The sequence below is a fragment of the Nocardia sp. NRRL S-836 genome, from assembly GCF_001279525.1.
GTDB lineage: Bacteria > Actinomycetota > Actinomycetes > Mycobacteriales > Pseudonocardiaceae > Lentzea.
Map to the genome: position 1 here is coordinate 1 of NZ_LGDY01000132.1, position 47,809 is coordinate 47,809.

Below are 47,809 nucleotides of genomic sequence, written 5' to 3' on the forward strand. Positions count from 1 at the left end.
GCCCCACCCGCTGCCGGCTCCTCGGCCGCCCCCGATCCGTCAGCCGCCCCGATCCCTCCGGGGCCACCACCCCAAGCCCCCGGCGGCGGTGCTCCTTGACCCATCCGGCACATCCCCCTTCCCCGCGTTCCTCCTCATCACGGGACGAGCGAGCCGCCGAATCAGGACACACTTCACCCGACCGGGCGACGCCTCACCTCAACCGCCAAGCCCAAGCACCAAACCAGCCCAAGCCCCAGGAGGCCCAGTGACCGCCGTGCTCAGGCCGACGGCCGAACAGCAGTACGCCGCCGAGCTGGCAGCCGTCGCGGCCCAGGACGACCGTCAGCGCCCGCCGAACTGGCGCCTGTCGCCCCAGGCCGTGGTCACCTACGTCCTCGGCGGCACCCTCCCCGACGGCACCGTGATCAGCCCGAAGTACGTCGGCGCGCGCCGGCTGGTCGAGGTGGCCGTGGGCACCCTCGTCACCGACCGCGCCCTGCTGCTCGTGGGGGTCCCGGGCACCGCCAAGTCGTGGCTGTCCGAGCACCTGGCCGCGGCGATCAGCGGTGACAGCACGCTGGTGGTCCAGGGCACGGCGGGCACGAGTGAGGACCAGGTCCGGTACGGCTGGAACTACGCGCGGCTCATCGCGGAGGGGCCCAGTGAGAACGCGCTGGTCCCCAGCCCGGTGCTCAGGGGGATGCGGCAGGGGGCGGTGGTGCGGATCGAGGAGCTGACGCGCATGCCGTCGGAGGTGCAGGACTCGTTCATCACGGTGCTGTCCGAGAAGTCGCTGCCCGTGCCGGAGCTCAACACGCAGGTGCAGGCGGTTGCCGGGTTCACGGTCATCGCCACGGCCAACGACCGCGACCGCGGGGTCAACCAGATGTCGTCCGCACTTGCGCGCCGGTTCAACACCGTGGTGCTGCCGCCGCCGGCGACCGAGGACGCCGAGGTCGAGATCGTGATCACCAGGGCCCAGCAGCTCGGCAAGGCGTTGCAGCTGCCTGCCGAGCCGCCGGCGCTCGACGAGGTGCGCAGGGTGGTGCGGATCTTCCGCGAGCTGCGCAACGGGTCCACTGTGGACGGTCGGACGCAGGTGAAGAAGCCCAGTGGCAGCCTGTCCACCGCGGAGGCGATTTCGGTGATCGCCAACGGCATGGCGCTCGCAGGGCACTTCGGTGACGGCACGCTCGGGGCGGACGAGCTGGCGAGCGGGTTGCTCGGGGCGGTCGTCAAGGACCGGGTGTCGGACGCGAACGTGTGGCAGGAGTACCTGGAGACGGTGCTGAAGGAGCGGGCCGAGTGGCGTGATCTCTACCGGGCCTGCCTGGACGTCAGCGGTGAGTGAGCCGGTACTCCTCGGCATCCGGCACCACGGGCCCGGCTCGGCCCGCATGGTCAAGCGGGCCCTCGAACAGGCGCGGCCCGCGCTCATCCTCATCGAGGGGCCGCCGGAGGCCGACGCGTTGCTGGAGCACGTCCACGCGCTCACGCCGCCGGTCGCGATCCTCCTGCACGACGAGGCCGAGCCCGAGAGTGCCGCGTTCTGGCCGTTCGCCGAGTTCTCGCCGGAGTGGCAGGCGCTGCGGTACGCCGACGAGAACGGTGTGCCGGCGCGGTTCTTCGACCTGCCTGCGGCCGCGTCGATCGGTGACGACGGGCCCAGCGGCAACGTCGACCCCATCGGGCTGCTGGCCGAGGCCGCCGGGTTCGACGACCCGGAACGCTGGTGGGAGGACGTCGTCGAGCACAGTGCCACGGATCCGCTCGGGCTCGCGGAGGCCATCAGCGAGGCGATGGTCGCCGTGCGCCGCGAGTTCGAAGCGGAGGTGGGCGAGCGCACGCTCCGGCGCGAGGCGTTCATGCGTCAGACGATTCGCAAGGCGCGCAAGGAAACCGACGGTCCGATCGTCGTCGTCTGCGGTGCGTGGCACGTTCCCGCGCTGCTCGTCAGACCCACCGTCGCGCACGACACCGCGTTGCTCAAAGGGCTGCGGCGACGCCGGATCAGCGGTACCTGGGTGCCGTGGAGCCACGGGCAGCTCGCCGCCGAGTCGGGTTACGGCGCGGGGGTCGACTCGCCGGGCTGGTACGCGCACCTGTGGCAGCACCAGGAGGACGTGGTGCCGCGCTGGTTCGCCAAAGCCGCCGCCGTCCTGCGGGCGGAGGACCTGCCGGCCTCGACGGCGAGTGCGGTGGAGGCGGTGCGGCTCGCGGAAACCCTTGCGGCGCTGCGGGAACGGCCGTCGGCCGGGCTGAGCGAGGTCAACGAGGCCGCGCTCGCCGTGCTGTGCGGGGGCGACGAGGTTCCGCTGCGGTTCGTGCACCGCAAGCTGGTCGTCGGCGAACGGCTCGGCGAGGTCGGGGAGGCCGTGCCGCGGTCGCCGCTGGCGGCGGACCTCCAGCGGTTGCAACGCAAGCTCCGCCTCGCCGCGGACGTGCAGCCCAGGCAGCTCAAGCTCGACCTCCGCAAGGACAACGACCGCGAGCGCTCGAAGCTGTTGCGGCGACTGGAGGTGCTCGGCGTTCCGTGGGGGAGGGCCGACCGCTCCAACTCACTCGGCACGTTCGCCGAGGTGTGGCAGCTGCGGTGGGACCCGGTGTTCGCGGTCTCCGTCGCGGTCGCCGCGCGCCACGGCACCACCGTCCACACGGCCGCCGAGAACGTCCTGACCGAGGCGGCCGAGCAGGCGAGCCGGGTCGCCGACGCCGCGGGCACGCTGGGCAAGGCCGTCGGCTGCGAGCTGCCCAAGGCCGTCGGCGCCGCCCGTGACGCGCTCGACCGCTGCGCCGCGCTCGCCACCGACGCGCTCGAACTGCTCGCCGCGCTGCCGGACCTCGCGCGGACCGTCCGCTACGGCTCCGTCCGCGGCACCGACCCGGAACTGCTGCGCGTCGCCCTGCACGGGCTGCTCACCCGCGGTGCGGTCGGCCTGCCGCTCGCCTGCCGCAACATCGACGACGAGACGGCGGAGCACGCGCTGGCCACCGTCGACGGCGCCCACGAGGCCACCCGGCTCGCCGCCGACGAGGAGCACCAGGCCACCTGGTGGCGTGCCCTGCACGCGCTCGTCAAGGCCGACGCCCACGGCCTGCCCACCGGCCGCGCCACCAGGCTGCTGTGGGAGGCGGGGGAGCTGACCAGCGACGACGTCGCCGCGCGGCTGCACCGCTCGGTCGCCACGGCGTTCGTCGCCGGCTTCCTGCGCGGCTCCGCGACGCTCCTCGCCGCCGACCCGCGGCTGTTCGGCCTCATCGACGAGTGGCTGACCGGGTTGCGCGGTGACGCGTTCGACGACGCGCTGCCGCTGCTGCGCCGTGCCATCACCGACTTCACCCCCGCGGAACGGCGGCTGCTCGGCGAACGCGTCGTCGCCGGCGCCGCCCCGCAGCCGGTCGCCGACGACGAGTGGGACCTGGAGATCGCCGAACGCCTCGCCGCGCACGTCCGCGGCCTGCTGGCCTGAGTTTGGCGATCTTCGAAACAGCGCATCCCAGCACCGTGACCGCACCTGACGAACATCGCCTCGACGAGTCCCAGCACCTCATCGACGAGGCCAAGAAGATCGCCCACGACCTGCGCGAGACGAGCCCCGACACGGCTCCGGCCGACCCGAAGCCCGAAGAGGGCTCACCCGCCAACTAGCGCCGCCGTTCCGGCGACCTCCAACGCCCTACAGCGACCAGGGCGGCGTGATCGTCTGCCCGTCGGCCAGCGTCCCGGTGATGCCCACCGAGGTCGCCACCACCACGCGCGCCGGCCCGCCGGTGAGCGAGAGCTCGGTGTTCGGCGGCACCACGATGGCGTCACCGGGTCCCGCCGTCTGCCCCTGGATCGTCACCGACCCGGACAGCACGTAGAACACCTCCTCCTTCGACGCGGTGTGCGGCGTCCCGTCGCCCCCTTCCGGCACGTCGACGGTCCACAGCGCGATCTCCGTGCTGCCCGTCGACGGCGCGATCAGCGGCCTGAAGACGAACCCGCCGAACTCGTGACGAGCCGCGGAATCTCCGGTGACCAGCAAGACGACCTCCAAAGTAGTCAACTAAGTTGTCTAACCATAGAATGTGGTCAACCAGGTTGTCTAGTGGGGGTGTGAAGTGGAACCAGTGCCCATGCTGCTGGCGATGACCTACCGCGCCATGGGGGACCAGTTCCACGACCGCCTGCGCCAGATCGGCCTGGAGCCGCTGCGCCCGGCCCACGGCTACGTCTTCCGCTTCCTGGCCCAGCGGCGTGCCACGACCGTCGACATCGGCGGGCACCTCGGCGTCACCAAGCAGGCCGCCGCGAAGATCGTCGCCGAGCTCGACGACTGGGGTTACGTGCTCAGGGAGCCGCACCCCACCGACAAGCGCGCCCAGTACGTCACGCTGACGACCAAGGGCCGCGACTACCTCAGGTTCGCCGACAACCTCTGGGCCGACCTCGAGAACGAGATGGCCGAGGCGATCGGCCAGGACACCGTCGCGACCATCAGGGCCGGCCTCACCGCGTACCTGCGGCAGGCACACGGTGAGGACCAGCCGGGTCTGCGGCCCGTGTGGTGAGTCAGAAGACCTGGGTCAGGGCGATCACGCCGAACACCGCGAACACCGCGCCGGCCACCCGCTGGATCCAGTGCGTCGGCAGCCGTCCGGCCAGCTTCCGCCCGACCAGCACGGCCAGCCCGGCCACGGCGACCAGTGCCAGCCAGGCACCGAGCCCCACCGCGAGCGGAGCGCCGTAGCGGGCGGTGATCCCCGCGGTCGCGAGCTGCGAGGCGTCACCCCACTCGGCCGCGAACAGCACGCCGAACGACGTCAGCGCCGCCCGCCAGAACGGCACGTCGGCCCGCGCGCCCGCCTCGTCGGCGGAGTCCTCCTCCTTGGAGAAACCCTCCTTGAGCAGCAGGAACGCACCCACGAGGAACAGCACGGCGACCACGCCGGCGACCAGCCGGTCGGGGAGCAGGGTGATCGCCGTCCCGAACGCCGCACCGACCACCGTCTGCACGGCGAAGGCGACGACGACACCGACGAACACCGGCCACGCGCGGTAGCGGGTGGTCAGCACTAGCGTCGCGACCATGGTCTTGTCGGGGAGCTCGACGAGGAACACCACCGCGAAGGCGGTGAGGAACGCGAGCAGTGAGGTGGTCAAGAGGGTCCTCCACGTCCGAATACGAAACCCGGACGGAGGCGCAACAGACCCCGACCGGGCGTGCTGCAGCCCGGCCGGAGGTCTCGTTCGCCCGTACAAGACGGGTGTGGGACCGGATCCACTCGAAGGCGGACCAGTATGTCGATCACCACGCCACCGGCTGACAACTCCGGTGGGAACTACTCCCCTCTGGCCCATACATCGTAACCGACGCATATGACTTGGACCGCGTGACCTCGCGCACGGGACCTTGGTCCCGACCCGGGACGGGACCGTCGTACCTGATAGCGGCCACGACCGGTACATACGCTCGTTGACGTGGACGTACTCGAACTCGCGCGGTGGCAGTTCGGCATCACCACCGTCTACCACTTCCTGATGGTGCCGCTGACGATCGGCCTCTCCCTGCTGGTCGCCGGGATGCAGACCGCGTGGGTGCGCACGGGCGACGAGCGCTACTACAAGATGACGAAGTTCTGGGGGAAGCTCCTCCTGATCAACTTCGCCATGGGTGTCGTGACGGGCATCGTGCAGGAGTTCCAGTTCGGCATGGCCTGGAGCGCCTACTCGCGGTTCGTCGGTGACGTGTTCGGTGCGCCGCTCGCGATGGAGGCGCTCGTCGCCTTCTTCGTCGAGTCGACCTTCCTCGGCCTGTGGATCTTCGGCTGGGACAAGCTGCCCAAGAAGGTCCACCTGGCCTGCGTGTGGGCGTTCAGCCTCGCGACCATGGCCAGCGCGTACTTCATCCTCGCCGCCAACTCGTGGATGCAGCACCCCGTCGGCATCGAGATGCACGAGGGAAGGCCTCGGCTCACCTCGATCTGGGCCGTGCTGACCAACAACACGACGCTGGCCGCCTTCCCGCACACCATCGCGGGCGCGTTCGCCGTGGCCGGCGCCTTCCTCGTCGGCATCGCCGCCTGGCACCTGCACCGCAGGTCGGAGGACGAACGCGTCTGGCGCGGCTCGCTCAAGCTCGGCACCTGGGTCGGCGTGGTGGCGTTCACCGCCCTGGCGATCAGCGGTGACCTGCAGGGCAAGCTGATGTTCGAGCAGCAGCCGATGAAGATGGCCGCGGCGGAGGCACTGTGCCACACCGAGGAGCCGGCGGCGTTCAGCGTCTTCGCGATCGGCGACGTCACCAGGCCCGACTGCGAGAACGTCAAGAGCATCACCGTGCCCGCGCTGCTGAGCTTCCTGGCGCACAACGACTTCAGCACCGAGGTCAAGGGCATCGAGGAGCTCGTCCCGATGTACCAGCAGAAGTACGGCGAGTTCTACCCGGTCGACGAGCAGCTCGGCGAGCTCAGCGGCAAGCCGATCGACTACGTGCCCACGCTCCCCGTGACGTACTGGGGCTTCCGCCTGATGATCGGCTTCGGTGCGATCTCGGCCGGTCTGGGCGTGTTCATGCTGTGGCTGACGCGCAGGAACCGGACGCCCACCGGGTGGTGGTTCCCGGTGCTGGGCCTCGCCGGCATCGCGACCCCGTTCCTGGCCAACAGCTTCGGCTGGATCTTCACCGAGATGGGGCGGCAGCCGTTCGTGGTCGTGCCGAACCCGTCGGGGGTGGACGGTGTCTGGATGTTCACCGCGCGAGCCGTCTCGAACAGCACGCCCGGCGAGATCCTGACCTCGCTCATCGCCCTCACCACGGTCTACAGCGTGCTGGCGGTCGTGGAGTTCTACCTGATCCGCAAGTACGTCAGAGGCGGGATCCCCGGCGTGCTGCCCCAGAAGTCCGACGACGGCGCCCTGGCGTTCGCGTACTAGGGGAGAGACGACGTGGAAACGCTCTGGTTCGTACTGATCGCCGTGCTCTGGCTCGGCTACCTGTTCCTCGAAGGCTTCGACTTCGGCGTCGGCATGCTGCTGCCCGTCCTCGGGCGCACCAACCGAGAACGCCGGGTCATGATCAACACCATCGGGCCGGTCTGGGACGGCAACGAGGTGTGGCTCATCACCGCGATCGGTGCCACGTTCGCGGCCTTCCCCGGCTGGTACGCGGCGTTGCTCAGCGCCGCGTACCTGCCACTCACGCTGTTCCTGATCGCGCTGATCGGGCGCGGGGTCGCGTTCGACTACCGCGGCAAGGTCGACAACCCGCGCTGGCGCAAGGCGTGGGACGTCACGATCGTCGCCGGCTCGTGGATCGCGACCCTGTGCGTCGGCCTGCTGATCTCGACGACGGTGCTCGGCCTGCCGATCGACGAGAACGGCGACCGGGTCGGGTCGGCCTTCGCGGTCATCCGGTTCGACACCGTGCTCGGCGCACTCGCGTTCGCCGGCTACGCGCTGGTCCACGGCGCCGTGTTCATCGCGCTGAAGACCGAGGGCGAGATCCGCGAACGGGCCCGGCGCATCGCGCTCACCCTCGCTCCCGTGGCGCTGCTGCCGCTGGTCGCGCTGCTCGCGGTCGTGGCCGGTGTGTGGGCGGGCGTGGTCGTGCTGGTGCTCGCGGCGGCGATGTGGCGCCTGCTGCACAACCGCGACGGCCAGTCGTTCGCGCTGATGGGGCTCGCGATCGCGGCCAGCGTCACCATCCTGTTCGGCGCGCTCTACCCGAACGTGCTGCCGTCGACGCTGAACGACGCGTGGTCGCTGACCATCGCCAACACCGCGTCGAGCCCGTACACGCTGACGGTCATGACGTGGGTGGCGGCGTTCGGCACGCCCGCCGTGCTCGTCTACCAGGGCTGGACCTACTGGGTGTTCCGCAAGCGCATCGGCGTGCGGCACATCCCGGTGCACTGAGGTGAACAGGGGACCGCTCGGGGCACTGCCCCGGCTCTCGAAGAACGCCAGACGCGCCCTCGCGGGGGTGGGCGTCCTGGCATTCCTCAACGCCCTTGCGCTCGTCGCCCAGGCGGTCGCGCTGGCGTCGGTGATCACGACCCGCGACGGGCTGCCGCTGCTGGCCGTCGCGATCGTGGCCCGCGCGGCCCTCGCGTGGGCCACGGAGAGCGCCGCCGCCCGTGCGGCCGCCGGCGCGAAGGAGGAGCTGCGCACGCAGCTGCTCGCGCGGTCGTTCGACCGCGGGCCCGAGTGGATCGCCGAACGCGGCACGGCCGAGCTGTCGGTGCTCGCGACCAAGGGCCTGGACGCCCTCGACGCGTACTTCACCCGCTACCTGCCCGCGCTGGTCACCGCCGCGGTCGTGCCGCCGCTGGTCGGCGCGTGGATCCTGTTCACCGACTGGCCGTCGGCCGTCCTGATCGCCATCACGGTCCCGCTGATCCCGGTCTTCGCGGCCCTGATCGGCTGGTACACCGAGAAGCGGGTCCGCAACGCCGCCGACGTCACCGAGCTGCTCTCGGCCCAGCTCCTCGAACTGCTGCGGGCACTGCCCGTGCTCACCGTCTTCGGCCGCGCGAAGCAGCAGGCCGCCGCGGTCCGCCAGATCGGCGAGCAGCACCGCAGGGCCACGATGGGCACGCTCAAGATCGCGTTCCTGAGCGCACTGGTCCTGGAGATCGCCGCCTCGCTGTCGGTCGCGCTGATCGCGGTCGGCGTCGGCATCCGCCTGGTCCACGGCGACATGACCCTGATGACCGCGCTGGTCGTGCTGATCCTCGCCCCCGAGTGCTACCTGCCCCTCCGCGCCGCCGGCGCCGCCCACCACGCCAGCGAGGACGGCCTGGAGGCGGTCCGCCGCGTCGCCGACGTCGTTGACGACGGCCACGCGGGAACCCCGCGTACGCCAGGATCGGACGAAAGCTCCCCGCGTGGCATCGGCGGGCGGGTGTTCGTCGACAACCTGCGGGTGTTGCGGCGAGGGGGGTTCGCGCCGGACGGGGTGAGTTTCGAGGTGAGGGCCGGGGAGATCCACCGGCTCGAAGGAGCGAGCGGAGCCGGCAAGTCGACGACGTTCCAGGTGCTGCTGGGCTTCGTCGAGCCCACCGACGGCGTCGTCCACGTCGAGGGCGAGATCGCGTACGTGCCGCAGAAGCCCGCGTTCGCCGCCGCCACGCCCCGCGCCGAGCTGGAGCTCACCGTTCCCGGCGCGGACGACGTCGAGGCGGTCGCGGACGAGGTCGTGGCCGCGCACCTGCTCGACCGCCGCATCACCGACCTCTCGACCGGTGAACGCCAACGCGTCGCAGTAGCGCGCGCCCTGCTGAAGGTCCGCCACGGCGCCACGGTCCTGCTGCTCGACGAACCGACCGCGCACCTCGACCCGGTGACAAGTCGAAAAGTCGACAAAGCGATCAAGAGCGCCAGCACCACCGCGGCCGTCGTCCTCGCCTCGCACCGCGAGAAGGAGGCGGCGGAGGAGGAGACGTTCGCCAAGGTCGTCACCGAGGAGACCCAGCGGGAACGCCCCAAGCGCCTGCCGATCCCGTGGAAGGGCGCCCTGCTGGGCGTCGCCGCCACCGTGGCCGGCATCGCGCTGACCGCGCTGGCCGCGCACCTGATCGCGCGCGCCGCCGAGATGCCGCCGATCCTGACGCTGTCGGTGCTGGTCGTGGGCGTGCGGACGTTCGCGTTGAGCAAGGGCGTGCTGCGCTACGTCGAACGCCTGGTCACCCACCACGAGGCGTTCAAGCTCGCCACCGACCTGCGCGCCGAGCTGTGGCTCAGGCTCGTGCGCACCCAACGCCGTGACGGCCTGCAACGGCTCGTCGACGACACGGACGCCGTTCGTGACCTCGTGCCGCGCGTGCTGGTTCCCCCGGTCGTCGCGGTCGGGGCGGGCATCGCGACCACGGTCCTGTTCGCGTTCATCGACCCGGTGGCGGCCCTCACGCTCGGCGGTCTGCTGCTCGCGGCCGGCCTCGCCGCGCCGGCCGTCGCCGTGTGGACCGAGCGCAGGGCCAGCACGAAGCTCGCCCGCGGCCGCCGCAAGGTCGCCACCGACACGATCAACGCGCTCACCGCCGCACCGGACCTCGTCGCGCACGGCGCCCACCGCCGCCTGCTGGCACAGCTGCACGCCGAAGACGTCGAGCTCGCCGCGCAGACCCGCAGGCAAGCGTTTGGCACGGGCGCCGCCACGGCGATCGTGCTGCTCGCGACCGGTGTGGCCGCCCTGATCTGCGCCACGACCGGCAACCCGGTGCTCGGCCTGGTGCCGCTCGCGCTGGCCGAACCGCTGGCCGCCCTGCCGCTCGCTGCCCAGCAGCGCACGGCATTGCGGGAAGCGAGCGCACGGCTCCGGTTCGACGCGCCGGAACGCCCCGAACCGCCGCGCGGCAAGCGGATCCGGCTGGAGAACGTCGACGTCCGCTGGCCGGGAGCGACCGAGCCGACGCTGACGGACCTCCACCTCAACGTCGAACCCGGCACGCACGTCGCGGTCGTCGGCCCGTCGGGTGCCGGCAAGTCGACGCTGTTCGCGCTGCTCCTGGGCTTCCTGCCGCCGGAGCGCGGCATCGTGGAGCTGCCGCGCGCCACCTGGTGCCCGCAGGAGCCGATGCTGGTCAGCACCACGGTCAGGGAGAACCTGCGGATGTCGGGACCGCACGACGACGAGCAGCTCAGGGAGGCGCTGACGAGGGCCTGCCTGCCGGAGTGGGCCGACCGCCTGGACACGGTGATCCGGCCCGACCAGGTCAGCGGCGGCGAGGCGCAGCGGCTCGCGCTCGCCAGGGCGCTGCTGCACGACGCCGACGTGGTGCTGCTCGACGAACCGACCGCCCACCTCGACGAACCGACCGCCCTGCGGATCCTGGAGGAACTGCGGCGCGACGGCAGGACCGTCGTGCACATCACCCACCGTCCCGACGAGGCGGCACGGGCGGACCTCGTGCTGGACCTCGGCGCACCCGCATACCGTTGAGGACCATGGACCCCTCCCTGGCGCGACGCGTGCTCGTCGCGTCCACCGAGATCACGTCGGCGGCGCTGGAAGACCCGGAGAACGTGCTGCGGCTCGTCGTGGAGAGCGCGGCCGAGCTCGCCGACGCCGAGCTCGGCCTGGCGATGATCACCACGGCCGACGACGGCACGCTCACCGTCGAGGCGTCCAGCGGCGAACCGATCGGTGCCACGCTGAGCCCGCGCAGTGCCGCCGCGAAGGCCGCCCGCACGGGGGTCCCGGTGGTGGCCGACGACGTGACCAGCGATCCGCGCACGGCCCCGTACGTGCCGCACGCGCTGCGCAGCTACGGCCCGTTCGCCGTGGCGCCGTTCGGCACGAAGGACCGCAAGATCGGCGCGCTGGCCGTCTACCGCAGGCGCGACAAGCCGCCGTTCACGCAGGAGACGGTCGACGTGCTGACCGCGTTCGCCGCCCAGGCCGGACTCGCGGTCGTGCTCGCCGAGGGCTTCACGGCACGGCAGCGGGTCGCGGTCTACGAGGAGCGCGAACGCATCGCCCGCGACCTGCACGACGTGATCATCCAACGCCTCTACGGCGCCGGCGTGCAGCTCAACCTGCTCGAACGGCGGCTGGGCAAGAAGCTCGACGCCTCCCAGCGCGCCCGCATCTCCGAGGCCGTCGACCTGGTCGACGAGACGATCGCCGAGGTCCGCGCGACCGTCCGCAAGCTGCGCAACACCGACCCGGCCGACTCCAGCGACCTGCTCGACTCGGTCAACGCCGAGGTCCGCACGGCCGGTGAGCTGCTCGGCTTCGGTCCGCGCCTGCACGTGGCCGGCGACCTGGCGAACGTGCCGCGCAAGCTCGCCGACGACGCCCGTGCCGCCCTGCGGGAGGCGTTGTCGAACGTCGTGCGGCACTCAGGCGCCACGAACGTCCAGATCGACGTACGGCGCGACGAGAAGCATCTGCTGCTGCGTGTCGCGGACAACGGGTGCGGCATCCCGTCCGGTGTGACTCAGCGGGGTTTGCGGCATCTCGCGGAACGGGCCAAGGCCGCGCACGGCGATTTCCGCGTCGTGAGCACACCGAACGGGACGACGCTCACCTGGTCCGTCCCCGTTTAGCCACCCATGCGGCGGCTTGCGTCCGGCGTTCCATGCCGAGTTTGGCGAGGACGGACGTCACGTAGTTCTTCACGGTCTTCTCCGCGAGGAACAGCCGTTCACCGATTTGGCGGTTTGTCAGGCCCTCACCGATCAGTTCCAGCACCCGCTGTTCCTGGTCGGTGAGTCCGACCGGAGCCGGATTCCGCATCCGGTCGAGCACGCGCGCCGTCGTGGCCGGGTCCAGAAGGGACCGTCCAGCCGCGACCTCGCGCACCGCGGTCACGACGTCCTGGCCGCGCACCTGCTTGAGCAGATATCCCGACGCGCCCGCCATGATCGCCCCGACCAGCGCCTCCTCGTCGTCGAACGCGGTCAGCACGAGACAGCGGATGCCCAGGTCGCGGAGCGTCCGGCACAGGTCCACACCACTGCCGTCGGGCAGCTGAACGTCCACGACGGCCACATCGGGCGGTGTGCTCCTGGCTCGCGTCACCGCCTCGTCGACGGAACCGGCCTCGGCGATGACCGAGATGTCCTCCTCGTCGTCGAGCATCTCGCGCAGTCCTCTGCGCACCACTTCGTGATCGTCAACCAACAAAACGCGCACTGGCACGAATCCACCGTACGTCGAATGGCTGTTCCTGAGCGTGACTCGAATTGGCACAGTTCTTGTCATGGCAGAAGGCTCGGTACGACCGATCGAGGAAGCAGATCGCATAGTCGTCGCTCGGTTGGTACTCGAGCTATGGGGAGCGCACACCGCCGTCGCGCACGGAGAGGTGTTCTTCCCGGCAAGTCTGCCGGGCTTCCTCGTGGAGAAGCAGGGCCAGGTGCTGGGCCTGCTGACCTACGCGGTGGCGAACCACCAGCTGGAGATCGTCACGATCGACGCGCTGCGCAGAGGCCGCGGCGTCGGCACCGCGCTCGTCGACGCCGCGGTACGCCAGGCGCGCACACTCGGGTGCAACCGGGTGCGCCTGACGACCACCAACGACAACCTGGACGCGGTGCGCTTCTACCAGCGCCGCGGGTTCAAGCTGACCGCGCTGCGACCGGATGCGGTCCGCGACGCGCGCAAGCTGAAACCGGAGATCCCCACCGTCGGAGACTTCGGCATCCCCATCACAGACGAGCTGGACCTCGAACGATGGGTCGCACCACGCCAGTAGTCCACAGGTGTCCACAACTCTGTCCACAGGGTTGTGCACAACTGGTCAGACGCGCAGCGGGTTGAACGCCTCGTCCCACGCGGCGGCGACCTGACGCGCGCACGTGGTCGGCGCGACGCCTCCCACCCCGGTGCCCAGACCCGGCATCGCGATGGTGTGGACGGCGTCGCGCACCGGCGTGCCGTCCTCCAGCCGGCCTTCGAGCCACAGGCGCAACACGGCCCGCGCCGCGAGGTAGGGGTGGACGGTGTCGCCGGGCAGCAGCTCGCCCGGCATCCGCATGGTCGGCGCGCTGATGAGCCACGCGGGCTCGGTCTCACCGGTCGCCACGACCTGTGCCTCGCCGACCGGCAGCTCGCCGCCGTGCAACGCGAGCACCGCGCTGCGGACGTTGCTCTCGACCATCGGGAACGCCTGCGCGTAGACGGCGTCGATCCCGCCGCGCATCCAGCCCTGGGAGTTGGCCGGGCTGACGACGGCCTGCGCGTGGATGTCCAGCACGGAGCCGCGATGCACCCGCACACCGTTCCGTCCGGCAGCCACGGCGAGCCAGGCGTTCGCCATCGGTTCGTCGACCGCGCACAACACGAGTTCTGGCGCTAGAGCGGGCACGCCTCAAGCATTCCAGTTCGAACGGCCTCGGCGGAACCCAGGTTTGGCCGCTGACACAGGCGTGATTCTCACCTCTAGTGTGTGCGGGTGCCTCGCATTGCGTACTTCGGACCACAGGGGACCTTCACCGAGCAGGCAGCCCTGCGCTTCGGCTCCGACCTCGTCCCGGTCGACACCATCCCGCTCGCCGTCGCGGCGGTGCGGTCCGGCGAGACCGAGTTCGCGTGCGTCCCCATCGAGAACTCCGTCGAGGGCGCCGTTCCCGCGACCCTCGACGTCCTGATCCGCGACACGCCCGTGGTCGCCGTGGCCGAGACGGTGCTCGACGTCCGCTTCAGCGTGCTGGTCCGTCCGGGTACCACTGCGATCAAGACCATCGCGTCCCACCCGCACGCCCTGGCCCAGACCCGCGAGTGGATCGCGGCGCAACTGCCCGGCGCCACCTCGATCGCCACCTCCTCCACGGCCGCCGCTGCCGCCGCCGTGGAACGCGGCGAGTTCGACGCCGCCGTCACCGCTCCCGTGGCGATCAACCACTACGGGCTGGAGGAGTACGCCGTCGACGTGCTCGACGTGGCCGACGCGCGGACGAGGTTCCTGCTGCTGCGCAAGCCGGGTCAGCTGCCCGAGCCGACCGGCGCCGACCGCACCAGCGTCGTCGTGACCACCCCGAACCGCGTCGGCGTGCTCTCCGAGCTGCTCACCGAGCTCGCGTTGCGTGGCATCAATCTCACCGGCCTCGAATCACGCCCCACGAAGGGCAAACTGGGCACGTACCGCTTCTACATCGACGTCGAGGGGCACATCGCAGAACCGAGGATCGGTGACGCGCTGGCCGCGCTGCACCGACACTCGCACGAGATCCGGTTCCTCGGGTCCTTCCCGAAGGCCGACCAGGAGCCCGCAACGGCTCACAACGACGAGTTCGCCGCGGCAGCCTCGTGGGTCGATGCTGTCAGAAAGGGCGAACGCGGGTGAGGTTGCTGCTGGTCAGGCACGGCGAGACGGCGTCGAACATCGAACGCAAGCTGGACACGGCGATGCCAGGCCCCCCGCTCACCGAGCTGGGCCGCAAACAGGCCCGCGAGCTCGCCGACTCCCTGGCCGGCGAGGACATCACCGCCGTCTACGCGAGCACCGGCCTGCGCGCCCAGCAGACCGCCGAGCCCACCGCGGAACGCTTCGGCCTGCCCGTCCAGGTCCTCGACGGCGTGCACGAGATCCAGGTCGGCGCGCTGGAGGGCCGCAACGACACCGAGGCGTACAAGACCTACCTGGAGACCGTCATCAGGTGGGCCGAGGGCGAGCTCGACGTGGCGTTCCCCGGCGGCGGTGAGACCGGGCAGCAGGTGCTGGACCGGTTCCTCGGCGCCATCAGGTCGATCCACCAGGACACCGGCACCGTCATGGTCGTGACGCACGGCGGCGCCGGGCGCATGGGGGCGCTGGCGCTCGCGTCGAACGTGCCGGTCGAGCTGGCGGAGAACCTGCTGCCGAACACCGGCGTCGTCGTGCTGGAGTCCGACGGCGACGGCTGGACGTGCCGCTCGTGGGCGGGCGTGGAGATCTCCTAGCCCCAGCCCAGCTCGTGCAGCTTCGCGTCGTCCACCCCGAAGTGGTGCGCGATCTCGTGCACCACGGTGACGATGACCTCCTCGACCACGTCGTCCTCGGTGTCGCAGATGTCGAGGATCGCCTCGCGGTAGATGAAGATGTGGTCGGGCAGGGTGCCGCCGTAGTCGGTGTTCCGCTCGGTCAGCGCGATGCCCCGGTAGAGCCCGAGCAGTGACGGCTCGTCGGGGTTGCGGTCCTCGACGAGCACCACCACGTTGTTCATGGCGTGCAGGAAGTCGGGCGGGACGAGGTCCAGCGCCTCCTCGACGAGCTCGTCGAACCGGGCGCGCGTCATCTCCACAGTCATCGGTTCTCAGTCGTCGTCGTGGGGGCCGAGCTCGACGGCTTGTCGGGTTTGTCGGGCTTGCCGGACTCGGAGGGCTGCGTGCTGCCCGACGGCTTGCCCGACTCGGAGTGCAGCGGGGCGCCGGTGGGTTCGTCCTGCGGCTTCACGGAGGTGGTCTGCGGCGGGTTCGAGGTGGTCAGCGGGGCGCCGTTGGGGTTGCGGACGCTGCCCTTCCACGCGACGAGCTTCTCGCCCTCGGGAACGGCGCCGATCTTGCAGTTGGCCTTGCGGGAGCCGACGGCCCAGCTCTCCTGCGCGCGGACGTCCCAGGTGACGAGCAGGCCCTTCGCCTTGAGGTCGGCGCCGCCGGTGTACTCGGTCGCGATGGTCGCGCACTGCTCGGACATCACCGCGTCCTGCTTCTCCGGCGCCAGGTACTCACCCTCGGGGTGCTGGACGACGCCGATGATCTCGAACGCGTGCGGCTGGGCGCACTCGATCGGGTCACCCACCGTGTTGTTCTCACCGAGCGCGACGCACACGCCGGGGTCGTACACGTTCGACTGGTCCTGGGTCTTCGCGCTGCCGAACGAGGGCAGCGGCGCACCGGAGGGCGCGGTGACCTGCAGGCCGCACCGCAGCTGGCGGTCGCCGTTCTTCCAGCGGTTCTCGTCGGGGTTCAGCGAGCTCACCCCGTACTTGCCCTTCGGGTCGAGCTTGCCGGACATGTACGTCGTCGCCGCCTGCGCGCAGTTGTCCTGCGAGATCTTCTCCCAGGCCTCCGCGTTCGGGAACGGCGCTTCCTTCGGGTAGCCGGCGGCGATGTCGGCCGTGCCGGTCACCTCGAACCGGTGCGCGGCGGCGCAGTCGACCTTCTGCGCGTCCGACAGGTCCGGCTTCGCCCAGTTCAGGCAGTCGCCCGCCACGGCCTGGTACGCGGCGTTGACCAGCTCGCGCTTACCGCTGACCGGCCCTCCTGCCAGCACGGACGTGAACGCGGAGACCATCAGGAGGCCGAACGCGCCCACGAACGCGCCCAGCATCACCAGCCGCGTGTCGCGGATGTGACCTGATCGACTCAACCAACCGGCGCTCGGAGACATCTCATCCATGATGCCTGTGCTGTGTGAGACGGCTGTCGGCCGGGTTGGGAGCAACCCGGCGAGTGTTGCTATTAGGACACTCGTGGCCTGATCTGACATCGTTCGGTCGTCTCGCTAGGTACCTTGCCCGCGGGAGTGGTGATGACTGACAACAACCAGCCAGGGATGCCGCCTCAGGGGCCTCCCGGCCAGCCGCAAGAACCGCAACAACCGGCGCCCTACCAGCAGCTGCCACCGCAGGTGCCGGTACCGCAGCCCGGCGAGCCGCAGCCGCCCGTGCAGCAGAAGGGCAAGGGGCAGATCCGCCAGCAGCAGGCCGGCGTGACCCAGCCGCGCCCGCCTTCGGTGGCCGAGCAGCGCGCGCGTGCCGCGGCGCAGAAGGCGCAGCAGGAGCGGTTCGCCGCCGAGTCGGCCGCCTTCGAGAAGCGCCGCAAGACGCGGAAACGCCTGCTCATCGGCGGTGGCGTCACGGTGGGCGTGGTCGCGCTGGTCGCCATCTGGTACGCCGCCGCGAGCCCCAAGAACGTCACGGCGCAGTGCACCGACAAGAACAACGTCATCGTCGACGACGACTACTGCGACGAGTCGTACTACCGCAGCCACGGCGGGTACAGCAGCGGCGGGTTCATCTACATCGGTGGCAGCCAGTACCGCTACAACTACGGCGGTTCGGGCACGGTCGGCCAGAAGGTGACCGGCGGCAGCTACGCGATCCCCAAGGGGGCGAACGTCAGCACGAAGTCGGGCACGAGCGTCCAGCGCGGCGGCTTCGGCGTCAGCAGCGGTTCGTCCAGCAGCGGGAGCTGACCAGTTGCGCCGGGAAACCTCACAACCGCGGCCTAACTGGCAGCGGACGGTCTCTGACCAGGGCATGGTGTTCGGCCTGCCCGCGAAGTACGCCAACGGCTCCGACCGCCCGTACTGGGACGAGTCGGTGCACTACGTGTTCGAGATGAGCGAGATCCTGTCGCTCGAAGCCGACGTCGAGCTGCTCCACTCCATGTGCCTCGACGCGGTCGACAACGTGGTGACCACCGAGCGTTACCGGGACTTCGGCATCCCCGAGTGGGTCTGGCCGCACATCGCCGAGTCGTGGCGGCGGCACGACCCGCACGTCTACGGCCGCTTCGACCTGCGCTACGACGGGTCCGGCCCGGCCAAGCTGCTGGAGTACAACGCCGACACGCCCACGTCGTTGCTGGAAGCCGCGATCATCCAGTGGCACTGGAAGACCGACGTGTTCCCGGACGACGACCAGTGGAACTCGCTGCACGAGCGCCTGGTCGAGCGGTGGGCCGAGATCGGCGCGAAGCTGCCCTCCGGTGAGATCCACTTCACCTGGTCGGGCGCCGACCCGTCCGGCGAGGACCACCTCACCACCGCCTACCTGCAGGAGACGGCCGCCGAGGCCGGCCTGAACACCGTCGGGCTCGCGATCGAGGACCTGGGCTGGGACACCCTGCTCAACCGGTTCGTCGACCTCGAGGAGGCCCCGATGAACACGGTGATCAAGCTCTACCCGTGGGAATGGGTCGTCGAGGAGCAGTTCGGCCGCCACGCCGTCGAGTCGCTGCCCGCCACCCTGTGGATCGAGCCGCTGTGGAAGATGCTGCTCTCCAACAAGGCGCTGCTCGCGGTGCTGTGGGAGATGTACCCCGGCCACCCGAACCTGCTGCCGGCGTACCTGAACAACCCCGGCATGCTCACCGAGTACGTGCGCAAGCCGCTGCTCGGCCGTGAGGGGTCGAACATCCAGATCGTCGCGCCCGGCTACGAGACGCAGACCGGCGGCGTGTACGGCAAAGAAGGCTTCGTGTACCAGCTGTTCGATCCGCTTCCGGACTTCGACGGCTACCGCCCCGCGTTGGGTGCCTGGGTCGTCGGCGACACGTCGGCCGGCCTGGGCATCCGGGAAACAGTCGGTCTGGTGACCGACGATGGCGCGGCGTTCGTGCCGCATCGCATTGTTGAGTGAACTCCGAAAGGGAACAGCAAATGATCACGCAGCTCGCGTTGGACCCCGGCTTCGGCTCGGCCATCGGCCGGGGCATCGGCGCGATCGCGCTGTACGCCGTCGTCGGTCTGGTCCTCATGGTGTTCGGCTTCTACGCGATCGACTGGACGACGCCCGGCAAGCTGTCCACCCTCGTCCGCAACGGCGCACCGAACGCCGTCATCGTGACCTCCTCCGGCCTGCTCTCGATGGCGTTCATCGTCGTCGTCGCCATCACCAGCTCGGTCGGCAAGCTGGACGAGGGCCTGCTGTCGGCGTTGATCTACGGCTTCTTCGGCATCATCGTGCAGGTCGCGGCGGTCCGGCTGCTGGAGTGGATCACCCGCCTGGACATCGGCACGATCATCGAGTCGGACCGGTTCGCCCCGGCCTCGGTCGTCGTCGCCTCCGCCCACGTGGCGCTCGGCCTCGTGGTGGCGGTCGCGATCAGCTAGCCACCTTCCCGCATCGCGGAAGTCACGCGGGGGCCCCGCGTTTCCCCCGGGGGAAACGCGGGGCCCCCGCGTTGCGAGCGGCGCCGGGGCGGATCGCGACAACTCGGTGGGGGACGCGATACGGCCTGGTCTACCCTTTACCGGGTGATTGACCTCAAGGTGTTGCGCGAGAACCCGGAGATCGTGCGCGCTTCGCAGCGCGCCCGCGGCGAGGACGAGGGTGTCGTCGACGCCCTGCTGTCCGCTGACGAGCGCCGGCGTTCCGCCATCTCCCGCGCGGACACCCTGCGCGCCGAGCAGAAGGTGCTCGGCAAGGAGGTCGGCAAGGCCAAGGGCGACGACAAGACCGCGTTGCTGGTGAAGGCCAAGGACCTGTCGAACGAGGTGAAGGCCGCCGAGGCCGAGCAGCACGCCACCGCGGCCGAGGTCGACGAGCTGCTGGCCAAGATCCCGAACCTGGTGCACCCGGACGCCCCGGTCGGCGGCGAGGACGACTTCGTGGTCCTCAAGACCGTCGGCGAGCCCCGCGAGTTCGACTTCGAGCCGGTCGACCACCTCGACCTGGGCACGAAGCTGGGCGCGATCGACATGGAGCGCGGCGCCAAGGTCGGTGGCTCGCGGTTCTACTTCCTCACCGGGGTGGGCGCGCAGCTGGAGCTCGCGCTGCTGAACATGGCGGCGGCGCAGGCGACGGCGAACGGCTTCACCTTGATGATCACCCCCACGCTGGTGCGGCCGGAGATCATGGCGGGCACCGGGTTCCTGGGTGCGCACTCCAGCGAGATCTACCACCTGCCGAACGACGACCTGTACCTGGTCGGCACGTCCGAGGTGCCGCTCGCGGGCTACCACGCCGACGAGATCCTCGACGGTGAGCGCCGCTACGCGGGCTGGTCGTCGTGCTACCGGCGCGAGGCCGGCTCGTACGGCAAGGACACCCGCGGCATCATCCGCGTGCACCAGTTCAACAAGGTCGAGATGTTCTCCTACGTCAAGCCCGAGGACGCCGAGGCGGAGCACGCCCGGCTGCTGGGCTGGGAGGAGGAGATGCTCGCCAAGATCGAGGTGCCGTACCGCGTCATCGACACGGCGACCGGCGACCTGGGCACGTCCGCGCACCGCAAGTTCGACTGCGAGGCGTGGGTGCCGAGCCAGGGCAAGTACCGCGAGCTGACCTCGACGTCGAACTGCACCACGTTCCAGGCGCGCCGGCTGAACGTCCGCTACCGCGACGAGAACGGCAAGTCGCAGATCGCGGCCACGCTCAACGGCACGCTGGCGACCACCCGGTGGATCGTCGCGATCTTGGAGAACCACCAGAACGCCGACGGCTCAGTCACCGTGCCGCAGGCGCTGCGGCCGTTCATGGGCGGCATCGAGAAGCTGGTCCCGAAGTCCTGAGGCCTCAGCCCAGCGCGGGCAGCACGTCGGCGGCGACCTGTTCGAGCACCGACTCGCTGCCCGCGTACACGCCGTCGTGCCGCGGCCAGTGCGACACCACGTCGGTGAAGCCCAGCTCGGCGGCCCTGCCGACGGCGTCGGTGAAGCACTCCACGGACGACAGCGAGTACACCGGCGCCGAGTCGAGGTTCAGGTACCGGTCGACCCGCGTGCGGCGGCCGGTGCGCAGGATCGTCTCGTCGAACTGCGCGGCCATTCGGGCAACGCCGCGCCACCAGCCCTCGTGGTCCACGTCGTCCTCGGGCATCGGACCGGTGGTCACCCACCCGGTGCCGAACCGCGCGGCCACCTCCATCGCCTTCGGCCCGTTCGCCGCGACCAGGAACGGCAGCCGCGGCCGCTGCACGCAACCGGGGAAGCTGCGCGCCTCGACCGCCTGGTAGTAGCGGCCGTCGAAGGTCACCCGGTCGTGGGACAGCAGCTGCGAGAGCAGCTCCACGAACTCGGCGAACCGCTCGGTGCGCTCGCGCGGCAACGGCGGTTTCGCGCCCATCACAGTCGTGTCGTACCCAGGGCCACCAGCGCCGATGCCGAGCGTGAACCGGCCGTCCGACACGTCGTCCACGGCCAGCAGCTCACGCGCGAACGACACCGGGTGCCGGAAGTTCGGGCTCGCCACGAACGTCCCCAGGCGCAGCCGGGTGGTGACCATCGCGGCCGCCGTGAGCGTCGGGATCGCCCCGAACCACGGCCCGTCGACCAGGGTGCGCCAGCCGAGGTGGTCATAGGTCCACGCGTGGTGGAAGCCGTACTCCTCGGCCGCCCTCCACTTGGGCTCGGCAATCCACCAGCGGTGCTCGGGAAGGATCACGATGCCTGTGCGCACACCCGTACCGTAACGACCTGTTCTGCCGCCGGACGAACCAGACCAGGCAACATGGTGGACGTGGAACAACCTCTGCTGGTCGCGACCGACATCGACGGAACCCTGCTCACCCCCACCGACGAGGTGTCACCCCGCACCGCAGCGGTGGTCAGCCGGGTGATCGCGGCGAACGTGCCCTTCGTGCTGGTCACCGGCCGCCCGCCGCGCTGGATCCCCACCCCGGCCGCCAAGGCGGGCACCACCGGTCTCGCCGTCTGCGCGAACGGCGCCGCCCTCTACGACATCGCCGCCGACCGCGTCCTGTGGCGCCGCGGCCTCGACCCGGTGCTGCTCAGCGACCTCGCGAGCACCCTCGACCGCGTGCTGCCCGGCTGCGCGCTCGCCGTGGAACGCCTCGGTGACACCGCGGCCGAGTCGGACTTCGTCGCCGAGCACGGCTACGAGCACGCCTGGCCGGAGGGCCCGTCCGAGGACGCTTACCGCGCCCGTGTGCTCGGCTTCGACGCCATCAAGCTCCTGGTCAGGCACACCGGCATGACCAGCGCCGAGATGGTCGAGGCCTGCGAGGGCCTGGTCACCGACCACGTGGACGTGACCTTCTCCACGAACAACGGCCTGATCGAGCTCTCCAGCAAGGGCGTGACGAAGGCCACGGGCCTCGCCGACGCCGCCGCCCGCTTCGACGTCCCGGCCAGCGCGGTCGTCGCGTTCGGCGACATGCCCAACGACGTCCCGATGCTGCGGTGGGCCGGTCACGGCGTCGCGATGGCCAACGCCCACCCCGCCGCGCTGGAGGCCGCGGACGAGGTCACCGCTCCCAACTCGGAGGACGGCATCGCCCTGGTCCTCGAGCGCTGGTTCTGACCTCGTAGGCTCGCGGTCATGCGTGCTCTCGTGACCGGCGGCGCCGGCTTCATCGGCTCCACCCTCGTCGACCGCCTGCTGCGCGACGGCCACACCGTCCACGTCGTCGACGACCTCCGCCGCGGCAAGCGCACCACCCCCGCCGCCCACGCCGACCGGTACTCCTTCACGGAGCTGGACATCACGTCGCCCGACCTGGCCGACGTGGTGTCCGCCGCCGCCCCCGAGGTCGTCTACCACCTGGCGGCCCAGATCGACGTGCGCGTCAGCGTCGAACGCCCGCTCGACGACGCCACCCAGAACGTCCTCGGCACCGTGAACCTGGCCGAAGCCGCCCGCCGCGCCGGCGTCCGCAAGGTCTGCTTCGCCTCCTCCGGCGGCTCGATCTACGGCACCCCCGACGTCCTCCCGGTCGCCGAGTCGGTCCCGATCAACCCGAAGTCCCCGTACGCCGCCTCGAAGGTCTCCGGCGAGGTCTACCTCAACACCTACCGCCAGCTCTACGGCCTGGAGTGCACCCACCTGGCCCTGGCCAACGTCTACGGCCCCCGCCAGGACCCGCACGGCGAGGCCGGCGTGGTCGCGATCTTCGCCAACGCCCTCCTCGCCGGCCGCCCGACGAAGGTCTTCGGCGACGGCGGCAACACCCGCGACTACGTCTTCGTCGAGGACGTCGTCTCCGCGTTCGTCGCAGCCTCCGGCGAGGCCGGCGGCGGCCGCCGCTACAACATCGGCACCGGCCAGCAGGTCTCCGACCGCGAACTGCACACCCTCGTCGCCAAGGCCGTGGGCACGGCCGACGAGCCCGAACACGCCCCGGCCCGCCTCGGCGACCTCCGCGCCTCCGCACTGGACGCCAGCGCCGCGAAGCGCGACCTCGGCTGGACCCCGGAGGTCGACATCGCGACGGGCGTGGCCCGCACCGTGGACTACTTCCGCACCGCCTGACCCAGGGGCGCGGTCGCGCCGCCTGGTCGGGCTGCCTGGTCGAGCCGCACGGTCAGGCCGCACGGTCAGGCCGCGGGGAGGGTGGTTCAGCCCTTCCTGCGGACGGTTCCGGGGTGGGTGGCTCTCGACCGGTGAGCGGGACCGCGTGCCGGTCGGGCCGGACCGCGTGTGGACGGCCTGGACGGCGTGCGGACGGGCTGAACCGCCTGCCTGGCGTGTCGAACCGCGCACCGATTCGCCGCGCATCCGGGCCGCCGACCGTGGCCGGACCGTGCGCCACCCCGCCGCGCCCATCCCCGCCGCGCCCATCCCCGCCGCGCCCATCCCCGCCGCGCCAGTCGTGCACGACCGCAGGCTCGCGCAGGGGTCCCCCCGGCCTGGGAACCCCTCGCAACTCACGGTACTCAGCAGGTCCGACAATTCCCGGGCACCGTTTCGACGGCGCCCGGACCGCTGACCAGGCCCGCGCAACCGCCAAACCAGGCTGCCCGGACCGCCGGATCAGGCCTGCGCGACCGCCTGATCGGCCACGTACCGCGCAATCTCCAGCGACGACGTCGCCGCCGGTGAAGGCGCGTTCAGCACGTGCACCTGCGCGGCCGCGGTCTCGATCAGGAAGTCGTCCACCAGCGACCCGTCGGGCAGCATCGCCTGCGCCCGCACCCCGGCCTCGGCGCGCACGAGGTCCGTCTCCTGCACCGCCGGCACCAGCCGGGCCAGCGACGCCGCGAACCGCCGCTTCGAGAACGAGCGCAGCACCTCCTCGACGCCCGTCCGGCCGAAGCGCCGGGCCAGCTTCCAGATGCCGGGGAACCGCGCCACCTCCCACAGGTCGGCGGGCGAGACCTGGCTCCACCGGTAGCCCTCGCGGCGCAGCGCGAGGACCGCGTTCGGGCCGGCGTGCACCGAGCCGTCGAGCATCCGGGTCAGGTGCACCCCGAGGAACGGCAGCGTCGGGTCCGGCACCGGGTAGATCAGGCCGCGCACCAGGCCGCGGGCCGAGGGGGCCAGCTCGTAGTACTCGCCGCGGAACGGCACGATCGTCGCCCGCGGTTGCAGGCCCGCCAGCCGTGCCACGCGGTCGGACTGCAGGCCCGCGCAGTTCACGAGCAGGTCGGCGCGCAGGACCTCGGAGCCGGTCGCGACCTCGACGCCGCCGGAACGGCCCGGCCGGATGCCCAGGGCGGGCGTGAACAGGCGCAGGTCGGCGCCGGCGGCGGTCAGCAGGCGCACCAGCGCGTCGCAGACGCCGGGGAAGTCGATGATGCCGGTGCTCTCCACGCGCAGCGCCGCCACGCAGGAGACCTCGGGTTCGTAGTCGCGCGCCTCGGCGGGGGTGATCATCTTGGCGGGGACGCCGTTGGCCTCCGCGCGGGTGGCGAGGACCTGCAGGGCGGGCAGCTCGTCGGCGGAGGTGGCGACCACGAGCTTGCCGCAGACCTCGTGCGAGACGCCGTTCTCCCGCGCGAAGTCGATGATCGAACGGTTGCCGGCCACGCTCATCCTGGCCTTGAACGAGCCCGGCTTGTAGTAGAGCCCGGCGTGCACCACGTTGGAGTTGTGGCCGCTCTGGTGGGCCGCCCAGCGGCCCTCCTTCTCCAGGACCGTCACCCGGTAACCCCTGCCGACCAGCTCGTTCGCCGTCGCCAGGCCGAGGATGCCACCACCGATCACGATCGCGTGCCGCAAGACGTCTTCCTTCGCTCAGCTCGTGGACAGTCGAAGGGGGAGCACCGGGCCCGGCGCTCCCCCTGGATCAACGCAACATCAGAGTGCGACCAGGCCCTCGGTGTCCGACACCAGCCGGTGCCGGGTCCCGTCCTCCGGGCAGGTCAGGTTCTCGTCCAGGCGGGCGGCACACCGGCACACCCAGCCCTTCTGCACAGCGGGGTTGCCGACGACGAAGGCGTGCGCGGGGACGTTGCGCGCCACCACGGCACCGGCGCCGACGAACGCGTTCTCGCCGATGACCGTGCCGCACACGACGACCGAGTTCGCGCCGATCGTGGCACCGGAGCGCACCAGCGTCGGCAGCAGCGCGTCCGAGCCCAGCTTCTGGTGCGCGCGCGGCCGCATGTCGTTGGTGAACACCACGTTCGGGCCGAGGAACACATCGTCCTCGCACGTCACGAGGTTGAACACCAGGACGTTGTTCTTCACCGTGACGTTGTTGCCCAGCACGGCCTCGTTCTCCACGAACGCGCCGTCGCAGATGTTGCAGTCACGCCCGACGCGCGCGCCCTTCAGCACGTGCGCGAACGCCCACACCCGAGTGCCCTCGCCGACGGTCTCGCTCTCGCACAGGCCGTTGGGGTGGACGAAGACGCCGGTCACCTGACGGCCTCTGCGAGCACCTCGACCACGCGCTCCTGCTGCGCGCGGGTCAGGCCCTGGTACATCGGCAGCGAGAGGATCTCGCCCGCAGTCTGCTCGGCGTTCGGGAACGACCCGCCGGTGGCGAACGCCTCGGTCTTGTGGATCGGGGTCGGGTAGTGGATCTGCGCGCCGACGCCGTTGTCCTGCAGGTGCTTGAGCACGCGGTCGCGCTCGGCCACGCGGATGACGTAGAGGTGCCACACGTGCTCGTTGCCGTCGAGGGTCACCGGCGTCCGCACGCCCTCGACGCCCGCGAGCAGCTCGCCGTAGTACGCGGCGACCTCCTGGCGCATGACGTTCCACGCGTTGAGGCGCTTGAGCTTCGCGTGCAGCACGACGGCCTGCAGCGTGTCGAGGCGGCTGTTGAAGCCCAGCGTGCTGTGCACGTACTTCGCCGGCGAGCCGTGCTGCGAGAGCAGGCGCACCTTCTGCGCGAGGTCGGCGTCCTGCGTGGTGACCGCACCGGCGTCGCCGTACGCGCCGAGGTTCTTGCCGGGGTAGAAGCTCGTGCCGGCGGCGTGGCCGACCGAGCCGGAGATCGCGCCGTTGCGCTTGGCGCCCTGCGACTGGGCGGCGTCCTCGATCAGGAAGATGCCCTGCTCGTCGCACACCGGCTTGAGCTCCTCCAGCGGCGCCATCTGGCCGTAGAGGTGCACCGGCAGGACGGCCTTGGTGCGCTCGGTGAACGCGGCGACCGCGGCCTTCGTGTCGATCAGGTACGTGTCCGGGTCGCAGTCGACGAACACCGGGGTGGCGCCGGCGCGGGCCACGGCCTCGGCGGTCGCGATGAAGGAGTTGGCGGGCACAATGCACTCGTCACCGTGGCCGACGCCCACCGCGCGCAGGGCCAGCTCCAGCGCGTCCGTGCCGTTGCCGACACCGATCGTGTGCGCGACACCGCTGTACTCGGAGTACGCCTTCTCGAACTCGGCGATCTGCGGCGCGCCGATGAACGCGGTGTTGGCCAGCACCTGCTCCCAGCCCGCGGCGACCTCGTCGGCGATCTCGGCGTGCTGGAACTTCAGGTCAACGGGAGGGATCTTCATCGCTTGTTCGTCCTCATGAGATCGTCGGACTGCGGGAGAACCCGCAGGCGGCGTGCGGGGGTACCCGCCCACACCTCGTACGGCGGAACGTCTTCGAGCACCACCGCGCCCATGCCGACCAGCGCGTGCTCGCCGACGGACAGGCCTTCCCTGACCAGCGCACCGCTGCCCAGGTAGGCGGCCTCGCCCACGGACACGCCGCCGGCCAGGGCGACCCTGGCGGCGAACGTGACGTGGTCGGAAATCTGGTCGTCGTGGGTGATCGTCACGTGCGGCATCACGACGACGTGTGCGCCGATCCGCTGCGGAGCGGTCACGGCGACGAACGCGAGCAGGACCGACCCGTGGCCGACCTCGACGCCGTGGGCGACGCTCGCGAGGGGGTGGACGACCGTGGCGTAGCGCTCGTCCGGCAGGCCCAGGCGGGCGGAGATCGTCCGCCTGGACGCCTGGTTGCGCGAGCTGGCCGTGCAGATCACGACCTGCGCGTCCGGGTGCTCGTGGACGGTGCCGGTGCCACCGAGCACCGGCACGCCGTCGACGAGCTCGCCGTGCCGGGCCGGGTTGTCGTCCAGCAAGCCCAGCACGTCGAACGACGGCGAGACGGTGTTGAGCGCGCGGACCGCGCCCAACACCTCCCGAGCCAGTCCGCCCGCACCGACGAGCAGCAACGGGCGAGCCGCCGTCACTTCAGGGACTCCGCGAGAGCCGACACGACCTGGTCCTGCTCGGACTCGGTCATCTGGTGGAACAGCGGCAGGATCAGCGAACGCCTGGTCAGGTGCTCGGTCACCGGCAGCGTGGCGCGCTCCGCCTCGTCGGTGCCCGCGTAGGCGGGCTCCAGGTGCGAGGCCATGATGCCGCGGCGGCCGGAGATGCCCTTGCCGAGCAGTTCGGTGAGGACGTCCACGACGGACTTCTCCACCGAGTCCGGCAGCACGACCCAGAACGACTGGTAGTTCGTCGTGCCGTACTCCGGGTCGCTGACCCACGTCAGGCCGTCGATCTCGGCGAGCATCTTGTGGTAGCGCTCGGCGAGCTCACGGCGCTTGGCGATGACGCCGTCCAGCTTGGACAGCTGGATCAGGCCGACCGCCGCCTGCATGTCGGTCATGCGGTAGTTGAACGCGACCTCCTCGTACGCCTCCAGCTTGACGCTGTTGGTGGCGTGCCGGTCGGCGGCGGAGACGCTCATGCCGTGCTCGCGCAGCTTGCGCAGGCGGACGGCCAGGTCGGCGTCGTTGGTGGTGACCATGCCGCCCTCACCGGTGGTGAGGAGCTTGCGCGGGTGGAACGACCACGCGGCCAGGTTCGCCGTCGAGCTGACCGGCTTGCCCTTGTACGTGGAGCCCGCCGCGCAGGCCGAGTCGTGCACCAGCTGGATGCCGTGCTCGTCGCACAACGCCTGCACGGCGTCCACGTCGAACGGCATGCCGCCCTGGTGCACCGCGATGACCGCGCGCGTGCGCGGCGTGATGACGGCCGCGATCGTCTCCGCCGTGACGTTGCCCGTCAGCGGGTCGACGTCGCAGAACACCGGCGTGGCGCCGACGTAGCGGACGGCGTTGGCCGTGGCGATGAACGAGAACGACGGGACGACGACCTCGTCGCCCGCGCCGAGCCCCAGCACGTGCATCGACAGGTGCAGGCCGGTGGTGCAGTTCGACACCGCGACACCGTGGCCGGCGCCCTGGGCAGCGGCGAACCGCTTCTCGAACTCGGCGACCCGCGGTCCCTGGGCGACCCAGCCGGAGCGGACCACCTCGGCCGCGGCCAGTGCCTCCTCCTCACCGAGGAAGGGCTTGATAACCGGGATCATCAGACGTTGCCCTTCACGCTGCGCCACCACTGCACCAGCTCGACGAGACCGTCGTGCATGGAGATGGTGGGCTTCCAGCCCAGCTCGCGCTCGGCGGCCGAGATGTCGGCGAGCCGGCGCGGCACCGCGTTGACCGACCGCTCCGGGCCGAACTCCAGCTCACCGGTCGCGCCCATCGCCTCCTGCAACGCCCGCGCCAGGTCGATCAGCGAGGTCTCGGTGGCCGAGGCGATGTTGTAGACGGTGTCGGTGACGTCCGCCTGCGCCGCCAGGATGTTCGCGCGTGCGATGTCCTTGACGTGCACGAAGTCCATCGTCGCCTTGCCGTCGCCGAGGATCAGCGGCGGCTGGCCGGCCTCGATGCGCTCCATCCAGCGGATGAGCACCTCGGTGTACTTGCCGTGCGCGTCCATGCGCGGGCCGTACACGTTGAAGTAGCGCAGCGCCACGTAGTCGAGGTCGTGCATCGCCTTGAAGCTGCGCAGCATGCCCTCGTTGAACGCCTTCGAGGCGCCGTAGAACGTGTCGTTGTTGTACGGGTGGTGGCGCTCGGTGGTGGGGAACTCCTCGGCGAGGCCGTAGACCGACGCCGTGGACGACGCGATCACCTTCTCGACGTTCGCCTCGACGGACGCCTCGATGATGTTGAACGTGCCGTCGACCAGCACCTCCAGCGCCACCCTGGGCTCCGCGGCGCACCGCGTGATGCGCAGCGCGGCGAGGTGGAAGACGGCGTCCGCGCCCGCGATGGTCTTCTTGACCAGCGGGATGTCGCGGATGTCACCCTCGACGAGCTCGACCTTCTCCGGCGCCCGCTCGAGCGCCTCCGCGATGTTCTCCACACGGCCGCGGGTCAGGTCGTCGATCACGACGACCTTCGCCGCACCGGCGTCCAGCAGTTGGTCGACCACGTGTGAGCCGATCGTGCCGGCACCGCCGGTGACCACGATCCGCCGGTCGGTCAACTCCATCTTCGGTGCTCCTCGGGGTTAAGCGTTCACTACGGGCACGAAAGTGCCGCCCTGGGCGAGGCTCTGGGATGCAGCCTCGAGCTGTGCGAGCACGCGGAGGCCCGCTCGTCCGTCGGTGAGCGGCGCACGCTTCTCGATGATCGCAGCCGCGAACTCGGCCATTACGGCGCGCAGCGCCTCCCCGCCCTTCAGAGCGGGCGCCACGGCGTCGCCGATGCGGTAGGAGATCCGGCGCTCCTCGTCGGTCGGCCAGTCGACCCCGCGGTCGTAGATGGCCAGCGGCTGCGTCGGGTCCAGGTCGTTCCACACGGCGGTCCGGCCCGATCCGCCCACGATCATCGTGCGGATCTTGGTGGGGGAGAGCCAGTTCACGTGGGCGTGCGCGATGGCGCCGTTCGACAGCTGCACCGAGAGGTACGCCACACAGGCGCGGCCCAGGTTCGCCGGGTCGGAGCCGTGCGCGGAGACGGCGACCGGGTGCACGTCGTCGGGCAGGATGGCGTCGAGGATCGACAGGTCGTGCGGGGCGAGGTCCCACAGCACGTCGATGTCCGGCTGCACGAGACCCAGGTTGATCCGCACCGAGTCGATGTACTGCAGCTCGCCGAGCTCACCGCCGCGCACGAGCTCGCGCAGGTGCTGCACGACCGGCGTGTAGACGAAGGTGTGGTCGAGCATCAGGGTCAGTCCGCGCTGCTCAGCGGCCTCGACCAGCTTCAGCCCGTCCGCGTAGGAGGACGCCAGCGGCTTCTCCACCAGCACGTGCTTGCCGGCCTCGAGCGCGGCGAGCGCCACCGGCAGGTGCGTGGCGGCGGGCGTGGCGACGGCCACGGCCTCGACCTCGGGGTCGGCGAGGACCTCGTCCAGGGACGCGCTGACCTTGACCGTGCTGTACCGGCCCAGCACCTGCTGGGCGCGTTCCACGTTCAGGTCGCACAGCGTGGTCAGCCTGAAGTCCGGGGTCGCCTGGATGTTGCGCACCAGGTTAGGGCCCCAGTAACCGGCGCCGACGACGGCCACACCAACCATCGAGAATTCCTCTCCAAGATCGGAAAACCCCTGACCAAGGCGCTGACCGATCGGGTCGCGCGAGTACCGCGGTGGTGGCCGGGGCAGTACCCGAGGCAGTGTAGAGGGGTGCCGTTGCAGTACGCTCCGGCCATCTCGGCCCTGGGTCGTGCGTGTAACGACCTGGCCACCCATGTTGCGGCGTTTCTTGGAGTTCCGTTGTGACCGATTGGCCAGACGTGTGGCTCATCGTCCCCTGCTACAACGAGGGACAGGTCATCGAGGAAGTCATCCGCCACGCACGCCAGACGTTCCCGAACATCGTGTGCGTCGACGACGGCAGCAAGGACGACTCGGCGGCCGGCATCCGCGCCGGCGGGGCGCACCTCGTGCAGCACCCGGTCAACCTCGGCCAGGGTGCGGCCATCCAGACCGGCATCGAGTACGCCCGCAAACAGCCGGGGGCCAAGTACTTCGTCACCTTCGACGCCGACGGGCAGCACCGCATCGAGGACGTCCTCGTGATGCTGGAGCGCCTGCGGTCCGAGGACGTCGACATCGTGGTCGGCACCCGCTTCCGCGGCGACGTCCAGGAGAGCGTGCCGTGGATCAAGCGGCTCGTCCTCAAGACCGTCGTGCTGCTGAGCCCGCGCACCCGCTCCCTCGGGCTGACCGACGCCCACAACGGCCTGCGCGTGTTCAACAAGAAGGTCGCCGACGAGATGAACATCACTCTCAACGGCATGGGCCACGCGTCGGAGATCGTCGAGCTCATCAGCGTGCGGAACTGGCGGGTGACCGAGGAGCCGGTGACGATCCTCTACACCGAGTACTCGATGTCCAAGGGCCAGTCGCTGATCAACGGCGTCAACATCCTCTTCGACACGATGCTGAAGGGCAGGGCGCACTGACATGCCGATTCAGTACATCCTCGTTCTCCTCGTCGCGGGCCTGCTGATCCTCTTCGTGCGCAAGCGGGGCAACGCGAAGTCGGCGGCGAGCGTCAAGCTGGCGTTCATCCTGTTCGTGATCTTCGGCATCTACGCGGTGCTGCGGCCGGGCGACCTCACGGTCATCGCCGGCTGGCTCGGCGTCGGCAGGGGCACCGACCTGCTCCTGTACGGCATCGTCATCGTCTTCACCGCCGCGACGCTGAACACGTACCTGCGGTTCAAGGAGCTCGAGCTGCGCTACGCGCGCCTGGCCAGGGCGATCGCGATCCGCCAGGCTGAGCCGCCGGCCGACGAAGCGGGGAAGTGAGCCATGACCGTCCACTTCGTGGCGCCGTACTACCTCGAACCGAAGATCCTGTTCGAGATGATCGACAGCGTGTGCGCGCAGACCCGCGACGAGTGGCTGCTCACGGTCGTCGACGACCAGTACCCCGGCACCGCCGCCGAGGACTACATCAGGCAGATCGGTGACCCGCGCATCGAGTACGTGCGCAACGAGGTCAACCTCGGCGCGACCGAGAACGTCACCCGGTCGATGTCCCTCGGACGGGGCAAGTACCTGGTCGTGCTCGGCGCGGACGACGCGCTGGAGCCGAACTACGTCGACGTCGTGCTCGGCATGTTCGAGCGGCACCCGAACGCGATCATGGCCCACCCCGGCGTGATCGTGGTCGATGACAACAGCAAACCGCACGACCCGCTGCCGCTGGCCGACCGCGTGAAGATCTTCGCGGGCCGCAACGCGTGGAAGCACTCCGAGCTCGACGGCCCCGACGCGCTGGCCAGCCTGATGAACGGCAACTGGCTGTACGTGCCGGCCATGGCCTTCCGCCAGGACGTCGTCGCGGGCACCACCATCCGGCACGACTTCGGCTCGATCGGCGACCTCGGCTGGGTGACCGACCTGCTGCTCAAGGGCGGCACGCTGGCGCTCGACCCGACGCCGGTGTTCCGCTACCGCCGCCACATGGCGAGCCACTCGTCCAACCACGCCAAGGACGTGATCCGGTTCGACGAGGAGAAGTTCTTCTACCTCGACGCCGCGAAGCGCCTGGAGGCGAAGGGCTGGACGAAGGCGGCCCGCGCGGCCCGGTTGCACGTGTTCAGCCGGCTGCACGCGATGCAGTCCGCGCTGGACGCGCTCAAGGGCGGCGACGTGAAGCGGACGATGGCGCTGGCCAAGCGCGGCCTGAGCTGACCCGCTCGGCACACCGGTCACAGCAACGGCCCCCGTCACCGACGGGGGCCGTTGCGCGTGGTGCGCCGGTCAGCGCCCGGCTTCGCTGCGCCGGTGCGCGGCGCCGGACAGCCGGAAGAAGCTGACCAGGATCACGAGCAGCGTCAGTGCCGGTCCGACGACCTGCGCGGCGGCCGCCATGGTGGGCACGTCGCCGGGCAGCAGGGCGAAGCCGAACGTCGCCGCGGTGCCCAGGGCCCACGCGCCGGTGATGGTGCGGTCGTTGCCCATGGCGACCAGCGCGGGCTGCACCGCGAACACCCCGATCAGCACCACCGTGCCGAACGCCAGCAGCGCCATCACCAGCGCGGTCAGCGTGGAGGTGTCGGTGCCCATGAACACCCGCAGCACCCACGAGCCGACCAGCACGAACAGCACCGAGTAGACCAGCCCCAGCGCCGTCACGGCGCCGAGCGTGAGCATGATCCGCCGCTTCACGAACCCGAAGTCGCCCCTGGTCACCGCCGCCGTCAGCGCGGGCAGCAGCATCGTCTGCACCGGGAAGAACGCGAGCTGCGGGATCCGCGCGACCACCACGGCCTGCGCGAACGCCAGCGCGACCAGGCTGTCCTCGCCGAGCCGGGACGACACCATCAGCGGCGCGAGGTTCGGCAGCAGCTGGGCCAGCAGGCTGGCCGTCGCGAGCGCGGCCAGCGCCTTGGTCAGCAGCGGCACCTCACCGGGAACGCGCTGGTCACCGCCGCTCGGGGCGGTCCGCAGCCACAGCAGGCCCGCGGCCACCGCGACCAGCGAGCTGGCCAGGTAGCCGGCGCCGAAGATCCACGCCGACGACACGTGCCCGAACACCAGCAGCGACACGACCACGATCCGCGCGCCGCCCTCGACCATGAGGGACGCGGCGTACCCGCTGAACCGCTGCAGGCCGCCGAGCGCGCCACGCACGATGCTGAGCGCCGCCAGGATCGCCGGGGTGGCCAGCACCCCCAGGAACAGCCCCCAGTCGCCGTACAGCGTCTTCGGCAGCAGGTACGGCGAGAGCAGCAGCAGCCCCGCCATCACCACACCGACGAGCGACGCACCGCCGATGCACATCTTGCGCACGACCGGGCGCAGCGCGTGTCCCGATGCGACGGCCGCGCTCACCGACCGGCTCGTGACCTGCTCCAGCGCGAAGAAGATGCCGGGGCCGACCACGTTGACGACGAAGTAGAAGTTCGTCGCGCGCAGGGCCTCGCTCGTGACGAGCGTGCGGCCGGTCAGCGTGACGAAGAGGTAGCCGGCCAGACCGAAGACGCCGAGCCCGGCCGCCATCAGGACAGGGGGGCTGAGCAGCTTGGGACGTACCGAGGACAGCACCCGGTCACCTTAGACAACGGCCGGCGCACGCCTGAGCGGAAGGCGGCGCCCAGGGGGCCTCGATGGCGCTGGGAGCCGTCACGACTACCCTCTTGGGGGTGAGCTTCGCAGGTTATGACCTGATTGTCGTCGGTTCCGGGTTCTTCGGTCTCACGGTCGCCGAGCGCACCGCGTCCCAGCTGAACAAGCGGGTCCTGGTGCTCGATCGTCGTGACCACATCGGTGGTAACGCCTACTCCGAGGCGGAGCCCGAGACAGGTATCGAGGTGCACCGCTACGGCGCGCACCTGTTCCACACGTCGAACAAGCGCGTGTGGGAGTACGTGAACCAGTTCACCGAGTTCACCGGCTACCAGCACCGCGTGTTCGCGATGCACAACGGTCAGGCGTACCAGTTCCCGATGGGACTCGGCCTCCTCTCGCAGTTCGTCGGCCGGTACATGTCGCCGGAGGACGCGAAGGCCTACATCGCCGAGCAGTCCGCGGAGATCGACACCAAGGACGCGAAGAACCTCGAGGAGAAGGCGATCTCGCTGATCGGCCGCCCCCTCTACGAGGCGTTCATCAAGGCCTACACCCAGAAGCAGTGGCAGACGGACCCGAAGGAGCTGCCCGCGGCGGTCATCACCCGCCTGCCGGTGCGCTACACCTTCGACAACCGCTACTTCAACGACACCTACGAGGGCCTGCCGGTCGACGGCTACACCGCGTGGCTCGAGAAGATGGCGGACCACCCGAACATCGACGTGAAGCTCTCCACGGACTTCTTCGACGTGCGCGACGAGATCCCCGCGGGCACGCCGATCGTCTACACCGGGCCGCTGGACCGGTACTTCGACTACTCGCAGGGCTGGCTGGGCTGGCGCACGCTCGACTTCGAGCAGGAGGTCCTGCCGATCGGCGACTTCCAGGGCACGCCGGTCATGAACTACAACGACGCGGACGTCCCGTACACCCGCATCCACGAGTTCCGGCACTTCCACCCGGAGCGGGACACCTACCCCAAGGACAAGACGGTCATCGTCCGCGAGTTCTCCCGCGCCGCGGAGAAGGACGACGAGCCGTACTACCCGATCAACACGGCCGAGGACCGCGAGAAGCTCGAGCGGTACCGCGAGCTCGCGAAGAAGGAGGCCGCGGAGAAGAACGTGATCTTCGGCGGCCGCCTCGGCACGTACAAGTACCTCGACATGCACATGGCCATCGGGGCCGCGCTGAGCGTGTTCGACAACAAGATCGCCCCGCACCTCAGCGAGGGCGCCAAGCTCGACGGTTCACTCGACTGATGTGGTTAGCCCGCCTGACCTGCGGTAATCTGAGGTTCAGGCGGGCTTTTCCGTGTCCATCTCCTACCATGCAACCCGACGACACGCACGCCACGTTCAACCGGTGTGGCAGTTGCCGTCGTCGCCATTGACAGAGCTGACTCGAACCGAAGACGACCACGTCGGTTCGCCGGAGGAAGCACGTGACTGAGCAGGCCAAGGCCGCCGTTAAACCGATCGACCCGACGAAGGTGCTCCAGCGCGTGATCCTGCCGCGCGACGAGGACCCGCTCGACGTTCGACCGCTGTACCTCGACGAGCCCGAGCACGTGCACAGCCACGTGTCCTCGCGCCAAGCGGTCACCATCCCGCAGTCCGCGCGGGTGTCGTTCGCGTCGTACTTCAACGCGTTCCCCGCGGCCTACTGGCGGCGCTGGACGATCATCGACGACGTCGTCCTGCGCATGTCCGTGCGCGGCGCCGGTCGCATCGACGTCTACCGCTCCAAGCCCAGCGGCGACATCGTGCACCTCGAAGGCACCACGGTTCGCAGCCCGAAGGCGGCGACCGAGGTCACCTTCAAGATCAACCTGAAGCCGTACGAGGACGGCGGCTGGATCTGGTTCGACGTCTTCACCGACGACTCGACGCTGGAGATCGACCACGCGGCGTGGACGACCGAGCAGGACCTGCCGGCGCAGAAGGTCGCCATCGGCATGACGACCATGCGCCCGGTCGACGCGGTCATCGCGCTGCGCACGCTCGGCGAGGACCAGGCCGTGCTCGACGTCGTGCAGAAGGTCTTCGTCGCCGACCAGGGCGCCGTGAAGGTCCGCGACACCGAGGGCTTCGCCGAGGCCGCCGCGGTGCTGGGCGACCGCCTGGAGGTCATCGAGCAGGAGAACCTCGGCGGCTCCGGTGGCTTCACCCGCGGTCTGTACGAGGCGATCGAGCACACCGACGTCGACCAGATCATGCTGATGGACGACGACATCCGCCTGGAGCCGGACGCGCTGCTGCGGTCCAACGCGTTCGCGCGCGCCGCCGCCCAGCCGGTCATCGTCGGCAGCCACATGCTCAACCTGCAGGCCCGCTCCCGGCTGCACAGCATGGGCGAGGTCGTCGACCTGGGCACCTGCTACTGGCGGGCCGCCCCCGGCGCGCTCACCGACCACGACTTCGGCGCCTCCTCGCTGCGCGAGACCGAGGAGATGCACACCCGCATCGACTCGACGTACAACGGCTGGTGGATGTGCCTGTTCCCGCGTGAGGTCGTGCAGCGCACCGGCTACCCGCTGCCGCTGTTCATCAAGTGGGACGACGCGGAGTACTCGCTGCGCGCGCTCGACCGCGGCTACCCGACGGTCTCGCTGCCCGGCTCGGCCGTGTGGCACATGCCGTGGACGGACAAGAACGACGCCACCGACTGGCAGGCGTACTTCCACACCCGCAACCGGCTCATCCTGGCCGCGCTGCACAGCCCGTACGACGTGCGCAAGACGCTGCTCAAGCAGGGTCTGAAGCAGTCGCTGGTGCACCTGCTGTCGATGGAGTACTCGACGGTCGCCATCCAGCAGAAGGCGCTGGAGGACTTCCTGGCGGGCCCGTCGAAGCTCTTCGACTCGCTGCGCACGGCGCTGCCGGAGATCCGCGAGCTGCGCAAGAACTTCCAGGACGCGCAGACCCTGCCGTCGGCCCGCGAGTTCCCGCCGCCGACCTTCGACATGGTCCGCACCGAGCAGATGCTCAGCAGGCCCTCGAACAAGGTCGTCCTGGCCCGTGAGGCCGGCAAGGCCGTGCTGCACAACCTGCGCAGCCCGCAGCCGTCGACCACGGCCCGCCCGCAGGTCAACGTGCCGTCGGCGAACGCGCGCTGGTACCTGCTGGGCAACCTGGACAGCGCCACCGTGTCGCACCCGGACGGCAGCGGTGTCGCGTTCCGCAAGCGCGACCCGAAGGAGTTCCGCGCGCTGATGAAGCGCGCGGTCGCCAACTACCGCCGGCTGTCGGCGGAGTGGCCGCGGATGCAGAAGCTGTACCGCGACGCCCTGCCCGAGCTGACCTCGGTCGAGTCGTGGCGCAAGGTGTTCGAGAACTGATCGGCTGAACGGACGACGGGCCCCGCTGGTGTGCAGCGGGGCCCGTCGTCGTTCTCAGCCCTTCACACCGGTCTCGGTGACCCCGCGCACCAGGAACCGTTGCAGCGCCACGAACACGATCACCAGCGGCGTGATGGACACCGCCGCCGCGAGGAACAGCTGCACGACGTCGATCGACTGCGCGGTCAGGAACGTCGACAGCGCCACCTGCACGGTCCACGAGTCCTGGTCCTGCGCGATCACCAACGGCCACAGGAACTGGTTCCAGCTCGTCACGAACGCGATGACGCCCAGCGCGGCGAAGAACCCCTTCGAGTTCGGCACCACGACCCGCCAGTACGTGCCCCAGTGCCCGAGCCCGTCGATCCGCGCGGCCTCCTCGACCTCGCGCGGGAAGTTCAGGAAGTACTGCCGGAACAGGAACGTGGTGAACCCGCTGAACAGGCCGGGGATCACCAGCCCGCGCAGGTCGGAGACCCAGCCCAGCGTCGACACCACCACGAACGTCGGCACGAACGTCACCGCCGCCGGGATCATCAGCGTCGCGACCACCAGCACCAGCACCACGTTCGAGTACCGGTAGGGGATCCGCGCCAGCCCGTAGCCGGCGAGCCCGCACAGCACCAGCTGCCCCGCGGTCTGCAGCACCGCCACCACCAGCGAGTTCACCATGCTGCGCAGCAACGGCACGGCCGGGTTCGCGAAGAGCTCGGCGAAGTTCTCCCAGCGGATCTCCCGCGGCCAGAACGTCCAGGTCGGCGCCGTCAGCTCGGCCTCGGTCGCCAGCCCGTTGCGCAGCACCAGGTAGAACGGGACCAGGAACAGCACCGCCGCCAGGGACAGTGCGAAGTACCGGAGGACCTTCATCGTGTGAACACCCGCCCCTGCAGCAGCGTGACACCCGCGATCAGCACCGTCAGGATCACCGCGCCCGCGCTGCCGTGCCCGAAGTCCTGCCCGCCGCTGCCCAGTGCCGTGTAGTAGAGGTAGATCAACGGCGGCCGTGCGAACGGCGGGTAGCCGCGGTCGGTGCCCAGCACGTTGTAGAACTCGTCGAACGCCTGGTAGGCCGCGACGAGCAGCAACAGCAGCACGGCCACCGACGTCGTGCGCAGCTGCGGCATCGTGACGTACCGCAACGTCTGCCAGCCGCGTGACGCCCCGTCGATCCACGCGGCCTCGTAGAGGTGCTGCGGGATCCGTTGCAGGCCCGCGATGAACAGGATCATGTAGAACCCCAGCTGCAGCCACAGCCGCAACGTCACCAGCACCAGCCAATACCAGGGCGGCGACGTCGACACCGTCCACGCCACGGGCTCGGCGCCGAACCACCCCAGCACCGTGTTCGCGAGCCCGAACCGCACCCCGTTGAAGATCGACAGCTTCCACACCAGCGACGCCACGACGTACGAGCACGCCGTCGGCAGGAAGAACACCGACCGGAAGAACGCCTTCATGAAGCTGATCTGGTTGACCAGCAACGCCAGCGCCAGCGCCAGCACGAACGTCAACGGCACGATGAACGCCGCGAACACGCTGAACGTCCCGAGGCTCGCCAGGAACGGCTGGTCCGTCAGCATGTCGGCGTAGTTGCGCAGCCCCACGAACTCCGCCGGCGTCACCGTGTTGCGCGCCTCGAAGAACGACAGCAGCAGGCTCCACCCGATCGGCACGTACACGAACACGAGCAGCCCCGCCGCGAACGGGCCGACGAACAGCCAGAACGCCCGCCCGTGCCTCATCCGTACAGGCGCTTCAGCTCGTCCCGTGCCTTCGCGGCCGCGGCCCGCAGCTCCGCGTCGGCCGGTGCGCCGTCACGCACCACCCGCGACACCGCGTCGTTGAACGCCGTCCGCATCGCCGACGTCCAGTCCGGCGGGTTCGACGCCTTCGCGTTGTCCCGCACGAACTTCACCGCGTCCGCCGCCGCACCGCCGGACAGCTTCGACGCCTTGGCCGCGATGCTGTCGCGCGGCGGGATGTGGAAGCCGTAGCCGAGGTTGAAGTCCTCCTGGTAGTCGGTCCGCTCGACCCACAACCACCGCACGAACTCCTTCGCCTCGTCGACCCGCTTCGACTTGGCGTTGACCATCGCGCCGAACGCCCCGACCGGCACGCTGGCCTTGCCGCTGTCGGTGAGCTTCGGGAACGGCAGCACCCCGAAGTCGTCACCCAGCGCCTTCTGGACCGCGGGCACGGTCCACAGCCCGGTCCACTGCATGGCGACGAGCCCCTGCGTGAACGCGTCCGGTTCCGCCCAGTCCTTCACCGCGCCCAGCAGCAGGCTGCCGCTGGTGTAGAGCTCCCGCAGCTTGCCGACCGCCCGCGCCGCCAGCGGGTCGTCGAACCCGACCTGGTGGTCGCGCACGTAGTCCAGCCCGACCGACCACAGCGCCGGCCCGCCCAGCACCGCGCCACCGCCGTCGTTGCCGGCGAAGAGCCCCTTCACCCCGCCGGTCGTGAGCCTGCGGGCCGCGTCGACCAGCTCGTCCACGGTGGACGGTGGCGTGACACCCGCGGCCGCGAACATGCTCTTGCGGTAGAACAACATCTGCATGTCCACCGCCTGCGGGATGCCGTAGAGCTTCCCGTCGACGGTGTGGCCGGCGAGGATCGAGGCGGTGAAGTCGTTCTTGGCGTCGCCGAGCAGGTCGTCGAGCGGCACGAGCTGGCCTGCCCGCACCGAGCTGATCTGCGGGGTGGACTCGAAGACGTCCGGTCCGCCGTCGGACAGCAGGCTCGTCGCGAGCTTGGAGTCGTAGTCGCCGGGGTTCCACTGCACGTCGACGGGGACTTTCCCGTACGCCTTCGCGTACCGCTCCACCGCCTGCTGCACGCCCGGCTCGCCGTAGGCGTGGTACCACTGCTTGAGGGCCTGGCCGTTGCCGCCCCTGCCGGTGTTGGAACCGCACGCGGTGAGCAGTGCCGTCGCGCCTGCCAGGGAAAGAAGTCTGCGTCGGGAGATCACGCGTCCCGTCTTACTCCGATCACCGCAGGTGCGCGAGGAATTACCCGAAGTGCGCGACGACGGCGCCGGAGAAGTTCACGATGTGGTCGCGGCCGGCCCTCCGCCGGAACGGGTGTCGCCGACAGCGGTTCCACCTCGGCGGATCACTTGGCGAGCTTGTCCCACTCCACCCGGTACAGCTGGAACTCCGGGTTGCGGTAGACCGGGGTGAGCCCGTCGACCAGGTCGAGCTTCTGCAGGCCCTCCGCGCGCTTGAACTCCGCGATCATGCCCCAGCCGACCATCACGTACTTCACGTTCAACGAGCGGATGGCCTCCGCGACCTGCGGGTCCTTCTCGAACCGGTTGAACTTGTTCAGCAGCAGCTCGCGCTTCGGCGTGGCGACGCTGCCCTGGAAGTGCCCGATCACCGGGCGCCGGCCGGAGAGCGCGTACGCCCACACGGTGCCGTCACCGCGGTCGTTCATGATCAGCTCGCCGTTCTTGACGATCTTGCCGGTCTCGATCAGGCCCTGGTGCTCCAGCGGCGTGAGGACCGGGCTGTCGAACGTCCACGTCATGCGGTCGGCGTTGCGCGCCGCGTAGCCGTGGCTCTGGCCGAAGTAGCCGGCCGCCAGCACGACGGCGACGACCGCGAGCACGGCCACGGCGGTCCGGCGCGAGCGGGTCGTCTCCGGCACGCGCTGCAACACCCGGTCGGTGACCCAGCGCGCGGCGGTCTGCAGCGCCCAGCCGGCCGCCAGGGTCGCGGGCAGGATGATCACGGCGGCGAGCCGGAAGCGGTCGTTCCACCACGGCGAGGTGATGGTCTGGACCCACGGGGCGTCGAGCCCCGCCGCGCTGACGAGCAGGCCGAGGAAGAGCACGTAACCCGCGACCATCCAGCGCCAGGTCTTCTCGCGCCACAACAGCAGCAGGCCCGCCATCGTGAACAGTGCCAGCAGCCACTGCGGCCACGGCGCGTCGCTGCCGAACAGGATCGCGTCGCCGAACGCGCGCGAGACCGTCGTGACGGCCGGCCAGTTGAAGGCGGCGGTGGCACCGGCCATCGTGCTCGCGCCGAGCAGGTACGCCGAGGCCAGCACGACGATCGCGACGGCCACCACGGCGAGCCGCGGCAGCTCCCGGCGGACCCACTCGCGCGGGTTGGCGAGAAGCCGTTGCAGCACCAGGAACACGCCGAAGCCGGCGGCGACGAACACCGAGGCCGAGTGCGTGGCGGTCAGACCGGCGCCGAGGAACGCCACCACGACCCCGAGCCGGTCGGCGCGGGTGTCGAGCCAGCGGATCAGGACCGAGAAGAACGGCACGACCATCGCGAGCGCGGCGGCGTACGGGAAGAGCTGGCCCCACTGGTAGAGGTCCCAGGGGTAGTAGGCGAACGACGTGGACACCAGCGCGCTCGCCGCGGCGAAGCCCGCCGCCCCGCCGACGGCCCTGACCAGCGCGATCGTGCCCAGCGGGATGGTCAGCGTGGTGGTGACCAGCATGCCCGTGTTGATGATCCGCGGGATGTCGGCGCCGCTGATGTCGTAGACCAGCGCCTCGAAGCAGTGGTAGGCGTTCGGGTAGAAGCTGCCACCGGGGTTGTCCGGCGCGTCGATCCACGCGAGCGCGCGCGGGCTGGAGTTGCCGGTCTCCGCGATCAGGCGGATGGCGTTGCCGTGGAACGGCGCGTCCCAGCCCTGCGGCACGGTGGCCAGGCCGTGCGTCGCGGCGCGCAGCACCAGCACCGCCACGACCGCGGCGACGACGACCGACACCACCACCGTGAGGTGACCGGACGTGGACCACGGCACCTGCGGGATGGTCAGCTCACGGCCGCGGCGGCGCAGCACTAATACGACGACGCCCATGACGCCGGTGATGACGACGCACCAGACGATGAAGGTCCACAGGTTCCACCGCACGCCGGCCATCGCGAAGAGCGGTGCGGCGATGCCGACGAGGCTCATGGTGACGGCGGGGGCGGCTCCGATGAGCAGCCAGCCCCGCAGACCGGCGGTCGCCGCCAGTGCCAGACCCGGCACCCACAGCAGCACGACCGTGACCAGTGCAGCCAGCAACGCGACCGCATCGAGCATCGAGATCCCCTACACCTTCACCTGAGCTGCGTCGCCCACGGCCTCACTTGCGGAAGAAGCGTTCCCTCTGGCCCAGCCGCACCAGCTTCAGCCACTCCACGAACCCCTTCGGGTCGCGCTTGACCCCGAGGAAGTAGAGCCCGAACCGGAAGACCTCCAGCAGACCGAGCTTGCGCATGCCGGGCTGCGAGAGCAGGTAACCCCGGTTGCGGTAGGTGTAGTAGCGCTTGACCGGGTTCTCCGGGTCCTGGGCGTGGAACTTGCCGCCCAGCATCGGCTTGAACTCGTCGGAGCCGTCCGGGTGCACGTACGCCACCCGCAGCGAGGTGCCGAACGGCACGCCGGAGCGCACCAGGCGGCGGTGGATCTCCACCTCGTCGCCGCGGAAGAACAGCCGGTAGTCCGGCACGCCCACGACGTCCAGGGTGGTCGCGCGGAACAGCGCGCCGTTGAACAGCGACGCGATGCCCGGCAGGAAGTCGGTGCCGAGCTCGGCCGCCGACCGCTTCCACGTCAGCCCGCGGCGCAGCGGGAACGCGAGCTTGTCCGGCCGGTCGATGTTCGTGACGACGGGGGAGATGGCGGCGAGCTTGCGCCGTTGCGCCTCCTCCAGCAGCACCTCCAGCACGTTCTCGTCGGCGGGACGGCCGTCGTCGTCGGCCAGCCACACCCAGTCCGCGCCCAGCGACAACGCGTGCAGCATGCCGAGCGCGAACCCGCCCGCACCGCCGAGGTTGCGGTGCGAGGCGAGGTACGTGGTGGGGAGGGGGCACTGCTCGACCAGGTCGTCGACCGGCTGGTCGGGACCGTTGTCGACGACGACCAGGTGGTCGGGGACGCGCGTCTGGGTCGAGAGCGCCTTCAGCGACTCGGCCAGCAGCTCCCTGCGGTGGCGGGTGACCACCACCGCGACCACGGAGCCCTTGGGCAGTGCCTCGGTGTTCACGGTCTACTCGCCGCCATTTCCGCTGAGTACGGGGGTGTGGCCGAGCCTGGCCAGCTGGTCCGCGCTCATCCGCTCGAACGGGTCGTAGCCCTTGTACGCGGTGAGCACCTCACGCAGGTCCCCGTGCATTTTGACGTGGCCCTCGTCCATCCAGATCGCGGTGTTGCAGAACTCCATGAGGAACTCGTCGGAGTGGTTCGCGAACACCAGGAGGCCGGAGCGGGCCACGAGGTCCTTGAGCCGGTCGCGGGCCTTCGCCAGGAACGCCGCGTCGACGGCGCCGATGCCCTCGTCCAGCAGGAGGATCTCGGGGTTGATCGACGTGACGACGCCCAGCGCGAGCCGGACGCGCATGCCCGTCGAGTACGTGCGCAACGGCATCTGCAGGTAGTCACCGAGCTCGGTGAACTCCGCGATGTCGTCGACCCGCTTCTCCATCTCCTTGCGGCTCATGCCGAGGAAGAGGCCGCGGATCATGATGTTCTCGTAGCCGGAGATCTCCGGGTCCATGCCGACGCCGAGGTCGAAGACCGGAGCGACCTTGCCGACGATCCGCGACTGGCCGCGGGTCGGCTCGTAGATGCCCGCCAGCAGGCGCAGCAGCGTGGACTTGCCCGCGCCGTTGTGGCCGATCAGGCCGACGCGCTCGCCGTCCTTGAGGGACAGCGTGATGTCGTGCAGTGCCTCGATGATCGGCACCTTGCCCTCGGAGCCGATCTTGCCGCCGACCTTGCCGAGTGCGAGCTTCTTCAGTGAACGGGACTTCGCGTCGAAGATCGGGAAGTCGACCGATGCGTTCCAGACGTCGATGCTGACCATGTCGCGTCCTCCCTCTCAGACCCAGTACGAGACGCGGGCGCGGTAGTTGCGCAGGATGACGAGCGCGGCCAGCCAGCCGACGACCGTGAACCCGCCGACGACGGCCCAGTGGTGCCAGTCGACGTAGTGGCCGAGCAGGGGCGCCCGGACGACCTCGACGAAGTGGTAGACCGGGTTCAGCTCCGCGATCAGCACGCGCCACTGGGAGTCGCCACCGGACTTGGTGACCTTCGTGAGGATGTCCGCGTCCCACACGATCGGCGTCATGAAGAACACCAGGTTGATGAAGCTGTTCACGACCGGCGGGATGTCGCGGAAGCGGGTGCTGATGACGCCGAACAGCAGCGACACCCACACGGCGTTGACGGCCAGCAGCACGAAACCGGGGATCGCGAGCAGGATCGTCCAGCTGATGCCGGGCTGCTCCGTGCCGCCCGTGGTCATCCTGTACGGCTCCGACAGCGTGCCGAAGAAGATCACCATGACGATCAGGTAGATCACCAGGTTGTGCGCGAGGAACAGCACCTGGCGCCACACCATGCGCATCACGTGGACCGTGATCGGTGCGGGCAGGTGCTTGATCAGGCCCTCGTTGGCGATGAAGACGTCGGTGCCCTCGACCACGCAGCCGAGGATGAAGTTCCAGATGATGAAGCCCGCGGTGATGTACGGCAGGAAGGCCGGCAGCTCCGCGTCCAGCAGCACCGAGTACAGCAAGCCGAGCGCGAGCGCCGTTGTCCCCATCGAGATGGTGATCCACAACGGACCGATGACCGACCGGCGGTAGCGCTGCTTGATGTCCTGCCAGCCGAGGTGGCCCCACAGCTCCCGGTGGTCCCACGCTTCCCGAACGTCGGCGAACGCGCGCTTGAAGCTGCGCGACTTGACGGCGGGGGGCGCCTCAGCTTGGGCGAGCGTACTGGTGGCTTGCACGAGTACTGAGCGTACCGGCGCCTCAGGAGCCCCCTGGACGCCGGTACGTCACGGAGTGGTCACCACGCCCGGATCTAGATCACTGACGGGGAGGGGCAACCTTCACAGGTACTGGCCCGTCCCCTTGGGACCGGCGGAGCCGTCTGCCAGATCGGTGCCGCCCGCGGGCAGCGCGCGGCCGCGCATCTGCTCCAGCTGGGCCCGTGCGGCCATCTGCTGGGCGAACAGCGCCGTCTGGATGCCGTGGAACAGGCCCTCCAGCCAGCCGACCAGCTGTGCCTGCGCGATCCGCAGCTCGGCGTCGGAGGGCGTGCCCTCCTCCGTGAACGGCAGGGAGAGGCGCTCGAGCTCGTCGCGCAGCTCCGGCGCGAGGCCGTCCTCCAGCTCGTCGATGGACCGCTTGTGGATCTCCTTGAGCCGGTTGCGGCTGGCCTCGTCCAGCGGAGCCGCCCGCACTTCCTCGAGGAGCTGCTTGATCATCGTGCCGATCCGCATGACCTTCGCCGGCTGCTCGACCAGGTCGGTGAGGTCACCACCGTCCGACGCACCGACGACCACCACTGGCTGCTGCTCCTGGTTCATGGCTCCATCCTGGTCCTGTCGACGTTCCCGGCGTCAGCCGGGTGGGGGCTGGGCAACACCGAGTTTGCCCTCATACGTACGGTGTGTGGCATGGCGTTCGACGTCGCACGGGTACGAGGGCTCTTCCCCGCGCTCGGCGACGGCTGGGTCCACCTCGACGCACCGGCCGGCATGCAGGTGCCGGAACAGGTCGCCACCGCCGTCTCCACCGCGCTGCGCGCCCCTGTCTCCGGCCCGGGCGGGATCTTCCCCGCCTCGCAGCGCGCAGAGGCCATCGTCGACGCGGCCCGCCGTGCCGTGGCCGACCTGGTGGGTGGTGACCCGGCGGGTGTGGTGCTCGGTCCCTCCTCCGCGGTGCTGCTGCAACGGCTCGCCGACGCCATGACCGACGACTGGTTCATGGGCGACGAGGTCCTGGTTTCCCGCCTGGACCACCCGGCGAACATCGCACCGTGGCTGCGCGCCACCCAGCGCACCGGCAGCGCGGTCAAATGGGCAGAGGTCGACATCGAGACGTGCGAGCTGCCGAGCTGGCAGTACGACGAGCTCGTCACCGACCGCACCAAGCTCATCGCCATCACCGCCGCGTCCGGCGTGGTCGGCACCCGCCCGGACCTGGCGAAGATCTCGGCGGTGGCCCGCTCGCACGGTGCCGTGATGGTGGTGGACGCCTCCTCCGCCGCACCTTTCGTGCCTTTGGACATCGTTGCCATGGGCGCCGACGTCGTGGCGCTTTCCGCTGGTCAGTGGGGCGGCCCTCCGGTCGCCGCGCTGGTGTTCCGCGACCCGTCCGTGCTGGAACGGCTGCCGTCGTGTTCGGTGGACCCGACCGCCCGCGGCCCGGAACGCCTGGAGCTCGGCCCGCACGCCTACCCGATGCTCGCCGGACTGGTCGCCTCCGTGGAGTACCTCGCGGAGCTCGACGACGCCGCCACCGGCACCCGCCGCGAGCGCCTGCTCACGTCCCTGGGCTCGGTGAAGGCGTACCAGGCCGGACTTCTCGCTAACCTCATCCACGAACTGCGTTCGCTGCGACACGTGATGGTGATCGGCGACGCCATGCGCCGGGTACCCGCGCTGGCGTTCACGATCGCCGGGGTGAAAGCGGAGGACGGCGTCGAACACCTCGCCTCGCGGGGCGTCTGCGCGTTCGCCGACCCCGGCCAGTACGGCGTGTTCTCGGTGCTCGGCGTCGGCGAGGTCGGCGGCGCCATCCGCGTCGGACTCGCCCACTACACGAACGCCGTCGAGGTGGACGACCTGGTGCGCGCGGTGGCCGAGCTGGGCTGAGGCTTTACGGGAGACCTGGTTGGACGACTCGCTCGCTCGCGAGCTCGCGGATCTCTCGGCGCTGCAGCGGCTGGGCCCGCTGAGCTCGGAGTACCTGCCGTGGACCTCCGGCGAACTCCGCCCGGCCGCCCTGGTGGCCGTGATGGACGAGATCGTGCTCGGCGCGCGGACCGTGCTCGTCGAGCTGGGCTGCGGCTCGTCCTCGGTGCTGTTAGCCCGGCTGCTGGCCCAGCGCGGGTTCGGCCACCTGCTCTCCATCGAGCACGACGAACGCACCGCGGCCTTCGTCGCTTCACAACTGCGCCGTGAGGGGCTGAGCACTGTCGCGCGGGTCGTGCACGCGCCGTTATCGCGGCATCCGGCGGCGTTGTCGCGGCACGGGCAGTGGTACGCGCCTCAACTCGTGCACGACGAGGTGTTCGGGTACGTGGACGCTTTTGGGCTGGTCGACCTGTTGCTGATCGACGGGCCTGGGTTCGGGGACTCGCGGTATCCGGCGTTACCGGTGTTGCGCGGGGTGCTGGCTCCGGGGGCGACGGTGCTGGTGGACGACGCGGATCGGGCGGATGAGCAGTCGGTGCTGGTGCGGTGGGCTGAGGAGTTCGGGGTGAGGTTTCGGAACGCTCCTCGGACGTCGATCGCGGTTGGGGTGGCGTTGGAGTGAGTCTTTTCTGGGGCTCCGCCCCAGACCCCGACACTCCCAAAGAAGCCGGCCAGCGCCGTGAGCGGGTAGATGGCACGCCTGTTGCTTAGGGCGGCTGCCGGTT

General features: G+C 70.1%; 47 protein-coding genes. 24 read left to right on the forward strand and 23 right to left on the reverse strand.

Going from position 1 to position 47,809, the window contains the following annotated elements:
• Window positions 1-247 precede the first annotated feature (247 nt).
• The 3 genes from ADL03_RS36385 to ADL03_RS47670 are packed head-to-tail and all read left to right on the forward strand — an operon-like array spanning window position 248 to window position 3,631.
• On the forward strand, window positions 248-1,333 hold the full coding sequence (locus ADL03_RS36385) for an AAA family ATPase (RefSeq protein WP_053738168.1): 1,086 nt from the start codon (window positions 248-250) through the stop codon (window positions 1,331-1,333).
• A complete protein-coding gene (locus tag ADL03_RS36390) occupies window positions 1,326-3,452 on the forward strand; it encodes a DUF5682 family protein (RefSeq protein ID WP_053738169.1) in 2,127 nt (708 codons plus the stop codon). The genes ADL03_RS36385 and ADL03_RS36390 overlap by 8 nt, the downstream gene beginning before the upstream one ends.
• 35 nt (window positions 3,453-3,487) lie before the next feature.
• A complete protein-coding gene (locus ADL03_RS47670) occupies window positions 3,488-3,631 on the forward strand; it encodes a hypothetical protein (RefSeq protein ID WP_157529611.1) in 144 nt (47 codons plus the stop codon).
• Window positions 3,632-3,659: 28 nt separating this feature from the next.
• Here the strand turns inward: ADL03_RS47670 and ADL03_RS36395 are convergent, their stop codons facing one another.
• On the reverse strand, window positions 3,660-4,031 hold the full coding sequence (locus tag ADL03_RS36395; protein ID WP_197288952.1) for a cupin domain-containing protein: 372 nt from the start codon (window positions 4,029-4,031) through the stop codon (window positions 3,660-3,662).
• Between the two features lie 55 nt (window positions 4,032-4,086).
• Here ADL03_RS36395 and ADL03_RS36400 point away from each other — a divergent pair, with 55 nt between their 5' ends.
• Complete coding sequence (locus ADL03_RS36400; protein ID WP_197288953.1) at window positions 4,087-4,536, forward strand: MarR family winged helix-turn-helix transcriptional regulator; 450 nt, start codon at window positions 4,087-4,089, stop codon at window positions 4,534-4,536.
• 1 nt (window position 4,537) lies between these two features.
• On the opposite strand, the gene ADL03_RS36405 is transcribed toward ADL03_RS36400, so the two are convergent.
• Window positions 4,538-5,128: a TMEM165/GDT1 family protein gene (locus tag ADL03_RS36405; RefSeq protein ID WP_231642741.1), complete on the reverse strand. Its 591-nt coding sequence runs from the start codon at window positions 5,126-5,128 to the stop codon at window positions 4,538-4,540.
• A gap of 318 nt (window positions 5,129-5,446) precedes the next feature.
• Between ADL03_RS36405 and ADL03_RS36410 the strand changes: the two genes are divergently transcribed.
• Genes ADL03_RS36410 through ADL03_RS36425 form a run of 4 tightly spaced genes read left to right on the forward strand, consistent with a single transcriptional unit; the run spans window position 5,447 to window position 12,016 of the window.
• Window positions 5,447-6,901 (forward strand): cytochrome ubiquinol oxidase subunit I, encoded by a 1,455-nt coding sequence (locus ADL03_RS36410; RefSeq protein WP_053738172.1) that lies wholly within the window; start codon window positions 5,447-5,449, stop codon window positions 6,899-6,901.
• Between the two features lie 12 nt (window positions 6,902-6,913).
• Complete coding sequence (cydB, locus tag ADL03_RS36415) at window positions 6,914-7,882, forward strand: cytochrome d ubiquinol oxidase subunit II (RefSeq protein WP_053738173.1); 969 nt, start codon at window positions 6,914-6,916, stop codon at window positions 7,880-7,882.
• A 1-nt stretch (window position 7,883) separates the two neighbouring features.
• On the forward strand, window positions 7,884-10,907 hold the full coding sequence (gene cydD / locus ADL03_RS36420) for a thiol reductant ABC exporter subunit CydD (protein WP_053738174.1): 3,024 nt from the start codon (window positions 7,884-7,886) through the stop codon (window positions 10,905-10,907).
• A gap of 5 nt (window positions 10,908-10,912) precedes the next feature.
• Entirely contained in the window at window positions 10,913-12,016 is a 1,104-nt protein-coding gene (locus ADL03_RS36425) for a GAF domain-containing sensor histidine kinase (RefSeq protein WP_053738175.1), read from the forward strand.
• Here ADL03_RS36425 and ADL03_RS36430 read toward each other — a convergent pair.
• The gene (locus ADL03_RS36430) at window positions 11,994-12,611 is read right to left on the reverse strand and encodes a response regulator transcription factor (RefSeq protein ID WP_053738176.1); all 618 of its coding nucleotides are present in this window, start codon (window positions 12,609-12,611) and stop codon (window positions 11,994-11,996) included. The genes ADL03_RS36425 and ADL03_RS36430 overlap by 23 nt on opposite strands.
• 118 nt (window positions 12,612-12,729) lie before the next feature.
• On the opposite strand from ADL03_RS36430, the gene ADL03_RS36435 reads away from it, so the two are divergent.
• Window positions 12,730-13,167 (forward strand): GNAT family N-acetyltransferase, encoded by a 438-nt coding sequence (locus ADL03_RS36435; RefSeq protein ID WP_197288955.1) that lies wholly within the window; start codon window positions 12,730-12,732, stop codon window positions 13,165-13,167.
• Window positions 13,168-13,212: 45 nt separating this feature from the next.
• Here the strand turns inward: ADL03_RS36435 and ADL03_RS36440 are convergent, their stop codons facing one another.
• A complete protein-coding gene (locus ADL03_RS36440) occupies window positions 13,213-13,779 on the reverse strand; it encodes a macro domain-containing protein (RefSeq protein WP_053738178.1) in 567 nt (188 codons plus the stop codon).
• An 87-nt stretch (window positions 13,780-13,866) separates the two neighbouring features.
• Here ADL03_RS36440 and pheA point away from each other — a divergent pair, with 87 nt between their 5' ends.
• Together pheA and ADL03_RS36450 are read left to right on the forward strand one after the other, a co-directional pair.
• The gene (gene pheA / locus ADL03_RS36445) at window positions 13,867-14,757 is read left to right on the forward strand and encodes a prephenate dehydratase (protein WP_053738179.1); all 891 of its coding nucleotides are present in this window, start codon (window positions 13,867-13,869) and stop codon (window positions 14,755-14,757) included.
• A complete protein-coding gene (locus ADL03_RS36450) occupies window positions 14,754-15,353 on the forward strand; it encodes a histidine phosphatase family protein (RefSeq protein ID WP_053738180.1) in 600 nt (199 codons plus the stop codon). The genes pheA and ADL03_RS36450 overlap by 4 nt, the downstream gene beginning before the upstream one ends.
• Here the strand turns inward: ADL03_RS36450 and ADL03_RS36455 are convergent.
• Complete coding sequence (locus ADL03_RS36455) at window positions 15,350-15,700, reverse strand: metallopeptidase family protein (protein WP_053738181.1); 351 nt, start codon at window positions 15,698-15,700, stop codon at window positions 15,350-15,352. The genes ADL03_RS36450 and ADL03_RS36455 overlap by 4 nt on opposite strands.
• A complete protein-coding gene (locus tag ADL03_RS36460; protein WP_197288956.1) occupies window positions 15,697-16,761 on the reverse strand; it encodes a septum formation family protein in 1,065 nt (354 codons plus the stop codon). Before ADL03_RS36460 ends, ADL03_RS36455 begins: the two co-directional genes overlap by 4 nt.
• 162 nt (window positions 16,762-16,923) lie before the next feature.
• On the opposite strand from ADL03_RS36460, the gene ADL03_RS36465 reads away from it, so the two are divergent.
• From ADL03_RS36465 to serS, 4 genes are all read left to right on the forward strand, one after another.
• Window positions 16,924-17,589, forward strand: coding sequence for a hypothetical protein (locus ADL03_RS36465; RefSeq protein WP_231642743.1), 666 nt, complete (start codon window positions 16,924-16,926; stop codon window positions 17,587-17,589).
• Between the two features lie 4 nt (window positions 17,590-17,593).
• The gene (locus ADL03_RS36470; protein ID WP_053738182.1) at window positions 17,594-18,757 is read left to right on the forward strand and encodes a glutathionylspermidine synthase family protein; all 1,164 of its coding nucleotides are present in this window, start codon (window positions 17,594-17,596) and stop codon (window positions 18,755-18,757) included.
• A 20-nt stretch (window positions 18,758-18,777) separates the two neighbouring features.
• On the forward strand, window positions 18,778-19,230 hold the full coding sequence (locus ADL03_RS36475) for a DUF350 domain-containing protein (protein ID WP_053738183.1): 453 nt from the start codon (window positions 18,778-18,780) through the stop codon (window positions 19,228-19,230).
• Between the two features lie 144 nt (window positions 19,231-19,374).
• On the forward strand, window positions 19,375-20,631 hold the full coding sequence (serS, locus tag ADL03_RS36480) for a serine--tRNA ligase (RefSeq protein WP_053738184.1): 1,257 nt from the start codon (window positions 19,375-19,377) through the stop codon (window positions 20,629-20,631).
• A gap of 4 nt (window positions 20,632-20,635) precedes the next feature.
• On the opposite strand, the gene ADL03_RS36485 is transcribed toward serS, so the two are convergent.
• Entirely contained in the window at window positions 20,636-21,517 is an 882-nt protein-coding gene (locus ADL03_RS36485; protein ID WP_053738185.1) for an LLM class flavin-dependent oxidoreductase, read from the reverse strand.
• Between the two features lie 51 nt (window positions 21,518-21,568).
• Between ADL03_RS36485 and ADL03_RS36490 the strand changes: the two genes are divergently transcribed.
• Window positions 21,569-22,381 (forward strand): HAD family hydrolase, encoded by an 813-nt coding sequence (locus ADL03_RS36490; RefSeq protein ID WP_369809058.1) that lies wholly within the window; start codon window positions 21,569-21,571, stop codon window positions 22,379-22,381.
• Between the two features lie 18 nt (window positions 22,382-22,399).
• Window positions 22,400-23,329, forward strand: a complete 930-nt coding sequence (locus tag ADL03_RS36495) for an NAD-dependent epimerase/dehydratase family protein (RefSeq protein WP_053738186.1) — start codon at window positions 22,400-22,402, stop codon at window positions 23,327-23,329.
• Window positions 23,330-23,830: 501 nt separating this feature from the next.
• On the opposite strand, the gene lhgO is transcribed toward ADL03_RS36495, so the two are convergent.
• The 7 genes from lhgO to ADL03_RS36530 form a co-directional block, all read right to left on the reverse strand.
• On the reverse strand, window positions 23,831-25,018 hold the full coding sequence (gene lhgO / locus ADL03_RS36500; RefSeq protein WP_053738187.1) for an L-2-hydroxyglutarate oxidase: 1,188 nt from the start codon (window positions 25,016-25,018) through the stop codon (window positions 23,831-23,833).
• Between the two features lie 78 nt (window positions 25,019-25,096).
• Window positions 25,097-25,663 (reverse strand): acyltransferase, encoded by a 567-nt coding sequence (locus tag ADL03_RS36505; protein ID WP_053738188.1) that lies wholly within the window; start codon window positions 25,661-25,663, stop codon window positions 25,097-25,099.
• Entirely contained in the window at window positions 25,660-26,751 is a 1,092-nt protein-coding gene (locus ADL03_RS36510; protein WP_053738189.1) for a DegT/DnrJ/EryC1/StrS aminotransferase family protein, read from the reverse strand. Before ADL03_RS36510 ends, ADL03_RS36505 begins: the two co-directional genes overlap by 4 nt.
• Window positions 26,748-27,440 carry an acetyltransferase gene (locus ADL03_RS36515; protein WP_157529614.1) on the reverse strand — a complete coding sequence of 231 codons (693 nt, stop codon included), beginning with the start codon at window positions 27,438-27,440 and terminating at the stop codon, window positions 26,748-26,750. The genes ADL03_RS36510 and ADL03_RS36515 overlap by 4 nt, the downstream gene beginning before the upstream one ends.
• A complete protein-coding gene (locus ADL03_RS36520) occupies window positions 27,437-28,570 on the reverse strand; it encodes a DegT/DnrJ/EryC1/StrS aminotransferase family protein (RefSeq protein WP_053738190.1) in 1,134 nt (377 codons plus the stop codon). Before ADL03_RS36520 ends, ADL03_RS36515 begins: the two co-directional genes overlap by 4 nt.
• A complete protein-coding gene (locus tag ADL03_RS36525; RefSeq protein WP_197288957.1) occupies window positions 28,570-29,541 on the reverse strand; it encodes an SDR family NAD(P)-dependent oxidoreductase in 972 nt (323 codons plus the stop codon). Before ADL03_RS36525 ends, ADL03_RS36520 begins: the two co-directional genes overlap by 1 nt.
• An 18-nt stretch (window positions 29,542-29,559) precedes the next feature.
• Window positions 29,560-30,570 (reverse strand): Gfo/Idh/MocA family protein, encoded by a 1,011-nt coding sequence (locus ADL03_RS36530; RefSeq protein WP_053738191.1) that lies wholly within the window; start codon window positions 30,568-30,570, stop codon window positions 29,560-29,562.
• A 200-nt stretch (window positions 30,571-30,770) separates the two neighbouring features.
• On the opposite strand from ADL03_RS36530, the gene ADL03_RS36535 reads away from it, so the two are divergent.
• The 3 genes from ADL03_RS36535 to ADL03_RS36545 are packed head-to-tail and all read left to right on the forward strand — an operon-like array spanning window position 30,771 to window position 32,700.
• Window positions 30,771-31,460: a glycosyltransferase family 2 protein gene (locus tag ADL03_RS36535; protein ID WP_053738192.1), complete on the forward strand. Its 690-nt coding sequence runs from the start codon at window positions 30,771-30,773 to the stop codon at window positions 31,458-31,460.
• Window position 31,461: 1 nt separating this feature from the next.
• Window positions 31,462-31,809, forward strand: coding sequence for a DUF2304 domain-containing protein (locus ADL03_RS36540; protein ID WP_053738193.1), 348 nt, complete (start codon window positions 31,462-31,464; stop codon window positions 31,807-31,809).
• 3 nt (window positions 31,810-31,812) lie between these two features.
• The gene (locus ADL03_RS36545; RefSeq protein WP_053738194.1) at window positions 31,813-32,700 is read left to right on the forward strand and encodes a glycosyltransferase; all 888 of its coding nucleotides are present in this window, start codon (window positions 31,813-31,815) and stop codon (window positions 32,698-32,700) included.
• A 69-nt stretch (window positions 32,701-32,769) separates the two neighbouring features.
• Here the strand turns inward: ADL03_RS36545 and ADL03_RS36550 are convergent, their stop codons facing one another.
• Window positions 32,770-34,056, reverse strand: coding sequence for a hypothetical protein (locus tag ADL03_RS36550; RefSeq protein ID WP_157529615.1), 1,287 nt, complete (start codon window positions 34,054-34,056; stop codon window positions 32,770-32,772).
• Window positions 34,057-34,154: 98 nt separating this feature from the next.
• Here ADL03_RS36550 and glf point away from each other — a divergent pair, with 98 nt between their 5' ends.
• Window positions 34,155-35,342: a UDP-galactopyranose mutase gene (gene glf, locus ADL03_RS36555; RefSeq protein WP_157529616.1), complete on the forward strand. Its 1,188-nt coding sequence runs from the start codon at window positions 34,155-34,157 to the stop codon at window positions 35,340-35,342.
• Between the two features lie 182 nt (window positions 35,343-35,524).
• Window positions 35,525-37,420 (forward strand): glycosyltransferase, encoded by a 1,896-nt coding sequence (locus ADL03_RS36560; RefSeq protein ID WP_053738197.1) that lies wholly within the window; start codon window positions 35,525-35,527, stop codon window positions 37,418-37,420.
• Window positions 37,421-37,474: 54 nt separating this feature from the next.
• Here the strand turns inward: ADL03_RS36560 and ADL03_RS36565 are convergent, their stop codons facing one another.
• The 8 genes from ADL03_RS36565 to ADL03_RS36600 all read right to left on the reverse strand — a co-directional run bounded on the left by ADL03_RS36565 (window position 37,475) and on the right by ADL03_RS36600 (window position 45,752).
• Window positions 37,475-38,287: a carbohydrate ABC transporter permease gene (locus tag ADL03_RS36565; protein ID WP_053738198.1), complete on the reverse strand. Its 813-nt coding sequence runs from the start codon at window positions 38,285-38,287 to the stop codon at window positions 37,475-37,477.
• Window positions 38,284-39,162 carry a carbohydrate ABC transporter permease gene (locus ADL03_RS36570; RefSeq protein ID WP_053738199.1) on the reverse strand — a complete coding sequence of 293 codons (879 nt, stop codon included), beginning with the start codon at window positions 39,160-39,162 and terminating at the stop codon, window positions 38,284-38,286. Before ADL03_RS36570 ends, ADL03_RS36565 begins: the two co-directional genes overlap by 4 nt.
• Window positions 39,159-40,388, reverse strand: coding sequence for an ABC transporter substrate-binding protein (locus ADL03_RS36575; RefSeq protein WP_157529617.1), 1,230 nt, complete (start codon window positions 40,386-40,388; stop codon window positions 39,159-39,161). The genes ADL03_RS36570 and ADL03_RS36575 overlap by 4 nt, the downstream gene beginning before the upstream one ends.
• Window positions 40,389-40,531: 143 nt before the next feature.
• Window positions 40,532-42,472, reverse strand: coding sequence for a DUF6541 family protein (locus ADL03_RS36580; RefSeq protein ID WP_053738200.1), 1,941 nt, complete (start codon window positions 42,470-42,472; stop codon window positions 40,532-40,534).
• A gap of 43 nt (window positions 42,473-42,515) precedes the next feature.
• Window positions 42,516-43,418: a glycosyltransferase gene (locus tag ADL03_RS36585; RefSeq protein ID WP_053738201.1), complete on the reverse strand. Its 903-nt coding sequence runs from the start codon at window positions 43,416-43,418 to the stop codon at window positions 42,516-42,518.
• A gap of 3 nt (window positions 43,419-43,421) precedes the next feature.
• On the reverse strand, window positions 43,422-44,237 hold the full coding sequence (locus ADL03_RS36590; RefSeq protein WP_053738202.1) for an ABC transporter ATP-binding protein: 816 nt from the start codon (window positions 44,235-44,237) through the stop codon (window positions 43,422-43,424).
• A gap of 15 nt (window positions 44,238-44,252) precedes the next feature.
• Window positions 44,253-45,170, reverse strand: coding sequence for an ABC transporter permease (locus ADL03_RS36595; RefSeq protein ID WP_053738203.1), 918 nt, complete (start codon window positions 45,168-45,170; stop codon window positions 44,253-44,255).
• Between the two features lie 102 nt (window positions 45,171-45,272).
• Window positions 45,273-45,752 carry a bacterial proteasome activator family protein gene (locus tag ADL03_RS36600; RefSeq protein ID WP_053738204.1) on the reverse strand — a complete coding sequence of 160 codons (480 nt, stop codon included), beginning with the start codon at window positions 45,750-45,752 and terminating at the stop codon, window positions 45,273-45,275.
• A 90-nt stretch (window positions 45,753-45,842) separates the two neighbouring features.
• On the opposite strand from ADL03_RS36600, the gene ADL03_RS36605 reads away from it, so the two are divergent.
• Window positions 45,843-47,042 (forward strand): cysteine desulfurase-like protein, encoded by a 1,200-nt coding sequence (locus tag ADL03_RS36605; RefSeq protein ID WP_053738205.1) that lies wholly within the window; start codon window positions 45,843-45,845, stop codon window positions 47,040-47,042.
• A gap of 19 nt (window positions 47,043-47,061) precedes the next feature.
• Window positions 47,062-47,706 carry a class I SAM-dependent methyltransferase gene (locus ADL03_RS36610; RefSeq protein WP_053738206.1) on the forward strand — a complete coding sequence of 215 codons (645 nt, stop codon included), beginning with the start codon at window positions 47,062-47,064 and terminating at the stop codon, window positions 47,704-47,706.
• Window positions 47,707-47,809: the final 103 nt, after the last annotated feature.

Bases quoted from the DNA above. Each gene is read 5' to 3' on its own strand.
- ADL03_RS36425 (WP_053738175.1), top strand. From the start codon at position 10,913: ATGGACCCCTCCCTGGCGCGACGCGTGCTCGTCGCGTCCACCGAGATC.
- ADL03_RS36455 (WP_053738181.1), bottom strand. From the start codon at position 15,700: ATGACTGTGGAGATGACGCGCGCCCGGTTCGACGAGCTCGTCGAGGAG.
- ADL03_RS36465 (WP_231642743.1), top strand. From the start codon at position 16,924: ATGACTGACAACAACCAGCCAGGGATGCCGCCTCAGGGGCCTCCCGGC.
- ADL03_RS36475 (WP_053738183.1), top strand. From the start codon at position 18,778: ATGATCACGCAGCTCGCGTTGGACCCCGGCTTCGGCTCGGCCATCGGC.
- ADL03_RS36490 (WP_369809058.1), top strand. From the start codon at position 21,569: ATGGTGGACGTGGAACAACCTCTGCTGGTCGCGACCGACATCGACGGA.
- ADL03_RS36495 (WP_053738186.1), top strand. From the start codon at position 22,400: ATGCGTGCTCTCGTGACCGGCGGCGCCGGCTTCATCGGCTCCACCCTC.
- ADL03_RS36510 (WP_053738189.1), bottom strand. From the start codon at position 26,751: ATGAAGATCCCTCCCGTTGACCTGAAGTTCCAGCACGCCGAGATCGCC.
- ADL03_RS36520 (WP_053738190.1), bottom strand. From the start codon at position 28,570: ATGATCCCGGTTATCAAGCCCTTCCTCGGTGAGGAGGAGGCACTGGCC.
- ADL03_RS36525 (WP_197288957.1), bottom strand. From the start codon at position 29,541: ATGGAGTTGACCGACCGGCGGATCGTGGTCACCGGCGGTGCCGGCACG.
- ADL03_RS36530 (WP_053738191.1), bottom strand. From the start codon at position 30,570: ATGGTTGGTGTGGCCGTCGTCGGCGCCGGTTACTGGGGCCCTAACCTG.
- ADL03_RS36540 (WP_053738193.1), top strand. From the start codon at position 31,462: ATGCCGATTCAGTACATCCTCGTTCTCCTCGTCGCGGGCCTGCTGATC.
- ADL03_RS36545 (WP_053738194.1), top strand. From the start codon at position 31,813: ATGACCGTCCACTTCGTGGCGCCGTACTACCTCGAACCGAAGATCCTG.
- ADL03_RS36565 (WP_053738198.1), bottom strand. From the start codon at position 38,287: ATGAAGGTCCTCCGGTACTTCGCACTGTCCCTGGCGGCGGTGCTGTTC.
- ADL03_RS36570 (WP_053738199.1), bottom strand. From the start codon at position 39,162: ATGAGGCACGGGCGGGCGTTCTGGCTGTTCGTCGGCCCGTTCGCGGCG.
- ADL03_RS36580 (WP_053738200.1), bottom strand. From the start codon at position 42,472: ATGCTCGATGCGGTCGCGTTGCTGGCTGCACTGGTCACGGTCGTGCTG.
- ADL03_RS36590 (WP_053738202.1), bottom strand. From the start codon at position 44,237: ATGGTCAGCATCGACGTCTGGAACGCATCGGTCGACTTCCCGATCTTC.
- ADL03_RS36600 (WP_053738204.1), bottom strand. From the start codon at position 45,752: ATGAACCAGGAGCAGCAGCCAGTGGTGGTCGTCGGTGCGTCGGACGGT.
- ADL03_RS36605 (WP_053738205.1), top strand. From the start codon at position 45,843: ATGGCGTTCGACGTCGCACGGGTACGAGGGCTCTTCCCCGCGCTCGGC.